General features: G+C 60.7%; 46 protein-coding genes and 2 pseudogenes (2 of these 48 cut by a window edge). 29 read left to right on the top strand and 19 right to left on the bottom strand.

Annotated features, from left to right (window positions below; all coding sequences use genetic code 11):
- The 6 genes and pseudogenes from LB533_RS26805 to LB533_RS26780 all read right to left on the bottom strand — a co-directional run.
- Positions 1-316: the 5' portion of a hypothetical protein gene (locus LB533_RS26805; RefSeq protein WP_224678629.1), read on the bottom strand. It extends 74 nt beyond the left edge of the window; 316 of the gene's 390 nt are visible here — the first part of the coding sequence; its start codon is at positions 314-316; its stop codon lies beyond the left edge, outside the window.
- A 447-nt stretch (positions 317-763) separates the two neighbouring features.
- The gene (locus LB533_RS26800; RefSeq protein WP_140644086.1) at positions 764-991 is read right to left on the bottom strand and encodes a hypothetical protein; all 228 of its coding nucleotides are present in this window, start codon (positions 989-991) and stop codon (positions 764-766) included.
- 543 nt (positions 992-1,534) lie between these two features.
- Positions 1,535-1,789 (bottom strand): annotated as a pseudogene (locus LB533_RS26795) (LysR family transcriptional regulator); the annotation flags it as partial.
- A gap of 269 nt (positions 1,790-2,058) precedes the next feature.
- Positions 2,059-2,544, bottom strand: coding sequence for a histidine triad nucleotide-binding protein (locus LB533_RS26790; protein WP_224678628.1), 486 nt, complete (start codon positions 2,542-2,544; stop codon positions 2,059-2,061).
- 128 nt (positions 2,545-2,672) lie between these two features.
- Entirely contained in the window at positions 2,673-3,752 is a 1,080-nt protein-coding gene (locus LB533_RS26785; RefSeq protein ID WP_224678627.1) for a hybrid-cluster NAD(P)-dependent oxidoreductase, read from the bottom strand.
- A gap of 90 nt (positions 3,753-3,842) precedes the next feature.
- Positions 3,843-4,700 (bottom strand): LysR family transcriptional regulator, encoded by an 858-nt coding sequence (locus LB533_RS26780; protein ID WP_140644090.1) that lies wholly within the window; start codon positions 4,698-4,700, stop codon positions 3,843-3,845.
- A 128-nt stretch (positions 4,701-4,828) separates the two neighbouring features.
- Here LB533_RS26780 and LB533_RS26775 point away from each other — a divergent pair, with 128 nt between their 5' ends.
- From LB533_RS26775 to LB533_RS26750, 6 genes are all read left to right on the top strand, one after another.
- Positions 4,829-5,911: an amidohydrolase family protein gene (locus LB533_RS26775; protein WP_224678626.1), complete on the top strand. Its 1,083-nt coding sequence runs from the start codon at positions 4,829-4,831 to the stop codon at positions 5,909-5,911.
- A gap of 11 nt (positions 5,912-5,922) precedes the next feature.
- On the top strand, positions 5,923-6,276 hold the full coding sequence (locus LB533_RS26770; RefSeq protein ID WP_140644093.1) for a Rieske (2Fe-2S) protein: 354 nt from the start codon (positions 5,923-5,925) through the stop codon (positions 6,274-6,276).
- A 122-nt stretch (positions 6,277-6,398) separates the two neighbouring features.
- Positions 6,399-8,006 (top strand): ABC transporter substrate-binding protein, encoded by a 1,608-nt coding sequence (locus LB533_RS26765; protein ID WP_224678625.1) that lies wholly within the window; start codon positions 6,399-6,401, stop codon positions 8,004-8,006.
- Positions 8,007-8,064: 58 nt separating this feature from the next.
- On the top strand, positions 8,065-9,117 hold the full coding sequence (locus LB533_RS26760; RefSeq protein WP_263487711.1) for an ABC transporter permease: 1,053 nt from the start codon (positions 8,065-8,067) through the stop codon (positions 9,115-9,117).
- 65 nt (positions 9,118-9,182) lie between these two features.
- Entirely contained in the window at positions 9,183-10,007 is an 825-nt protein-coding gene (locus LB533_RS26755) for an ABC transporter permease (protein WP_224557357.1), read from the top strand.
- Positions 9,997-11,652 (top strand): ABC transporter ATP-binding protein, encoded by a 1,656-nt coding sequence (locus tag LB533_RS26750; RefSeq protein ID WP_224678624.1) that lies wholly within the window; start codon positions 9,997-9,999, stop codon positions 11,650-11,652. The genes LB533_RS26755 and LB533_RS26750 overlap by 11 nt, the downstream gene beginning before the upstream one ends.
- 252 nt (positions 11,653-11,904) lie before the next feature.
- Here LB533_RS26750 and LB533_RS26745 read toward each other — a convergent pair whose 3' ends face one another.
- On the bottom strand, positions 11,905-12,075 hold the full coding sequence (locus LB533_RS26745; RefSeq protein ID WP_181169605.1) for a hypothetical protein: 171 nt from the start codon (positions 12,073-12,075) through the stop codon (positions 11,905-11,907).
- 837 nt (positions 12,076-12,912) lie between these two features.
- Positions 12,913-13,122 (bottom strand): hypothetical protein, encoded by a 210-nt coding sequence (locus LB533_RS26740; protein WP_140644100.1) that lies wholly within the window; start codon positions 13,120-13,122, stop codon positions 12,913-12,915.
- Between the two features lie 236 nt (positions 13,123-13,358).
- Here LB533_RS26740 and LB533_RS26735 point away from each other — a divergent pair, with 236 nt between their 5' ends.
- Positions 13,359-13,715, top strand: coding sequence for a VOC family protein (locus tag LB533_RS26735; protein WP_224678623.1), 357 nt, complete (start codon positions 13,359-13,361; stop codon positions 13,713-13,715).
- A gap of 884 nt (positions 13,716-14,599) precedes the next feature.
- A complete protein-coding gene (locus LB533_RS26730; RefSeq protein WP_140644101.1) occupies positions 14,600-14,881 on the top strand; it encodes a hypothetical protein in 282 nt (93 codons plus the stop codon).
- A 1,528-nt stretch (positions 14,882-16,409) separates the two neighbouring features.
- Here LB533_RS26730 and LB533_RS26725 read toward each other — a convergent pair.
- Together LB533_RS26725 and LB533_RS26720 are read right to left on the bottom strand one after the other, a co-directional pair.
- Complete coding sequence (locus tag LB533_RS26725) at positions 16,410-17,738, bottom strand: aspartate aminotransferase family protein (RefSeq protein WP_224678622.1); 1,329 nt, start codon at positions 17,736-17,738, stop codon at positions 16,410-16,412.
- Positions 17,739-17,836: 98 nt separating this feature from the next.
- On the bottom strand, positions 17,837-18,814 hold the full coding sequence (locus LB533_RS26720; RefSeq protein ID WP_224678621.1) for a LysR family transcriptional regulator: 978 nt from the start codon (positions 18,812-18,814) through the stop codon (positions 17,837-17,839).
- 117 nt (positions 18,815-18,931) lie between these two features.
- On the opposite strand from LB533_RS26720, the gene LB533_RS26715 reads away from it, so the two are divergent.
- The 6 genes from LB533_RS26715 to LB533_RS30070 all read left to right on the top strand — a co-directional run bounded on the left by LB533_RS26715 (position 18,932) and on the right by LB533_RS30070 (position 29,183).
- On the top strand, positions 18,932-21,379 hold the full coding sequence (locus tag LB533_RS26715) for an FAD-dependent oxidoreductase (protein ID WP_224678620.1): 2,448 nt from the start codon (positions 18,932-18,934) through the stop codon (positions 21,377-21,379).
- A complete protein-coding gene (locus LB533_RS26710) occupies positions 21,376-23,841 on the top strand; it encodes an FAD-dependent oxidoreductase (RefSeq protein ID WP_224678619.1) in 2,466 nt (821 codons plus the stop codon). The genes LB533_RS26715 and LB533_RS26710 overlap by 4 nt, the downstream gene beginning before the upstream one ends.
- A gap of 14 nt (positions 23,842-23,855) precedes the next feature.
- Positions 23,856-25,412, top strand: a complete 1,557-nt coding sequence (locus LB533_RS26705) for a trimethylamine methyltransferase family protein (protein WP_140644112.1) — start codon at positions 23,856-23,858, stop codon at positions 25,410-25,412.
- 153 nt (positions 25,413-25,565) lie between these two features.
- Positions 25,566-26,531 (top strand): glycine betaine ABC transporter substrate-binding protein, encoded by a 966-nt coding sequence (locus tag LB533_RS26700; RefSeq protein WP_224678618.1) that lies wholly within the window; start codon positions 25,566-25,568, stop codon positions 26,529-26,531.
- Positions 26,532-26,640: 109 nt separating this feature from the next.
- A complete protein-coding gene (locus tag LB533_RS26695; protein WP_224678617.1) occupies positions 26,641-27,675 on the top strand; it encodes a glycine betaine/L-proline ABC transporter ATP-binding protein in 1,035 nt (344 codons plus the stop codon).
- Positions 27,672-29,183, top strand: a complete 1,512-nt coding sequence (locus LB533_RS30070) for an ABC transporter permease (RefSeq protein ID WP_210239940.1) — start codon at positions 27,672-27,674, stop codon at positions 29,181-29,183. The genes LB533_RS26695 and LB533_RS30070 overlap by 4 nt, the downstream gene beginning before the upstream one ends.
- A 166-nt stretch (positions 29,184-29,349) precedes the next feature.
- Here the strand turns inward: LB533_RS30070 and LB533_RS26685 are convergent, their stop codons facing one another.
- Positions 29,350-29,751: a hypothetical protein gene (locus tag LB533_RS26685; protein WP_224678616.1), complete on the bottom strand. Its 402-nt coding sequence runs from the start codon at positions 29,749-29,751 to the stop codon at positions 29,350-29,352.
- A 1,085-nt stretch (positions 29,752-30,836) separates the two neighbouring features.
- Here LB533_RS26685 and LB533_RS26680 point away from each other — a divergent pair.
- The 10 genes and pseudogenes from LB533_RS26680 to LB533_RS30235 form a co-directional block, all read left to right on the top strand.
- Positions 30,837-31,883, top strand: coding sequence for an NAD(P)-dependent alcohol dehydrogenase (locus LB533_RS26680; protein WP_224678615.1), 1,047 nt, complete (start codon positions 30,837-30,839; stop codon positions 31,881-31,883).
- 277 nt (positions 31,884-32,160) lie between these two features.
- Positions 32,161-33,072, top strand: a complete 912-nt coding sequence (locus LB533_RS26675; protein ID WP_224557353.1) for a carbohydrate ABC transporter permease — start codon at positions 32,161-32,163, stop codon at positions 33,070-33,072.
- Complete coding sequence (locus tag LB533_RS26670; RefSeq protein ID WP_224678614.1) at positions 33,072-33,971, top strand: carbohydrate ABC transporter permease; 900 nt, start codon at positions 33,072-33,074, stop codon at positions 33,969-33,971. Before LB533_RS26675 ends, LB533_RS26670 begins: the two co-directional genes overlap by 1 nt.
- A 47-nt stretch (positions 33,972-34,018) precedes the next feature.
- Positions 34,019-35,548, top strand: coding sequence for an ABC transporter substrate-binding protein (locus tag LB533_RS26665; RefSeq protein WP_224678613.1), 1,530 nt, complete (start codon positions 34,019-34,021; stop codon positions 35,546-35,548).
- Between the two features lie 67 nt (positions 35,549-35,615).
- Positions 35,616-37,145, top strand: coding sequence for a xylulokinase (locus tag LB533_RS26660; protein ID WP_224678612.1), 1,530 nt, complete (start codon positions 35,616-35,618; stop codon positions 37,143-37,145).
- Positions 37,138-38,463, top strand: a complete 1,326-nt coding sequence (locus tag LB533_RS26655; protein WP_224678611.1) for an iron-containing alcohol dehydrogenase — start codon at positions 37,138-37,140, stop codon at positions 38,461-38,463. Before LB533_RS26660 ends, LB533_RS26655 begins: the two co-directional genes overlap by 8 nt.
- Positions 38,464-38,541: 78 nt before the next feature.
- Entirely contained in the window at positions 38,542-39,624 is a 1,083-nt protein-coding gene (locus tag LB533_RS26650; protein WP_140644132.1) for an ABC transporter ATP-binding protein, read from the top strand.
- Complete coding sequence (locus LB533_RS26645; protein WP_224678610.1) at positions 39,625-40,680, top strand: hypothetical protein; 1,056 nt, start codon at positions 39,625-39,627, stop codon at positions 40,678-40,680. It abuts the gene before it with no gap.
- Positions 40,681-40,761: 81 nt separating this feature from the next.
- Positions 40,762-41,760 (top strand): sugar-binding transcriptional regulator, encoded by a 999-nt coding sequence (locus LB533_RS26640; protein WP_224678609.1) that lies wholly within the window; start codon positions 40,762-40,764, stop codon positions 41,758-41,760.
- A gap of 152 nt (positions 41,761-41,912) precedes the next feature.
- Positions 41,913-42,216, top strand: a pseudogene (locus LB533_RS30235) (IS630 family transposase); the annotation flags it as partial.
- Here LB533_RS30235 and LB533_RS26630 read toward each other — a convergent pair.
- Entirely contained in the window at positions 42,215-42,640 is a 426-nt protein-coding gene (locus LB533_RS26630) for a hypothetical protein (protein WP_140644138.1), read from the bottom strand. The pseudogene LB533_RS30235 and the gene LB533_RS26630 sit on opposite strands and share 2 nt — an antisense overlap.
- Positions 42,641-42,794: 154 nt before the next feature.
- Between LB533_RS26630 and LB533_RS26625 the strand changes: the two genes are divergently transcribed.
- Both LB533_RS26625 and LB533_RS26620 read left to right on the top strand, forming a co-directional pair.
- Positions 42,795-42,962, top strand: coding sequence for a DUF779 domain-containing protein (locus LB533_RS26625; RefSeq protein ID WP_411908900.1), 168 nt, complete (start codon positions 42,795-42,797; stop codon positions 42,960-42,962).
- Between the two features lie 383 nt (positions 42,963-43,345).
- Entirely contained in the window at positions 43,346-43,537 is a 192-nt protein-coding gene (locus LB533_RS26620; RefSeq protein WP_318011245.1) for a hypothetical protein, read from the top strand.
- 2,107 nt (positions 43,538-45,644) lie between these two features.
- On the opposite strand, the gene LB533_RS26615 is transcribed toward LB533_RS26620, so the two are convergent.
- Together LB533_RS26615 and LB533_RS26610 are read right to left on the bottom strand one after the other, a co-directional pair.
- A complete protein-coding gene (locus LB533_RS26615) occupies positions 45,645-45,830 on the bottom strand; it encodes a hypothetical protein (protein WP_224678608.1) in 186 nt (61 codons plus the stop codon).
- A 103-nt stretch (positions 45,831-45,933) separates the two neighbouring features.
- Entirely contained in the window at positions 45,934-46,236 is a 303-nt protein-coding gene (locus tag LB533_RS26610) for a DUF1236 domain-containing protein (RefSeq protein WP_224678607.1), read from the bottom strand.
- Between the two features lie 74 nt (positions 46,237-46,310).
- On the opposite strand from LB533_RS26610, the gene LB533_RS26605 reads away from it, so the two are divergent.
- The 3 genes from LB533_RS26605 (at position 46,311) to LB533_RS26595 (ending at position 50,518) form a co-directional block, all read left to right on the top strand.
- Entirely contained in the window at positions 46,311-46,769 is a 459-nt protein-coding gene (locus LB533_RS26605; protein WP_224678606.1) for a hypothetical protein, read from the top strand.
- Positions 46,770-47,495: 726 nt separating this feature from the next.
- Positions 47,496-50,120: an EAL domain-containing protein gene (locus tag LB533_RS26600; protein ID WP_224678643.1), complete on the top strand. Its 2,625-nt coding sequence runs from the start codon at positions 47,496-47,498 to the stop codon at positions 50,118-50,120.
- A gap of 218 nt (positions 50,121-50,338) precedes the next feature.
- Positions 50,339-50,518 (top strand): hypothetical protein, encoded by a 180-nt coding sequence (locus LB533_RS26595; RefSeq protein ID WP_224678605.1) that lies wholly within the window; start codon positions 50,339-50,341, stop codon positions 50,516-50,518.
- A gap of 329 nt (positions 50,519-50,847) precedes the next feature.
- On the opposite strand, the gene LB533_RS26590 is transcribed toward LB533_RS26595, so the two are convergent.
- The 5 genes in view from LB533_RS26590 to LB533_RS26570 are tightly spaced (at most 44 nt apart) and all read right to left on the bottom strand, a layout consistent with a single transcriptional unit that may run on beyond the window.
- The gene (locus LB533_RS26590) at positions 50,848-53,028 is read right to left on the bottom strand and encodes an efflux RND transporter periplasmic adaptor subunit (protein WP_224678604.1); all 2,181 of its coding nucleotides are present in this window, start codon (positions 53,026-53,028) and stop codon (positions 50,848-50,850) included.
- A complete protein-coding gene (locus tag LB533_RS26585; RefSeq protein ID WP_224678603.1) occupies positions 53,013-54,347 on the bottom strand; it encodes an efflux RND transporter periplasmic adaptor subunit in 1,335 nt (444 codons plus the stop codon). Before LB533_RS26585 ends, LB533_RS26590 begins: the two co-directional genes overlap by 16 nt.
- Positions 54,344-55,162: an efflux RND transporter periplasmic adaptor subunit gene (locus tag LB533_RS26580; protein WP_224678602.1), complete on the bottom strand. Its 819-nt coding sequence runs from the start codon at positions 55,160-55,162 to the stop codon at positions 54,344-54,346. The genes LB533_RS26585 and LB533_RS26580 overlap by 4 nt, the downstream gene beginning before the upstream one ends.
- Positions 55,159-56,733 (bottom strand): TolC family protein, encoded by a 1,575-nt coding sequence (locus LB533_RS26575; protein ID WP_224678601.1) that lies wholly within the window; start codon positions 56,731-56,733, stop codon positions 55,159-55,161. The genes LB533_RS26580 and LB533_RS26575 overlap by 4 nt, the downstream gene beginning before the upstream one ends.
- A gap of 44 nt (positions 56,734-56,777) precedes the next feature.
- Positions 56,778-57,671: the final stretch of a cadherin-like domain-containing protein gene (locus LB533_RS26570; RefSeq protein ID WP_224678600.1), read on the bottom strand. 10,812 nt of this gene lie beyond the right edge of the window; only the last 894 of its 11,706 coding nucleotides appear in the window; its start codon lies beyond the right edge, outside the window — the gene reads right to left on this strand; its stop codon occupies positions 56,778-56,780.

Below are 57,671 nucleotides of genomic sequence, written 5' to 3'. Positions count from 1 at the left end.
CGTCCGCAGGCAGCAACTCCGTCTTCCGCGCCAGGGTTGCGGCGACCAGGTAGAGAACCTTCTGGTTGGCATCACAGCCGTCAACGGCCTCAAGCTCGATCAATCGCCGCCGCGCCGCTCGCTCGAGAAGACGGCTTACAGCCAGGCCCAACCTGAAAGCAACCCATCGCGCGGCCCAGCGATTGGCGCTCCGGTTACAGGAGAATTTGTCGACCGCGGCAAGGAGGCGCCGATGCCGATAGATGCTGCGCGCCATGGCGGTGGGCGAATTTTCAGGCCTGGCGCGGCAGCCGCTATCGTCCCGGCGCGCCGTCATTAATATGTTCGAGCGTTTGGACCGGCGCGCAGCGCCCCATCAACGTCTTTGGCCAATCGCCACCCGATGGTGCCAGTGAACCTTTGTCCAGTCACTCTTCCAGGAGCGAAAGAAGTGGGCTCCATAAGGCCAAGATCCCGAAAAAGGACGCTCCCGGGAGGGGTATCTTCGCATGCCGCGGAGATCGTTTTGGCGTCCATCTGAGAAACAGCTTCTCCTCGAAACGGGTGTGGGAGGAAGAATAACCCAATCGCCTCCGGGAGCCGTACTAAAGTTAAATGAAATGATGTTATGGGGCTAAAATATATTGTTCGCACATTGAAGGGCTTCGGCCCCTTTTCGATCGCCTTGCAAGCGTAGCGCAACTTCGGGAACGACTTCCCCGGTGAATGGAACCTGTTGTGGACGGGAATGTTCGTCTTTAGAGACGGCTGAAGCCCGATTGGCCTAAGCCTGCAGCTTTTTGCCGAGTTTCGAGAAAACCGCACACCAGAAGCGATAGTCCTCTTCGCGCCCGTCGAAATTCGCGGTCAACGCGCACCATGCCGCGGCGGTTGCCGCGTCTGACCCATATAGCTGGATCGCAGCCTTTACCGCCGCTGCTGGATCCGCGAAATCCCAGAGCGTCAACTTCCCATAGCCGGTCTCAGAATGGATGGAGAGAGTTTTTGGCACGCCGAGGCCTCCCGCGGGTAGGTCCGGCGAGGGGCAGCGGTGTGCTGCGAGGCCGGACGTTGGGAACCCACGGGAAGTGAGCCACGATCCTGAGGCGTTACGCCCAGGACATTCTTCGTGTCGTCCCTGGCCTTCTACAGCTTCGGAAGAAGCTGACGCAGGCGCGAACTATTGCAGAGGTCACGCGCCAAGACAACCGGTGCGGTGACCTGCAGGCCATCGTCGGAGGATCACAAAAGCGCTGCCGCCTGAGCGCCATCGGGGGCATAAGTTAGGTGGCGGGTTTTATGCGGGCTCGGGTAGAAGGCAGACATACGCGAACCTGTACCGACGGGTAATGCGCGCTCGCGCAGATCGATATCCGCATCGCGGCACAGAGGGTGGCTGACAACATGGACGAGCTTGCCGACCAAGCCGGCCAGCCCCGGTCAACAGCAACGCTTGATCCAAAGACAACCACGCCACTGCACTATAATGCGACAGGCGCAGTGGCACACAATCAGGAGCTAACGCATGACGCCGTTCGAATCCAAGATCACGGCCGACGAATTCGGAAATGACAGGCGCCAGGAAACGCACGACGCTCATGCTGGAATGAAGGCGCAGCGTGCCTTGCGGCGTCGCCTGCAGAGCCCCTGCGATCCGGTCCGCCTCCTCAAGCTCGGTGAGGACGTGCACGGAACGCTCGTAGTAGTCCTGCCCGATCCCGGTCAGGCTAACCGTTCGTGTGGTGCGATTGAGAAGCCGCACCCCCAGCCTATCCGCCAGCGCTTGGACAGCGCTTCCGGTTCGGTCCATACCGGGCGAACCGTTGCTGGTGCCAAAGTCGTCGAGGGGCACAGGAGACGAATGCCGTGGACAGACGAAGCCGGTTCTCCTCGCGGGTCTGGAGCGGCCTCTCCGGGCGGGTGTGCTTCCCGGCATCGTCCGAGACTGCTTCGTTGAAGACGCCTGGGCGCCATTAAGTCCAATTTACCACGTGACACAAACTTGGAGTCCGTGCCGCTCGATGACCTGCGCTCTGAGGGGCAAGCGCTGCTGTGAGAACCGTCAGCCTGTGTCACATCTTATTTTTCGGGTGGCACCATATCGTGGAATTGGCGCCCGCCGAATATGTGAACGTGAAGGTGCGGCACTTCCTGGTGGCCATGCTGGCCCACATTGACAAGCAGGCGATAACCGTTCGCAACGAGGCCGGCTTGGCGGGCGACCTCACCAACGGCACGCATGAAGCCAGCGACTTCCGCGTCAGGCGCCTTAGCCGTGAAGTCATCCCACGATACGTAAGGTCCACGCGGAACGACAAGTATATGGACAGGCGCTTGTGGATTGATGTCGTGAAACGCGACCGCGAACTCGTCTTCATAGACGAGCGCTGACGATATTTCTCCACGCAGGATGCGAGCGAATATGTTGGATTGGTCGTAAGCCAGGGAGAGGTCAATGGGCATTGGATTTACCTCAAGAATCGAGTGGAAGCCGTCAGGCCTGCCTGCAAGACCCGCCGCAGGGCTGCTTTTGGCAATAACGCCGTCCCCGATATCGAGAGGCATGCCTATGCCCGCCGTAGAGATCGGCTTTGCCTGGCCGAGGAAATCAGACGCAGTTCAGTGAAATCGCAAGCTGCACGACCACCCTCTTCCCCTGGCCATGTGGCCACGTTTCAGATTATCGACACAGGTCAAAGATCGAGGCAAACAGCGCCTTGCGGGCGGCTGCAACAGGCCAGGACAAAGCCCGCTGACTTTTCTTCGGACGTGAGTCCGCCAAGATCATGCATCGCGACTTCGCCGGAGAGCTTGGCTATCCGGCACGTGCCGCAAATTCCCTGCTGGCAGCCGGTGGGAATATAGACACCACAGTTGCGCGCCGCATCCAGCAGGGTCTCTCCGGGCGCGCAGCGATGCTCCAATCCGGAACGGGCGAACTGGACCGAGGATGAAACGGCAGATGCAAGATCCGGAGCAACACCGCTCAGGCTGCCTCCGAAGCTCTCCTCATGGTAGCCGCGTGGATCAACGCCTGCCTCGCCAAGGCCGTCTCGCAGCGCCTTCATGTACTGTTCGGGGCCGCAGGCGTAGACGGTGCGCTCGCCAAGATCCGGGACGAGGCGCAGGAGCATGGGTCCGTCTATGCGGCCAGTCGGCCCTGCCCAGGAGAGATCTTTCCTGGAACAGACGCAGGTCACACCCAGATTGGGGAACCGTGCAGCGAGCGCATCGAGTTCCGACTTGAAGATGATATCTCGCGGCGACCGCGCGCTGTAGATCAGACGCTGGTCCAGATCGGATGCCCTGTCTGTCAACGTACGCAGCATCGACATTAGAGGCGTGATTCCGCTGCCGCCGGCAAGAAACAGAGGCTTTTCACTGTGCAAGCCGTCGAGTTTGAACGAGCCCAGCGGGCCTTCAATCTTGATTTCGTCGCCCGCCCGCAGATTCTCGTGAAGCCAATTGGAAACGAGCCCGCCTGGTGTCCGCTTGACCGTGATGTGCAAGTCGAGCGGTCGTGTAGGTGGCGACGAAACGGAATAGGACCGGGCCACCGCCGCGCCATTGATCGTGAGGTGAAGGACCACGTATTGCCCCGCATTGAAGCAGAACATGCGGTCTGAGGCAGCCGAGAAGACAAATGTCTTCACGTCGTGCGTCTCGTCAATGACCGCACGGCAGAGCATGGCCTGTGGCGATGCCTCGGCCCATTGCCGCTGCCGCATCGTTGCGAAAAAATCGGAAGCCGGAAACGAAGTGTGCGCGTTCATGTTTGGCTCTTCAATGACGCGCCAACATGGCAGCCGGAGGCTTTCCGCAACAGTGGCTTGAGCCCTGCTTTTTAATCGGGAATTTCGATCTCACGTCTCGAGCGACATCACCGCCAGCTGCAGCGCACGAAGCCCTTTGCGGATGATCGGCTCATGCTTGCGCCGGGCGAGCATGGCCGTATGGACGGGCTGGTAGAGCGTCGGTGCGCCCTCCACCAGGAACGACGGGCACTCGGCCGTAAACCTGCGGGCATCGTCGTTGCGCATGTAACAACTCCCCCCGGTTCGCCGCAGCATCGCTTCGGCCAGGCTCTCGGATCCCATGGAAAGACGCGAAATTGCCAGGGAAGGGATCAGCTCCGAATGGGTTTTCTCGAGTACCACGGTGTAACCCGGCCGAATGTAGCTGTCAGGATCGACCTCCGACATCGTCCTCGCAAAGGTCGAGACCATCACATATTCCTCGACCATGAGGTGCTCATAAGTAATTTCGGGAAGATAGCGGGGTGCGTAGAGCACGGCTATGTCGAGATTTCCCATGCTGAGATCGCTCACCATCTGGTTGGAATAGTCCGACTCTACATGGATCGAGGCTTTGGGAAGGGCCTGACAGAGCGCCTCCACCCACCCAGGCAGCACTGAGCGTGTCATGCCAACCTGCGCGGCCACGCGCAGGGTTCCTTCGAACCGATTGAACGCGCGCACGTCATGGCGCGCCTGTGACCAGGTCGAGAGCATCGCCCGGGCGTAGGCTTCGAAACGTCGCCCCGCCGCGGTCGGTTCGGCGCCGGCGCGACCACGATGGAAAAGCTCCGACCCTACCGCGCTTTCGAGGCTCTTGATCCGACTGCTGACCGTCGACTGCGTAATGTTGAGCCGGTCGGCAGTCCGGTTGAAGTTCCGCGATTCGATGATGTCGAGGAAGGTCTCAATGTGGTCCAGCTGCACGCGCGCCCCACCCTAATCGAAAAAGCCGATCGTTACGCAGAGATCATTGGCTTGATCAGGCAATTGTCAAGGCGGAAGCTGGAGGAGCTAAACGGCAAGCAACGCCGCGGTCTGGAGAGGGAGCGAAAGTGTTTATCGTCGACTGCGATTGTCACAATTACTGGTCCAGCGCCACGGTGTTGGAGCCGTATCTTTCGGGCATCTGGAAGGACATGTTCATCGAGGGCGAGAAGACCGGCCCCAGGGGATCCTTCCCGCACGGCCATCGCCCTTGGTTCCATCCGCAGGACTTCTCCCGGAAAGATGTGCGGCCCGAGACCGAAGCCGACAACTACCGGATCATGAAGGAAAAACATCTCGACAAATACAATGTCGGCGTGGCGATCCTGACCGGGGACGAGCCGATAGAAGCCTCGACTCTCGCAAACCCCTATTACGCCAGTGCGCTGGTCAGCGCCTACAATGACTATCAGGTCGCCGAGTGGTTGCCGAAGGACAACCGCTTCATGGGTTCGATCATTATTGCGCCTCAGGATCCGAAGCTGGCGGCCGCCGAGATCCGTCGGCTCGGCAGTCACCCCCGCATGATCCAGGTTCTAGCCTCCCAAGGCTCCGTGAAGCCCTATGGCGACCCCTTCTACCACCCGATCTACGAAGCCTGTGCGGAGATGGGATTGCCGTTCGCCATTCACCTCGGCGGTCACGGTGGCGTCAACTGGAACGCCGTCGCTCCTGCCCCCACGACCTTCTTCTGGGAAACGCACGCCATCCTGCACATGTCGGCGATCAGTCACGTCGCCAGCATGATCGCTCACGGCGTTTTCGAGAAATGGCCAGAACTCTATTTCGTTATCGTCGAATGCGGCGTCGCCTGGGTGCCTACCGTCCTGTGGCGTCTCGACGCCGACTACAAGGCGCTGCGCAAGGAAACGCCGTGGTTGAAGATGCTGCCATCGGAGTACTGCCGCCGCAACATACGCTTCTCCACGCAGCCGCTGGAGCAGCCGGCCAACGTGCAGCATCTCTGGTCCATCCTGGAAGCGATGGACGGCGAAAACACGCTGATGTTTGCGTCGGACTATCCGCATTGGGACTATGACGACGCCAACACGCTGCACATCCCGCCTGCCTGGAGGACCAAGGTCATGGGTCAGAATGCGCTCAACGTCTACAAGCGCATTCCTGCCGTCCTAACCGCGAACGCTGCCTGACGGAGCAGAACATGGCCGAGAAAACCTTCATCTGCCGCGTCGACGAGATCGAAGCCGGGACACCTGTCATTGCCAAGGTCCGCAGCCTTTCGGTGGGCGTGTTCCGCATCGGAGACACCTTCCATGCGCTGCTCAACATCTGTCCGCATCGCGGCGCGCCGCTCTGCGAGGGACCGCAATGCGGGACGACGGCGCCGGTCGAGGAAGCCCGCTTCATCTATCATCGAGAAAACGAGATCGTGCGCTGCGCCTGGCATGGCTGGGAGTTCGACATCAAGACGGGCTCGGCACTTGTCGACCCGGCCGTGCGGGCGCGGACATTTCCCGTCATGGTCGAGGACGGCAACATCTATGTGACCGCGTGAGGGTCAAAAAGACCAGCAGGTCAATGAAGGAGGCGAAAAGCAAAGGAAGACGAGCTGGAAGATCGACGTGCATGACGAGGGTTGGAAAATAACGCGGAAAATCCGCCAATGGGAGAACGAACATGTCGGAATCTGAGTACAAACTTCGCATCGCGCAAAGTCTGATCGGGCGCGGCAAGGTTTCCCGCCGCGACTTCATCCACCTGGGCCTGGCGGCAGGCCTGACCGTCGCTGCCGCCGACCAGATCTTCGTCACCACTGCCCGGGCAGAACCGCAGCAAGGCGGTTTCGCGAAGCTCGGCATGGCGCATGGAGCGACTACAGACTCCATCGATCCGGCCGGCTATCCCGATACGTTCACGCAAACGGCTTTCTCGGGAGCCATGTCCAACAGCCTCACGGAGGTTGACGCCAAGGGAGGCATACAGCCGGACCTGGCCGAGAGCTTCGAATCTTCCAATGGCGCCAAGACCTGGGTGTTCAAGCTGCGCAAGGGCGCCACCTTCCACAACGGCAAGAACGTGACGGCGGACGATGTCGTGACATCGATGCGCTATCATATGGGTGCCGATACCAAATCGGCGGCGAAGTCTCTGCTTGAATCCGTTTCCGATATCAAGGCGGATGGCCCGGAAACGGTCGTCTTCACGCTCAACAGCGGCAACGCCGATTTCCCTTACATCATGAGCGACTATCATTTCGTCATCATGCCTAGCGTGGATGGCAAAGCCGATTGGGCATCAGGGGCCCGAACCGGCGCCTTCGTGCTTGAGAATTTCCAGCCTGGCGTTTCGGCCAAGCTCAAGCGCAATGCGAATTACTTCAAGAACGGCAAGCCTTACCTGGATGAGGTGGAGTTCATCGCGATTACGGATTTGGCCGCACGCATGGCTGCGCTCTCGACCGGGGAAGTGGACTACATCGGCCGCGCCGATCTGAAGACACTCGGCATGTTGAAGCGCAATCCAAAAATCGACATCATCGAGATCACCGGCTACGGCCACTATACATTGCCGATGAACGTCACCATGGCGCCATTCGACAATCCGGACGTGCGCATGGCAATGAAATGGGCGATCAACCGTCAAGAGATCGCCGACAAAATCTTCCTCGGACATGCTACCGTTGCCAATGACGATCCGATCGCGCCGGCGATCAAGTTTTACAAGAACCCGGAGCCGCAACACAGTTTCGATCCCGAAAAGGCGCGCCATTATCTGAAGAAGGCGGGCATGGAAAAGCTGAAGGTCGATCTCTCGGTCGCCGATGCCGCTTTCGCAGGTGCGGTGGATGCGGCCGCACTCATTCGCGAGACGGCCGCACAGTGCGGCATCGACGTCAATGTGGTGCGCGAGGCCGAGGACGCCTATTGGGACAATGTCTGGCTCAAGAAGCCGTGGTGCGCTTCCTATTGGAGCGGTCGCGCAACCCCCGACTGGATGTTCACGCAAGCCTTCGCAGCCGAATCCAGCTGGAACGAGTCGTTTTGGAAGAATCCCCGCTTCAACGAATTGCTCGTCCAGGCCCGAGCCGAGACGGATGAGGCCAAGCGTGCCGGCATGTATGCCGAAATGCAGCAGCTGACCCATGACGATGGCGGCAGCATCGTGCTGGTGTTCAACAACTTCGTCAGCGCCAAATCCAAGAAACTGGCCCATGGCGATGTGGCGCCGAATTGGGAAAATGACGGCTTGAAGATGGCTGAGCGCTGGTGGATGGCTGAGGCATAGAGGTGTTTGTCAGGCGCGCCGCTCGCACCGCGGACGGCACGCTGTTGGGATTGCGCGCATGCGTGTGAATCCGGTCGCAAAAACGGTGATGCAACGGTTAGGCCTCGGCCTGATCACGTTGTTCGTCGTTTCGATCATCATCTTTTCGGCGATCGCCATGCTTCCAGGCGACTTCGCCAAGGCGACGCTTGGCCAAGCTGCTACCCCCGAAACAGTCGCGGCCCTTCAACACGAGATCGGCCTCGATCGCCCGCCAATCGAACGCTATTTCAGCTGGATGGGTAAGATGGCACAGGGTGACTTTGGATCCTCCTTCGCCAGTCGAACCGGGTACCGGCGGACCGTCGCGGAGATCATCGCACCGCGGCTCTACAACACCATGTTCCTGGCGGTCATGACCGCGCTTGTCGCGGTGCCGCTGGCGTTGGGGTTGGGCATTCTTGCGGCCCTCTACCGCAACAGCTGGTTCGATCGGCTTGTAAATACGGTGACGCTTACGACAATTTCGTTCCCTGAATTCTTCGTCGCCTACATGCTCGCTTTCCTGATCATCTCGCGCGATACCTTCGCCGGCACAGACTTGGCACAATCTTTACCCGTCTGGCTCGCGGCTTCGATCAACTGGACGCTGAACGTCGTACCGAAGTTCCCGACCCTGGCCAATATCAGCGGCCAGACGCCGTTCTGGGAACACGTCTGGCGTGCGGCTCTGCCGTCGATCACGCTCACACTCGTCATCGTCGCTCACATGATGCGAATGACGCGCGCGGCGATCATCAACATGCTTTCAAGCCCCTATATCGACATGGCACGCTTGAAGGGGATGACGCCAATGGTGGTCGTGCTCCGGCACGCCTTGCCAAACGCCTGGGCCCCGATCGTGACAGTTGTCGCCTTCAACCTTGCCTATCTCATCGTGGGCGTCGTGGTTGTCGAGGTGGTGTTCGTCTACCCCGGTGTGGGCCAACTGATGGTCGATGCCGTGAAGTCGAGAGACGTACCGGTCGTGCAGGCCTGCGCGCTTGTCTTCGCCGCCACCTATATCCTGCTCAACCTGATCGCCGACATCATTTCGATCGCAACCAACCCGAGGCTTCTGCACCCAAGATGACAAGTGCGGAGCCCCTCATCCAGACCACCAGCGCGGCCAGGGTAAGGCGCATACGCCGATCTCGCATGAGGACAGCGCTGAAGAAGGCGCCGCTCAGTGCCTGGTTCGGTATGGGTGTAACCCTCTGCTACGTTCTGGTCGCCCTGTTTGCGCCTCTGATTGCTCCCTATCGGGAAACGCAGGTCTTCAGCGAGGCATTCGCGCCCTGGGGCCACGAGTTCATGTTCGGGACTGACCAACTGGGTCGCGACATGCTCACTCGACTGATCTACGGGGCCCGCAACACGATCGGCATCGCCTTCGCGACAACCATCATCTCCTTTGCAGCGGGTGTGACGCTCGGCCTCCTGGCTGCAATGTACCGGGGGTGGCCAGACCAGATACTATCACGCGCGGTGGACGTGTTGATGTCGATCCCGAGCCTGATTTTTGCGCTGATGCTGCTCTCGATATTCGGCTCTTCGATCACCAGCCTCGTCTTGATCATCGCATTGCTGGATTCTACACGCGTGTTCCGTCTGGCGCGAGCCGTTGGACTCAACGTCGTGGTGATGGACTATGTCGAGGTCGCGCAATTGCGCGGCGAAGGGCCCGCATGGATTCTGCGCAAGGAAATCCTGCCCAACATTCTGCCGCCGCTCATCGCGGAATTCGGCCTGCGTTTCTGTTTTGTGTTTCTGACCATCGCAGCATTGTCGTTCCTGGGCGTCGGCATACAGCCCCCATCGGCTGACTGGGGGTCGATGGTGCGGGAAAACGCAACGCTGATCACCTATGGCGATGTCACGCCGCTGCTGCCGGCGGGCGCCATTGCCCTCCTGACGGTAGCGGTGAACTTCGTCGTGGACTGGTTTTTGCATTCAACCAGCGGACTGCGTGATGAAAACTAGCAGTGCCACCGCACGCGAAAAAGGAACAGATCTTCTCAAGGTCCGGGACCTTCACGTTGAAGGCTTCTCCGATGAGCGCTGGCATCCGATCGTGCGCGGCGTGGATCTCTCGCTTAAACGCGGAGAAGTGCTCGGACTGATTGGCGAATCCGGCGCCGGGAAGTCGACCATCGGCCTTGCGGCAATGGGCTATGCCAAACCGGGATGCCGTATTACCCAGGGCTCGGTGCTGTTCGACGGCGTCGATCTTTTGTCAATGAGCGAAGCCCGTCGTCGGCGGCTGCGGGGCTCTCGCATCGCCTATGTGGCGCAAAGCGCAGCCGCCTGGTTCAACCCGGCTCACCGGCTCCTCGATCAGACCGTGGAAACGGCAGTTGCGCACGGGATCGCCAGCCGGGACAAGGCAAATCGCGATGCTATTGAGCTTTATCGACGCCTCCAGCTTCCCGAGCCTGAGACCATCGGCTTCCGGTATCCGCATCAGGTATCCGGCGGCCAGTTGCAGCGCGCCATGACTGCCATGGCCATGGCTTGCCGACCCGACCTGATCGTGTTCGATGAGCCGACAACTGCGCTCGATGTGACCACGCAGGTCGAGGTTTTGGTTTCGATCCGCAGGATTGTTGAAGATTTCAACACAGCGGCGATCTACGTCACGCACGATCTGGCCGTGGTGGCGCAGATGGCGGACCGGATCATGGTTCTGCGCCATGGACAAACGGTCGAGGAAGCGGACACGCGACAGATGCTCACGGCCCCTACCCAGGAATACACCCGGACGCTCTGGGCCGTGCGCAAGCTCGCCAAGCTGGAGATTAAGACCCAGGACTATTTGCTCACCATCGACAATGTCACCGCCGCCTATGCCGGAAGGGTCAAGGTGCTGGCGGACGTGTCCATCAAGGTTCCGCGCGGCCGGACGGTAGCAGTGGTGGGCGAGTCAGGATCGGGGAAATCGACGCTTGCCCGTGTCGTTACCGGTTTGCTGCCCGCCATATCCGGGTCGCTTTCATTTGACGCCAAGCCGCTTCCCTTGTCCCTGAAGGAACGCTCGAAAGACCTGCTGCGCCGTATCCAGATGATCTATCAGTCGCCCGACAGCGCGCTTAACCCTCGCCAGACGGTCGAGGACATAATCGCACGGCCCCTCGAATTCTATTTAGGCCTGAAGGGGGAGCAGCGAGACCGCCGGGTCGGTGAGCTCATGCACATGATCGAGATGGACGAAAGCTTCCTCGACAGGCTGCCTGGTGAATTGTCAGGAGGACAGAAACAGCGCATCTGCATCGCCCGCGCGCTAGCTGCCAATCCGGAGCTCATCATCTGTGACGAGGTCACCTCGGCACTCGATCAGATTGTGCAGGAGGAAATCCTGACGCTCCTGATGCGCCTGCAGCGCGAACTCGGCATCAGCTATATCTTCATCACCCACGATATCGCGACGGTAAGAGCGATCGCGGACGAGGTCGTGGTCATGCACCAAGGCAAGGTGGTGGAGCAGGGTTTGAAGACGGAGATTTTGACACCGCCGCACGCTGCCTACACCGAACTGCTTCTCTCTTCCGTGCCGGACATGGATCCGGATTGGCTGACGCAACTGCTGGCACGACGGAAGAACCAGGGCATTCTAGACCCGGCTGGTTGAATAGTCCTGCCAATGGAATTAGCAGTTCTCTCACCCACGGCTGAATCCGCCAACACACAAACGTCGCTGCAATGGTTCAGAAGTGCTGGGGCGTAATAGCCAACGAAATCGGTGTGTCCGATGATAGGCGATGCAGGGATTGAGCCTGCGACCGCCGGGTGAAAAGCATAGTCCTTGGCTAATCTTGTTGCGGGTTTTCGGCCACCGTTTTTGCCCAAAAAAGGCTACTTGCGCAAACCGAGCGCGTGCACGCTAGATCAGTCCTTTGCGAACGTTCAGGTGAGTGAACGCCGTTACTAGTATGGCGCCGACCATGAAGTAGAGCGTGGACATGACATGGCCGTTGTGGAACTGGAAACCAGCACAAAGCAGCGCCAGCACAACGGCGAGGAAGGCGGTTACGCGCGAGAAGTCATCTGACATGGGCGACCTTTGAAAGATTGGTGACCGCCCTCAATCGGCCGCGCGTTGTATAAGGCGCTTTGCACCGTCCTGCAACTCGGCCTAGTGCAGAATCTTGGCCGGCCATGCCCCGACGCTCTCAGCTTCTCTCTACTGGGCCGTGTTGGTTGGGCGGAGCGGGCCCCGAAGCTCGGGTGCTGATAAGTCTTGGCGCTCTGGCGTTCGGATTGCTAAGCGCCTTTGAAGTTCGCAGGGGCCTGGCGCTCGTTTCACGAACTTCGGCTTGCTGAGCGGTTCGAATCCGCCTCTGGGCACCATCACCTTCCTAAGGTGTTGATCCAGCTGAAAAACCAGCAAAATTAAATGCTTCGGGCTACCCGAGTGCTACACATAAAAGCAATAACCAAGGATTTCATAGGGGAAATCGCAAGGCTCGCTGGCAAGTCAGCGAGCCCACGTCCCAGAGTGGGACGATTACCAGCGCATAAAACTGCCAACGGCTGGTTAAGCATGAATTTACCACGACATACAGGCGAACGGATCGTGAATGAACGAACCGGATTGGCGGCGGTTATGCTCGCGCTTCCAATGAGGACTACGTTTTGTTCGCGACCGCCTTCGCCTTGCTGATCTCATTCTCGGTCAGCATTGCCCTTGTTTCATGGGCCGCGCCCAGCACAGCGCAAGCCATATCCGCCGACCTGCACAAATCCATCGCCGGATGGGAATTGCGTGAAGCAAGGTCCGACGCGCCCCCGCAAGGCTCTAGATGATTGCCTCGCCATCGCAGAACTCCCTCATGCCACAGTCCCGGAGATAGGCATACCGCAGGCCATGAAACGTGAGCCGATCTCGACTTCACCGCCCCAGCGGTAGTTTGGACATCGCCGCAAGTTCTTCCTCGTCTCTAATTCCGGCCTGATAGTTTGCTATAACTCGGGATGCGAGCGCTTCACGTCCCTCCGACGATTGGCCCTCGGTTTTCAACTTCTCGAACACGCGTCCTAGCAGAGCGACTTCAGAGGAATCGAAGACGCCAGCTTCTTTGGCTCGCTGATAAATTGGCATGTGCCCTCCCTCCAAGGAATAGGTGAGAAACTGATCTCACTTAAAGACTCGACAAAGCAAAAAATGGATCGGTATTGGCCCTACATCCCTGGTTGACACCTCGGAGAGGCTTGACAGCAGATAGACGTACACGGCCCGCCCGGCCGACTTTGCTGGTGGTGCGCCCAGAAACGATTTTGGAACCAAACCAAGCATCCTCCCATTGCAGGTGCTGGCACTTGAAAGGGAGGTATGTAATGGAAATCCAAGGAATTTACGCTGCGCTCGCGACAGCAAGCATGGATCGTGCAGAGAAGTTCTATACCCAACTGTTCGCCCGGGAGCCTGATGATCGTCCCATGGACGGGTTGATCCAATGGCGCGGCGTCGCAGGGGCGAATATTCAAATCTTCGATGACAAGGACCATGCAGGGTTCGGCAGACTGACCGTTGTTGTCCCGAGAATAGATGATGCCCGCAGATCGCTCGAAGGAATTGGGGTGAAGCTCACCGGCGAATCCGAGGGCGACTACGGACGGATTGCCCAGTTCGCAGACCCTGACGGAAATCGCATCACCCTTGCGGAGCCTCCCTCGAGGCCCTTCAAAACATGAACCCGAAGCCACTCTTCGATCTGCCTCGCAAGTTGAGTCCAATAGTGCCTGTTGAGTTGTGCGGGTGCACCAGCCCGGAACTAGCGTCGGTTTTCCTCCCGTTCGGAAGTTGGCGAGGTGTTCGGGATGCTCGTGCCTATGCGGCTTTCGAGAGGTGGCTTTGAATGGATGCTCCACGGAGAAGGCATCGGGCCGAATACCCTGCTCGACTTGGCTCCATGTCACAGGATGGGCGATTGGGAACCCGGGGCGGGCTCTCGCTCGTCGCGGGACTTTTCCGCGTTTCGACCCCTGTCTTGGATCGATACCGCATTTGGAAATAGTGGTCGTTGATATGGCCGATCGGGCGAAAGCTTGATGCTCTCTTCCAAGCGTCTGGTTGCCGTTGTGGAGGGACGCCAGATGAGCCTATGCCCTATTCGGGCCGATGGCTGGCAAGTTTGCCATTCAAGCGCCAATTGGGCTCGCGGGGCCAATAAGGTCAGTAGATTCCCACGGCAATGACGAGGATAATCCCGATAACAGCCAGGGCCATGACCGCCACCATTGCGGCCTCAAACGGGCCGCCGCCGTTCCTTAAGTGGTCCATCTTTTTTTGCTCCCACCGTACGCCCCAATGAAAGACCGGGACCTGTTCCAGCGGAATTACAAATGTTAGGGGCGAGGAAAGATCGTCCTGAATCCAACCACTAACCACGGAAGCCGAGGTTCTTACCAAAGCAATCGTTGCGAGGGTTGAAAAGCTCAGCGGCCGAGCGCGAAGCAGGGCTGCCCCGCCGAGCGTTCAGACTAGCGGCTGAGGAAAAGCCAACAGCAGCGGGTGATCGGGAACCAAGTTCGCGACCGAGAGTTAAGGGGGCCCTGTCAGCGGCGGCTAACTCAACATGCTCCTTGCGGTGAACAATGCGATCTCGACGGCCGTACTGGCTGGTAGGAGTGCGAATGCAGAAGTTTTTGGTGTGATAGACCTCACCAACAAAACTGAGGCCGAAATCGGTCCCATCAGCTTGGGCATGGCCATTCAGTTCGTGGCCAACGGCTCGGTCCTTGGATATGACGTACGCGGGGCGATGGTGGTCTACGGCGAGCCGGGCACACCGAGCTTAAGGGCGAGAGAGTGCGAGCGATTGTGGGCGCAATTTGGCGGCGCTCTTCTTCGACCGTAACCGTCTTCTGCATTTTTAGAGTTGTAGCCGTCGGAGTTAGATCGGGAGCATGGGGACGTGGTTTCGAACTTCTTTGAGAACGCATCGGTAAGGCGTAAACTGGCGGTTTTGATCCGCATGATGAGGTTCGCGCGTTCGATAGGCACGAGCTGACATACTTGGGTCCGGATTACCTTCGATCGGCGTCTTGGCTGCGGCAGTTCATACGACTTGGCTAAAGCGGCGCTTGGGCGATTGCCGAACTCGCTTCAAACCACTGCGGATCGTGAGCCAAATCCATTGAGAAGCTATCCAAACTCCGCAGCTTCCGCAGGCAGGTCGTCGAGCACCGGATTTTACGGCTTGCCGGAGAGCAGCGGACTTGGCGTTCCTGTGGAACCGACAGAAATCGAAGCGCCGCTATCATATGTAATTGCCTGCCGGATGTGATATGCCTGATTGCTGGCCGCAGTAGCTTTTCAAGAGAAAACGTCATGCTGTATCCGGGCCGATTTTTGGAGCCGAGCGAAATTGGGATGCTCGCCCACGCTTTTCAGACAGTCTGCAAAGAGCGCGGCGTTTACCCTCTTTCGCAAGAAGGGGAGCGCTTAGCTTCGCATTTGCTCAAGCTGTTTATGAACGGCTTGACCGGGGAGGACGAATTGCTCGACGCCGAGAGAAACCGCGCTCGACGGCATGACCGGTCGTTACAGCAGGTTTCTGCCAGTCACGCAGGGACGAGGGAGGCCGCATGAATCCGACAGGGCTGGGTAGACCGGCGGCTCAAGGCAAGAATCCTTGGTGCAGACGTTCGAATCAAAGCTAAGCGTATCACAGGCCTTCATGCCGCGAGCGCTGACCCAACCTTAAGCATGCGGCATATAGATTCCGGTTGAAGAGACCGTGCCAAAAAGGCGCCGCCGACGCTACTGAGCGGCTGCTCGCGCATCCTATTATACAAACAAACTGTCGTGCGGCAGTCGAGGTTGTCTAACTCGTCGGCCATCTCAGCCGTCTAATACTGACTACCTTGGCATCGGCAAAAGCCTCGCTATTGGCGATGTGAGATGTCGCCGCAGGCCGCAGTCGAAGAAGCGGTGCACTCCGATCGGCCGCTATACCCGCGCTGCAAGTGCATCGCACGTGCAATTGTTATGTACTTTTCAACACCAAGTTCAAGCCGCACGAGGAAAATGACAAGGAAGCCATTCACGACGCGTTTAGACCCATCCGTGTTAGCTCTGGCTGAAAAACTCGCAGAGTCCGGACGTCGTTCGGTAACGGCTGTCATCGAACTCGCATTGATCGAGTATGCGGAACGTCGTGGCTTTAAGGCGCGAGAAGCCGAAAAGGGCGGATAGCTGCCATTGCGAAGCACACTCGCTGAGCGGCCGAAATGACCGTTTACCAAAGGAGCCAGTAGCTCTCCGACGACATTCACACGGGTGGTCATTTGGCGCCGGTGCTCTCGGCGCATTCAATCCAGTTGGCCGCTCTCGCAACGGCTTCGATGAGCCTCGCTGTCCCATCGAATGCCGAGATCGGGTGATCAGGGTGTCGCCGTGCGGAAGCTGCGCACGAAGCTGTCGACCACGTTATCGAGGTCCGCCATAGACAGGCAGAGCGGCGGGCACATTCTGATGACGTTGCGATACGGTCCCGAGCGGCTGGCGACCAGGCCCTGACGCCGGGTTTCTTCGAAGACTTGCAACGTTGCCTCGGGCGCCGGTTCCTTCGTGGCGCGGTCCTTCACCAGCTCGATGGCGAGCATGAGGCCTTGTCCCCTGATGTCGCCGATCAGCGGAAAATCCTTCTTGAGGTCCTGCAGCCTTTGCTTCAGCGCGCCGCCGACCGTAGCGGCGTTCTCCTGCAGCCGCTCCTCGCGTATCACCTTGAGCACCGCGCGTCCGGCGGCGCAGGCGACCGGATTGGCGCCGTAGGTATGGAACAGGAACTTGTCGGCCATGGACTCCGCGACGGCGCGTTTCGCGATGACGGCGCCGAGCGGGATGCCGTTGCCGACGCCCTTGGCGACAACGACGATGTCGGGAACGACGCCATGCGACTCGAACGCCCAGAAGGCATCGCCGGTTCGCCCGACGCCGGACTGCACCTCATCGATGATGCAGATGCCGCCGGCAGCCCGCACGCGTTCGAATGCGCCCGCGATGTAGCCGGCGGGCATCGGCACGATGCCGCCGTAACCCTGCACCGGCTCGATGATCATGCCGGCCAGCCGGCCGCTGGTCGAGCTGGCTATGGCACGTTCGACTTCGTCGAGATAGGGCTGCACACCTTCACCGTGGACGCCCCGATACTGGTTTGGCTCGGCGACGAAGGTCACCCCGCCAAGCTGCGGCACCTGGTGACGAAAGCCAGCTATGCCGGTCACCGACTGGGCGCCGAAGGTGGCGCCGTGGTAGCTTGAGGCAAGCGCCAGCATGTCGATGCTGCCGGTGTGCGAGCGCGCCATAAGCAAAGCAAGGTCGATCGCCTCGGCGCCGCTGTTGGTAAAATGCACGACCCAGTCGTGACCGGCCGGCATCGTCGCCACCAATTCCTCGGCATATTGGGCGGGAACCGGATGGTAGAACATCGTCGTGCAATGTGTCAGTTCGCTCACCTGCTCGGTGGCTGCCTTGACTACCTGCGGATGGGCGTGTCCGACCGAGATGCAGAGATTCATACCGAGCAGGTCGATGTATTTGCGGTCCTTCTCGTCCCACACATACTGGCCTCTGCCGCGCTTTAGGATCAGCGGCTCCTTGTAGGGAACGAACTTGCGTTGCGAGGCCGAATAGAAGCGGTTCCGCCGATCGACGATGGCTTCAGTCGACCAGTCGATCTCCAGACTTGAATGGACGTGCGGGGCGTTCATGTCGTGCCTCCAGAGTTGAGATTCCCCGGGGATTGAGCACGGAATGCGCAGCATCCGCACCGGCAAACACCCTCCATCAGGATAACTGATGGAGCCGATTAGTCATGCGGTGAGGGGCGGTCGACCGTGTAGCAGTCGGCGGGAAGGCCTGGCAGGCGGGTGCTGATCGCGTGCGTCAAAACCTCGGCGGTGCGGGCGGCGAAAGCCTCCGGCAGGTTTCCGAGTTCCCGCTCTCGTGCGACCAGCAGGATGTTGCGCGACAGACCCGTAAACGGCAGGGGATGCACGTCGATCTCCATGCCCTCCGCCAGGCCGTCGATAAGCAAGGTCGGTGTCAGGATCGCAAAGCCCATGCCGGCGGCGACGGGCGCCATCACCACGCTGGAGCGGTCGCCTTCCATGGCGCGCGGGATCTCGATGCGCAGGCGGCTGAGGTGCTGGTCGACGCGCAGGCCGACCGGCGTCTCGCGCGAGAACCGCACGAAGGCAAGCTTCTTCGAGAGCTTGACGATGTCGCCGACATCGCCGGCAAAACCTTTCGGCGTTACCAGCAGAAATTTCTCGGTCATCACCGGATGACGCGTCAGTCCTTCGATCTCGAACAGCTCGCCGGAGGTGACGGCGAGGTCGGCGCGGCGGGCGCGCAGCAGCGCTACATGATCGGTCGCGAGACCCGCGAACAGGCTGAGCTCGGGAATGCCGAAACCTTTGCGGGCGAGCACCGAAAGCGCCGGCGCTAGCGTGGTGGCGATAGATGCCAGAAGCGCGATGCGCAACAAGGGCAGCGGCGCGGCATTGACGCGGCGCGCATCGGTGCGCAGGCCCTCCACCTCGGCCAAAATGGCAACAGCGCGGCGATGAAGCGCGATACCGGCTTTGGTGAGTTCGATAGGCCGCAAATTGCGGTCGATCAGGCTGACGCCGAGCGCGCCTTCCAAATTCTTCAGGTGCTGCGACGCGGCCGATTGCGTCATGCCCAGCATCTGCGCCGCCTGGGTAACGTGCCTGGTCTCGACTATGGCGGCGAAAACCTCGATCGACCGAAAAAGATTGAAATCGAAACTGCCGCTCTTCACCCGCAACTCCGCCCGCAAGGCTTCATAAGTTTTCCTAATGTTGCGAAATTTTGGTTGAGCGCAAGAGGCGCAGCGGAAAAGATCGCGCCGATCCATCCAGCGAAGGTACCTCACAAGGTGAATGACAGCGCACGCATCGTGATCATTGGCGGCGGCATCATTGGCCTCGGCATAGCCTATCACCTCGCTGAACTTGGGGTGAGCGACGTCGTCCTTCTGGAACGGCATCAACTGACCAGCGGCACCTCCTGGCATGCGGCCGGCATTGTCGGCCCGCTGCGCGCCAGCCTTAACCTGACAAGGCTTGCGCAATACGCGACCGAGCTGTTTCCTCGCCTCGAGGAACTTACAGGGCAGTCGTCCGGCTATCGGCGCACCGGCGGGCTGTGGGTGGCGCGACGTGCGGAGCGCATGGACGAACTGAAGCGCATCGCGCATATGGGCGATGTCTGCGGCCTGAGCGTCGGAATCGTCGATCAAGCGGGCGTGGCGGAGCGCGTCCGTGGCATCGTCGCCGACGGCATCGAGGGCGCGCTGTGGGTCGAGGAGGATGGCCAGGCCAATCCGGTCGACATCTGTGCCGCCTACGCTAAGCGTGCACGCGCCGCCGGCATTCGTATTATAGAAGGAACTGCGTGCTCGGGCATCGTGACCCGAAATGGCCGGGTCGCGGGCGTCACGCTGGCATCCGGCGCCACCATCAATTGCGAGATTGTCGTCAACTGCGCCGGCGCCTGGGCGCGCGATATCGGCGCTCTCGCCGGCGTTCCGGTGCCGCTGCAGGCTGTCGAGCATATGTATGTGGTGACCGAGCCCATCGCCGGCCTGCAGGATCCGTTTCCTATCCTGCGCGATCTCGACGAGGGCATCTACATCAAGGGGGATTCCGGCAAGCTGGTGCTGGGCGGGTTCGAGCCTAACGCCAAGATCTTCGACGTTCGCGGACCGGCGGGCGACAGGCCGTTCCTTGAGCTGCCGGAGGATTGGGAGCAGTTCGAGCCGTTCATGTCGGCCGGATTGAAACTTCTGCCGGCGCTGTCTGAAACCGGCATCAGGCACTTCATGAACGGCCCGGAGAGTTTTACGCCCGATACGCGGCCGCTGATGGGCGAGTCGCCCTATCTGCGCGGCTTCTATGTCGCCGCCGGCTTCAACTCGACAGGCATGATGTCGTCGGCGGGCGCCGGCAAGGCCATGGCCGAATGGATCGTCGACGGCGAGCCCGGCCTCGATCTGTGGGCGCTTGACATCGTCCGCTTCGACCGCTCGGCCGCGGCCTCTTCCTTTGTCGGCGCCAGGATGGAGGAAGCGGTTGCCGACCTCTTCCGCATACATTGGCCTTACAAGCAGGCGGCCGCCGGGCGTGACCTGCGGCGTTCCGCCTTTCACCGGACGTTCGCCGAAGCGGGTGCTGCGTTCGGCGCGCCGACCGGCTGGGAGCGACCGCTCTGGTTCGGCGGCACGGAGACGCGCGGCTATTGCATCGGCGCTCAGAAATGGTGGAGCGCAGCCAGGGCCGAAGCCGGGCGAATGGCGCAAGGCGTTGGCCTGTTCGAGCTTTCGCCCTTCACCAAGATCGATGTGCGTGGACGCAACGCAACCCAGCTGATGCAAAGCCTGTGCGCGGCGGACGTCGATAGGCCGGAAGGCCGCGCCGTCTATACACAGATGCTCAACGCACGCGGCGGCATCGAGGCCGATGTGACGGTCACGCGGGCCGACGAGCACGGCTTTCGCGTCATCTCCGGCGCAGCGACAAGGCAGAAGGACCTTGCCTGGATCACACGTCATGCAGAGGATCTTGGTCTGGATGTTTCGGTCTTCGATGCCACGTCAGCAGAAGCCGTTCTTGGGGTTATGGGGCCAAATTCGCGCGCGCTGCTGCAGAGCCTGACGGACGCCGATCTTTCGGACGCAGCCTTCCCGTTCTCGACTGCGCGCCGCATCGACATCGGCACCGCCAATGTACTGGCCACACGTGTCAGCTTTGTCGGCGAACTCGGCTTCGAGCTTTACGTGCCGGTCGAACACGGCGAGAGCCTGCTTACCACCATCGTCTCAGCGGGCGGCGCTCATGGCCTGACCTTTTGTGGTCACCATGCCCTGGACGGCTGCCGGCTGGAGAAGGGCTATCGCCATTGGGGGCATGATCTCGGGCCCAAAGACACGCCGCTGGAGGCGGGCCTCTCCTTCGCCATCGCGTGGAAGAAGGATGATTTCATCGGCCGCGATGCCCTGATGAAGCAGAAGGCCGATGGCCTGAAGCGCCGGCTCATGCATTTCGCCGTCGACGGCGACAATCCGCTTTTGTTGCATGACGAACCGATCTACCGCGACGGCAAACTTGCCGGCTTGACGACGTCAGGTGGCCTCGGCGTTCGCACGGGCTTGAGCCTTTGCCTGGGCTACGTTGCCTGTGATCCTGGCGAGACGAAAACGCAGCTGCTTGCCTGCGACTACCAGATCGCGGTGGCCGGCACACGCTACAGGCTGCGGCCACTCGACAAGCCACCCTATGACCCAACCGGATCGCGCATGCGCGCAAGGGCGGAGGAAAATTCATGAGACAACTGGCCCGCGTGGTCATTATCGGCGGCGGTGCCATGGGCGTGTCGCTGCTCTATCACCTGGCCAAGCGCGGCTGGAGCGACGTCATGCTCGTCGAGAGACAGGAGCTGACAGCGGGCTCGACCTGGCATGCCGCCGGACTCTGCACGCATTTCGCCCACAATGCGACGATCATGGAGATGCGCGCCCATTCGGTGCGGCTCTATCGCGAAATCCTGACCGCCGAGACTGGGTTGCCGACCGGCTTCCATGCCAGCGGCGCGCTGCGCATCACCCGTTCGCAGGAGCGGATGGACGAATTCCGCCATGTCCAGGGGCTCGGCCGGTTCGTTGGCCACGACTTCCACATTCTGAGCCCCAGCGAGCTCAGAGAAATCTATCCGCTTTGCCATACCGACGGCATCATCGGCGCGATCTACGAGCCCAATGACGGCCATGTCGATCCGACGCTGGCGACCAACGCAATGGCCACCGGCGCGCGCTCGCGCGGCGCCGAGATTGTGCGCCACAATCCGGTGCTGGCAATCGAGCGCAAGCAATCGGGCGAGTGGCTGGTTCGCACACAGCAGGGCGACATTGTCGCCCAGCATGTGGTGAACGCCGCCGGCACATGGTGCCGCGAGATCGGCGCCATGATGGGGCTCGACCTGCCCGTGGTGCCGATGCTGCACCAGTATGTCGTGACCGATACCGTCCCTGAGATTGCCGACCGGATCGCCACCGGCGCCAAGGAGCTGCCCATCATCCGCGACCCGGAGGAGAGCTGGTATTTGCGCCAGGAGCGCGACGGCTATATCGTCGGACCTTACGAAAAGTCTGCCCAGCCCTGGGCGGTCGACGGGGTGCCGCCCGAATTCGGCATGGAACTGCTGCCGCCCGATCTCGACCGGGTCGAGCACATCATGGCGCTGGCAATGGACCGCGTGCCGGCACTGGCTGATGCCGGCGTCAAGACGGTGGTCAACGGCCCGATCACCTTCACGCCGGACGCCAATCCGCTGGTCGGCCCGGCTTTCGGTCTTGGCAATGCATGGCTCCTCACCGGCTCCAGCATGGGGGTCATGGAAGGCGGCGGGGCCGGCCGCTTCCTCGCCGACTGGATCGTCGATGGATCACCGCCCAGCGATGCCCTTGCCATCGATCCGCGCCGCTTCGGCAGCTATGCCGACCGCGACTATCGCATCGACAAGGCGGTCGAAGGCTTCGGCCTCCAATTCGGTATCCATTATCCGAACGAAGAACGCGAAGCCGGCCGTCCACGCCGCACGACGCCGGCGCTGGAGCTTCAAAAAAGCCAGGGCGCGGTGCTCGGCGCCGCCTACGGCTGGGAGCGGCCGAACTGGTTCGCCGGCAAAGGCGCCGACCGTCATCCTCCGCTGACCTTCCGCAAGCCTGGCTGGTTCGACGCGGTGCGCGGCGAGTGTCTTGGCGTGCAGGGCAGCGTCGGCGCCATCGATCTTTCCGCCTTTTCCAAATTCGAGATCGGCGGGCCGTGCGCCAGCGCTTTCATGGCTTCGCTCGGCGCCAACCGGCCACCGGAGCGCCATGGCCGCATCGGGCTCGTTCACGTGCTGACGGCAAAGGGCGGCGTGGCGTCGGAATTCACCGTGACGCGCCTCGGCGATGGCTGGTTCTACCTGACCAGCGCGGCACTTGCCGAGCGACATGACGAGGATCTGCTGCGCTCGCGCGCCGCGACCTTTCCAGGCGTGACGATCGACAACGTCACGGAAAGGCGGGGCGTGCTCGGCGTGATGGGACCGCGTGCCCGCGACCTCCTGGGAAAGATCTGCGAAGCCGATCTGTCGAACGCGGCATTCCCCTGGCTTTCGGCTCAGATCATACGGGTGGCGGGCATCAAGGCGGCGGCGCTCCGGGTCTCTTACGCCGGCGAGCTCGGATGGGAACTGCACGTTCAGTTGGCGCAGTTCGGCAAGCTCTACGAAGCGATCATCAAGGCCGGAGCGCAATTCGACCTGCGTCCGTTCGGCATCTACGCGCTCAACGCGATGCGGCTGGAAAAAGGCTATCGCACCTGGGGCGCCGACCTGACCACCGAGCGCACGCCGCTGGAGGCGGGGTTGGGCGCTCTGGTCAAGGCTGACGGGCGGACGTTCATCGGTCGCGAGGCGATGCTGGAGCGCACCGGCAAAAGCTCGTGGACGATGGTGCTGCTCGAGATCGATGACGACGGCGAGCGACTGCCGTTCTACGCCCATGCCGTGATGCAGGCGGGGCGCCCGGTTGGGATCGTTACCTCCGGCAGCCACGGCTTCCGCACCGGCAAGATCGTTGCGCTCGCCTATCTGCGGCCCAGTGTTGCGGCTGAAGGCCTGACCGTCTCGATCCTCGGCAAGGAACTGGCGGCGCGGGAGTTGAAGAGGGCTCCCTACGATCCGGACAATCTGCGGCTGCGCGGCCTTCAAGCCGGTGCGCCTGTTGCTTTCATGCCTGCCTGATCACGGAGACAAGAATGGACGAGGACGCGACGATCAACGCTCCGGCGCCACGAAGCGGAGGCCGGGCCGGAAGGCAAGGCCAGCGTCTCGCCCAGCAGGCGCCGCGGCGTCCCTACATCAGCCGCAGGATCGGCACTTTCAACATCCTCGACGAGGAAGGCTTGAGCCTGATCGAGGCGAATGCCGACCGGCTGCTCAAGGAGATCGGCATGGAGTTCCATGACGACCCCGAGATCCTCGACATCTTTCGCGAGGCGGGCGCCGAAGTGGAGGGCACCAGGGTTCGTTTCGATCCCGGCATGTGCCGCAAGATCATCCGCGCCACCGCGCCTTCGCAGTTCAAGCAGCACGCCCGCAACCCGGCCAACACGGTGATGATCGGCGGCGACAACACGGTGCTCTGCCCATCCTGGGGGCCGCCCTTCGTCCACGACCTCGACCGCGGCCGGCGCTATGCGACGATCGCCGACTTCCGCGATCTGGTGAAGATCCATCAGATGATCCCACATCTGCATCATTCGGGCGGCGTCGTTTGCGAGCCTGTCGACCTGCCGGCCAACAAGCGGCATCTCGACATGCTCTACACCCACATCCGCCACTCGGACCGCGCCTTCATGGGCGCGTTCATCGGTTCGAGACGGGCGCAGGACGCGGTCGACATGGCCAAGATCGTGTTCGGAGAGGAGTTCGTCGCCAACAACGCCGTGCTCTACAATGTCTCCAACACCAATGCGCCGCTGGTGCTCGACGCCAACATGTCCGGCTCGCTGAAGGTCTGCGCCCGCAACAACCAGCCGGTCGCCTGCACGCCATGGACGCTGGCCGGCGCGATGAGCCCGTGCACGGTCGCCGGCACGCTGGCGCAGGTGCTGGCTGAGGCGCTTGCCTGTCTCAGCCTCGTGCAATTGATCAACCCCGGCGCGCCCTGCCTGATGGGAAGCTTTGCCAGCACGATCTCGATGCAGAGCGGCGCGCCGACCTTCGGCACGCCGGAGGCGGGCAAGATGGTGCTCGCCTGCGGGCAGCTGGCGCGGCGCGTCGGCGTGCCGTTCCACACCGTCGGCTCGCTGTCGGCTTCCAAGCTACCCGACGCACAAGCCGAACAAGAGGCGACATGGGGTATCCTGATGTCGATGTTTGCCGGCGCCAACGTGATCAACCACGCCACCGGGTGGCTGGAAGGCGGACTGGTCACCGGCTTCGAGAAGACGGTCATTGACGCCGATCTCTGCGGCAAGGTCGCCAGCCTGTTCGAGGGCATTGATCTGTCGCTCAATGCACAAGCCATGGAAGCGATCGAAGCGGTCGGGCCGGGGTCGCATTTCCTTGGCAGCGCCCATACGCAATCCAACTTCCTTTCGGCCTTCTATCGCTCCACCAGCAGCGACAACAATTCCTTCGAGCAATGGAACGAGGATGGCCGCCTCGACGCGGCGCAACGCGCCAACCGGCAATGGAAAAGGCTGCTCGACGATTACCAGGATCCGGGCCTTGATCCGGCCATCGACGAAGCGCTCCAGGCCTTTATCGCCAACCGCAAGGCCAGCGAGCCGGACCAGGCTTATTTCTAGAGTGGGCTGCGTTGGAGTACGTTGCCATGCAGGAATGATCTTATGCGCTTCATCGTTTTTCCTTATGCGGTGAAATTTGGGATGGATTGCCTGCGTGTTCCGCTAACCTGATGGATAGACTGAACGAAATCAGCGCAACCGTTGGGGAACACCATGAAACGCTACCTACTCGAAACAGCATTCAGCGCACTGTTGCTGATGCCAGCAACGTCGGCGCTCGCCGCCGACGTGACGATGCCCGACCCGAACTATGCCACCGCGACGGCGGTCATGAACGTCATCAAGAACGCGGCCGAGCAGGAACTGGGGCTGGAGGTTTCGACGGTGACCACCACTGCCGTTCCAGTCATCTGGGAGGCGATGAGCCGCAACAAGGGCGAGGTCGATATCTGGCCGGATGTTTGGCTGCCCAACCAGCAGGGCCTGGTCGACAAATACGTCAAGGGCGCCAGTACCGTGAAGCTCGCCCAGAACGGTTACGAAGCCAAGCAAGGCTATTGCGTCACCCAGGTCACCGTCGACAAATACCACATCAAGGATGTCTCCGACCTGGCTAATCCGGACAATGCCAAGCTGTTCGACACCAATGGCGACGGCAAAGGCGAAATGTGGATTGGCGCGTCGGGCTGGCAGTCGACCAACATCGAGAAGGTCAGGGCGCGCGACTACGGCTTCGCCGATTTCTTCGATCTGCAGGTCACCGACGAGGCGGTTGCGGCAGCCTCGCTCGACCGCGCGGCGAAGGCTGACAAGCCATGGGTCGGCTATTGCTACAGCCCGCACCAGAATTTCGCTCGCTACAAGCTCGCGTTCCTGACCGAGCCGAAAAACGATCCGGCGAAATTCGTGGTCGTGCAGCCCAACGACGATCCGCAATGGTTCGAAAAGTCGAAGGTCTCATCGGCCTATGCTGACACCACGGTGCATGTTGCCTATGCTGCCTCGCTTGCGCAACGCCAGCCGGATCTGACTGCGGCGCTGGAGCGCATGAACTTCAACCCGGACGACATCTCGAAATGGGCATACGCGATCATCGTCGACAAGAAGCCGGCCGACGAGGTCGCCAAGGCGTGGATCAAGGATCATCCGGACGACGTGGCAAAGTGGTTCGGCCACTGAGGGGAGCACCACGCGGCAACTGCGGCCGGGAGCTGTAGGCGTGGACGTTGTGTCGACCAATGACCCAAGGTCCCCGCGGAGCGGCTCAGTCGCTCCGTGCGCTATTGTCATGAGGGGCGTCTGGAAGGTCTTTGGCGCCCGCGCCCCGGAGGCCATGGCTTCCATCCTGCGCGACCGATTGCACAAGGAGGACGTGGTCAAGCGCTTCGGCTGCGTCGTCGGCGTGGCCGATGTCAGCATTTCGGTCGCGCCCGGCGAGATCTTCTGCGTGATGGGTCTGTCGGGCAGCGGCAAATCGACGTTGATCCGTCATATCAACCGGTTGCTCGAACCTTCCGCCGGCGAGATTTTCGTCGACGGCGAAAACATCATAACGAAAACGTCGGCGGAGCTGAGGGCACTCCGGTCGCGCAAGGTCAGCATGGTGTTTCAGAGTTTCGGGCTGCTGCCGCACCGCACAGTGCGCGACAACGTGGCGCTTCCGCTGGAAATCCAGGCGGCGAGCAAACAGCAGCGCTTCGATGTCGCCGAGGCAGCACTTGCCAAGGTCAATCTTTCCGGATGGGGCGATCGCTACTGCCATGAGCTTTCGGGCGGCATGCAGCAGCGCGTCGGCCTCGCTCGCGCGCTGGCGGCGGACTCGGCGATCCTGTTGATGGACGAACCGTTCAGCGCGCTCGACCCGCTGATCCGGCGGCAGCTTCAGGACGAGTTCCTGGCCCTCTCGCGCTCGATGGGCAAGACGGTGGTCTTCATCACTCATGACTTGGATGAGGCAATCCGGATCGGCGATCGCATAGCGATCATGAAGGACGGGGTCATCATTCAGATCGATACACCCGAAGAGATCGTCACCGCGCCCAAGCACGACTATGTCGCGAAATTCGTCGCCGACATTTCACGCCTGAAAGTGATCACCGCCGGCCGCATCATGCAGCCAGTGGACCGTTTCAGGGCGCGCAACCCGCAGACGGACCTGAAGTCGTTGCGCCGGGTCGGCTTGCAGCAGCCGCTGGGGGAACTCGTTGAATTCGCGGCGCGGGACGAGGCGCCGCTGGCGGTGGCGAATGGCGAGGGAATTGTCGTCGGGGTGGTCGACAGGCAGCTTCTCCTGGAAGGATTGCGAAAGGGCGGACAATCGTGAACGCCCATGATCCGCAGAGGCTTGAACCGCTGGCGGAAAACCGTCTGGTCGAGGAGTTCGCCGTTCAGAACCCGCATTATTATGTCGAACGGTTTGCCCGCATCCGGCGGGCGCGCAATCCGGTCTGGCCTTTCAATGGCGCAGCGGCGCTGCTTGGCCCTGTCTGGGCGTCCGCCCGCGGCATCGCGGTGCTGTTCTGGATTGTCTTTTTTCTCGAAATGCTTGCGGTCGTCCAGATCGGCATCGGCATTGTCGGCAATCTCGGCGCCGCCGAGCAGGCGCGCGCCGAGCGGCTGACCAAACAGGCTGAGGCACGGGGTCAGCAGGCGAAAGCCGCGCAGGCCGCGGGCGTGGACAATGCCGAGGGCTTGAAATCGTCCGCCGCGGCATTGCAGAGAGCCGCAGACGCGGCGAAATTGCAGGCGGAAGCCGCCCGAAGCAAGGCGCCTCCGCTCATCGGCGCCGGCCTCGTCACGCTGCTTCTGGCGCGGCTCGCAGCCGGATTTCTTGGCAACCGGCTGCTGGAACGCCGCTTCGCCCGCTGGCGATCCACCCCTGCTTTGCGGCATGGCCTGAATTATCCGCTTGCGCTCAGCGCGCTGGTCTTCTGCATCCTGGCCTATGGGCTTTCCGTCTACCGTTTCGCCTGGGCAACGCCGGCCGCCTGGATCATGGCCGCGCCGTCCAACCGTGATTGGCAGGCCGGCCTGTCGTCGGCGCTGGACGGGCTTATGGAAGGAATTGCCCACGCCGGCGAGGGCTTCTTCGGCGCGGTCACCGGCGGCATATCGCTGGTGCTCGATGGGCTTTCCTTCGCGCTGACAGGTATGCCGTGGCCGGTGACCATGGCGGTCATCCTCATCCTCGCCTGGCAACTGGCCGGGCCGCGCGTAACCATCTTCACCGCCGCGGCGCTCGCTTATCTCGCGGTGCTCGGTTTTTGGGAAAAGAGCCTCGAAACGGTCGCGCTGCTTGGAACCTCGGCGGTGCTGTGCCTGGCGATCGGCATCCCGCTTGGCATCTGGTGCGGGCGCAGGCCTCGTGTCTACACTGCTTTGCGGCCGGTGCTCGACTTCATGCAGACCATGCCGGCCTTTGTCTATCTGATACCGGTGATCGCGCTGTTCGGCATCGGCAAACCGCCCGGCGTCATTGCCACGCTGATCTTCGGGACGCCGCCGGTCGTACGGCTGACGGCGCTTGGCCTGCAAGGTGTTCCGCCGGCAATCCGCGAGGCCGCGCAGGCCTACGGCGCCACGCGATGGTTCCTGCTGACGCGGGTGGATCTGCCGCTCGCCATGCCATCGATCATGGCCGGTATCAACCAAACTATCCTGATGTGCCTTTCGATGGTGGTCATCGCCTCGCTGATCGGCGCCAAGGGGCTGGGAGAGGACGTGCTCAACGCGCTCCAATACGCCGCCGTTGGCCAAGGGTTGCTCGCGGGCTTCGCCATACTGCTCTGCGCCATGATGATCGACCGCATCGTCCAAGGCCGGCCAAAATGAGCTCGCAAACAATAGATGCGGCGTGGCGTGGTCTAAATGAAGCGACCAGCCAGCGGCTTTGAGTAAGCGATGTCCGCTTTTGGCGTCGTTGGAGGGACTGAGATCGACTGAAATGCTGCGCATACCAGCCATTCGGTAGCCGGATCGTTCGCGCGCACCCGTCGTATCATCCCTTCCACATCGTCGATTGGAGAACAGCCTGCATATGCGCTGCGAGATCGAGCTCACCGCGCGCCTCGATCTCTAAAAGATATCGGGCCTTGACCAGACGATCCCCTTCCCCGATCGCAGCATAACCGCAGATGGCGAGTAGCGCCCCCTCCTCCTCCCGGCCGGCTCTGTCAGAGCCGCTGCTGTCACCGCCTATGTCATGCAGGGCGTTGACGAACGCGGCATATGCCGTCCTGTGCGCCTCAATCAGTGTACTCAGCTTATTGGATGGGTCGGAGTTTCCGCCCGGCGGCTTTGTGCCCAGTGCTTCTGCCGCAGCCGTCGAGGCGACGACTGCGCTGGCGGAGTGGAGAAGCAACGCGCGGCGGTTGATCCTGGACGTGGCGACCTCTCCCATTTGCTTTCATGGCTATCAGATCGGTGACGTAACACGATCAGAGCTTAACACGATGGTTTGCGCATTCGTGTCAGGATAGGAAGCTGGCGCGGCTAGCCGATGCGGAGCGCCTGCATCTCGAACAGGATGCTCGCCAGGCGCGTCCTGCGAAGGGCACTTGGATTTGGTGGCAGACTTGTCGCGGCCGGGCGCGTCCGACGGCGCAGCGAAGCTATACATTCGCGGTGCACAGGATAATGCCAGCCGGTTAGCCTGCGGTCGGCCGCCATCCTATGGCCAACTCTGGCGAAGTCGGCTCTATCGTCGGGCCGCAAACGAAGCCCGCCGCGGCAACCGTTCGACGACCGATCACGAGTCACCGTAGGTCAAGTCGCCAGCTTCTGACAAATATGCTGCTAACGAACAAAGTCTTTGCTAGTAAGATCCATAGACAACAAGCTGCTGAAGACTTCGTTCATTTCGTGTCGTCGGCTTCCTCGCCTGTAGCAATGCGCCTGACGCGGACAGCGTTGCCGATCACATCGGCGGGGCGCATCTAGGCCCTTTAGGTCCGGTTCGCATACTAGTTCTCCGCATGGCTAAAGACGACAGTCCCGTTGTCCTTGCGCACCTCAACGCATATGACCCGTCGTCACCTCTCCGAGTTTGGAACATGGCGATTGCATGATCCTTCGCCACCTTCTCAGTGTCGATGATGCCTTTTCGCCCAGACCAAATGACGGTGAAGGCCATTGCAGCTCCCATGCTTTCCGCTACCATATAGGCGCTTCAGCCTAGGGGAGCAAACTGGCTGGGCGTTTTCGCCTAGCCCTCAAATTTCAACCTGAGACACTACCATGCGGTAGCCGGTTTTGACCGTCAGAGAGTGCCTGGCCCGATCGACATTCGAGCGATGCCAAGAAACTCAAGAACGATCGCAGAAGCGGTAGAAGCCTTCCACGCTTGCCATATCGACGCTGACCAGCAGAGTCCGATAGATTGCCAACAGCGGTCCACATCCAACCAGCCATGGCTTGGCTGTTCGACGAGGACGGCAGCCGTTCCTAGAGAAGCGAGAGCGGCGGGCTCTAGAGGAGATTACGTCGATGACGAACGTTCGCGCCCTTGTCCTTGAAGATCAGCACCAACTCAAGCTGCGTGATATCGATCTGCCGCAGACAGTCGGTCCGGGCGAGGTTCGTATCAAGATCCATACGGTGGGTGTCTGCGGCTCCGACGTGCATTACTACACCCATGGGCGCATCGGCCCGTTCGTGGTCGAAGCGCCGATGGTCTTGGGCCACGAGGCCGCTGGCACCATCGTGGAAACAGGCGAAGGCGTCGAGCATCTGAAGATCGGCGACCGCGTCTGCATGGAACCAGGCATCCCCGACCCCAATTCGCGGGCGAGCCGGCTCGGCCTCTACAACATCGACCCGGCGGTCAGGTTCTGGGCGACGCCGCCGATCCATGGCGTATTGACACCCTATGTCGTTCACCCCGCCAACTACACCTTCAAATTGCCCGACAATGTCAGCTTCGCCGAAGGCGCGATGGTCGAGCCCTTCGCCGTCGGCATGCAGGCTGCGGCCAAGGCGAAGATCGCGCCGGGTGACACGGCGGTGGTGCTTGGCGCAGGGCCGATCGGCACGATGGTGGCCATCGCCGCCCTTGCCGGCGGCTGTTCCCGCGCCATCGTCGCAGACCTCGCTCAACCCAAGCTCGATATCGCCACAAGCTTCCAGGGTGTGGTTCCGGTCAACATCCGCGACAAGAACCTGGCGGCGGAGGTGAAGCGCCTGACCAACGGCTGGGGCGCCGACGTCGTCTTTGAATGCTCCGGCTCGTCCAAAGCATGGGAGACGTTGCTCGATCTGCCGCGCCCCGGCGGCGCTGTGGTGGTGGTCGGCCTGCCGGTGGCGCCGGTGGCGTTCGACATCGCTACGGCCTCGACCAAGGAAATCCGCATCGAGACGGTCTTCCGCTATGCCCACCAATATGACCGGGCAATCGCGCTGATGGGATCGGGTCGGGTCGACCTCAAGCCACTGATTTCGGCGACCTTCCCCTTCGAAGACTCCATCGCGGCTTTCGACCGCGCGGTCGAAGGCCGGCCGGCGGACGTGAAGCTGCAGATCAGACTGCCGGACTAAGGCGAGCGCCGGCAAACAGGTTTGGCGCACCTCCATTCCCCTCGATGCAGCCGGTCTGCTGATTCCGTCGCGTTCCAGAAAGCAATCCAGGTCCGGCTGTAACGGTCGCCGTTGCGACGGCAGCGCCCTGTGGAGCCGATCTGACTTGACAAGTCGACGCCCGTCCCACACGCTGCCTTAACAAAAGGCACAACAAACTTACAAAAGTTCAAGTTTGCACGACCCTGGCCGATAGGAGAAGGCCAATGCATCTCTGTCACCAAGCGGAGATTTGCGCGTGAGCACCGCGACCTTCACGCAAGAGAGGTCCAGATGGGCCCTGCCCCGGTTTATGACGGCCGAGCATCCTTTTCCCTGGCTCGCGCCGATCACGGTGATGCTTCTGGTTTTCGGCATCTATCCTCTCGCCTATTCGGTCTGGCTGTCGTTTCACAAACGCAATGTCGTCTCCCGGCAGCTTGATTTTGCCGGAGTGCATCAGTGGGCGCGAGCGTTCTCGGATACGCGTATGTGGCACTCGCTGGAAACGACGCTGATCTACACCTTTGTCGCACTGGCCGTTCAGCTTGCACTCGGCATTCTCATTGCGCTGCTGCTTGATACCGATCGCAAGGGCTATGGGATCCTGCGGGCGCTGATGACGCTGCCGCTGGTCGTGCCGCCGGCCGTGACTGGAATGATGTTCTTGCTGATGCAGGACGGCTCTTTCGGCGTCCTGTCGTTCTACCTCTACGCCCTCGACCTGATCTCGCCGGCGCAGCCGATCCTGACGCAGCCGGTTACCGCCTTGCTGGCGATCCTGCTGGCAGACATATGGCAATGGACGCCGTTCATGGTGCTCATCATCCTGGCAGGCCTGCGCGCGCTGCCGAAAGAACCTTTCGAAGCGGCAGCGATCGACGGCGCAAACGGCATCCAGACATTCTTGCGGCTTACATTGCCGATGCTGCGCAAGGTGATTGCGGTCGCCGTACTGATCCGCGGCGTCGATCTCTTTCGCATCTACGACTACGTCTACATCATCACGGCCGGCGGGCCGGGCACCGCTACCGAAACGCTTTCGTTCTATGCTGGCCGTATCTACTTCACAGGAGACTTCCCCTACGCCGCAACCCTGTCGCTGATCGTGCTCGTCGTTCTGATCGGCGTGTCGAACGTCTTCGTCAGGCTTTTCAAGGTGAGGTTCTGATGGAACCGTCCCACGCCAAGATGATCACCAGAGACGTGCTCGCCGTGCTGGTAGTGGCGATCTTCATGTTTCCGATCGCCTGGTGGGCCCTGTCTTCTATCAAACCCTACTCCGCGATCTTCGACCGCAGCGGACCGGTCTACACGGGCTTCACACCGACGCCGGACAATTACCGCGTGACCCTGCTTGGCGTCTCGCGCGTCGACATAGGCATGGAACAGGGCGGCGAGGCGGCGGGGGTGATCAAGGGCGGCGCCAGTTCCTACGATTCACGCCAGTCGCTTCTCGACAGCGCGATCATAGCCGTTGGGTCGACGGCGCTGACGCTGTTGCTGGCGACACTGGCTGCATATTGCCTGTCACGAATGCAGTTCAGCGGCCAGCAGTCTTTTCTTTTTTGGATTCTCTCGCAGCGCTTCATGCCGCCAATCGCCATCGTCATCCCGGTCGTTTTCATGTTTCGGGATCTCGGCTTGCGCGACACCTATACAGGGCTCATCCTCGTCCACAGTTTGATCAATCTGCCGCTGGCGGTTCTGCTTTTGAAGTCGTTCTTCGACGATGTCCCGCGCGAGGTCGACGAGGCGGCGCTGATTGACGGAGCGACGCGCTGGCAGACTTTTCGACGTGTGGTCCTACCCATGGTGAAAGGCGGCATCGCCGCGACAGCTGTGCTGTGTTTCATCTTTTCCTGGACCGAGTTCCTGCTCTCACTGTTCCTGACAACGTCGATCCGCACCGTGCCGGTGAAGATCTCGACTTTTGTCACCTCGACCGCGACCGAGTGGGGCTACATCACAGCACTCGGTACCTCCGCGATCATTCCCAGCTTCATCTTTATCCTGCTGGTTCAACGGCATCTGGTCCGGGGCCTCACCCTCGGATCGCTGAAAGAGTGAGGGCCCGACGAGAACAACGACGACAAAATCGCAACGGAGGAACGATCATGAGCTTCAGAAATCACGACAAGAAGACGTTCGTCGCCGATACCTGCAACGACTTTACGGCGCGCCGAATAAGCAAACGCGACTTCATGAAGAAGATGGCGCTGGCTGGCGTTGGCTTTTCCGCCTTCGGATCGGCCATGTTGGGTGGTGGCCGCTCACATCGCGGGGGGCTGGGCCTGGGCATCGAAGACGCCCGCGCCCAGGACACGGATATGTTGAAGTGGCTGGCCGATGTCGGCAAACCATATGCCGGCACGAAAATCCGCTACACTTCGGAAGCGACGCCGCCAACGATCGTGGCTAACCAGCTTGTGGCGGGTGAGTTCACCAAGGCAACCGGCATTGAGGTCGAGGTCGAGATCGTGCCGTTGGAGCAGGTTCTCGCCAAGGCCACGCAGGACGTACAGGGCCAGCTGGGCACCTATGATGTCTACTATCTCGACCAGTCCTGGATGGCGACGTTTGCTCAGGATGTCATCGATCCGCGCGAATATTATGGCCAGAACAAAGAACTGGCGATGCCAAACTTCGATTGGGACGATTTCTCCAAGCCGCTTGTCGATGGCATCGCCATGTACAACGGCAAACAGTGCGGAATTCCTTTCGATATTCCGATCTTCATCCTGATGTACCGGAAGGATCTTTTCGACAAACACAATATCGCCCTTCCGACAGACCTCGACGCCTATCTCAAGGCGGTACAGGCTCTCACAGAGGCCGAAAAGGCCAATGGCATCTTTGGCACCGCTTGCCAGGCCAAGTCCGGCCACTATTCGCTCGAATGCGACTGGACGTTCGCACTCTGGGGGCATGGGGGTTCGATCTTCAACAAGGACAAGAAGTTTGTCGGCAATGACGAGCGTGGTGTGGCCGGGCTAAAATTCTACCAGGAGCTGGTCAAGAACTCGCCGCCCTCCGCAACGACATGGACCTGGGACGGTCAGGGGCAGGCTCTGACACAGGGACAAGCCGCCATGGCAATCACCTGGGGCGAGGATTTTCCCGGCTTCGATGCCAACGATTCCAAGGTCAAGGGCCTGTTCGAGGCCTTGCCCGCCCCCAAGGAGGTCCCCGGCCGCCGCGCCGCCGCCGATTGCGGCTTCAACGAAATCCCGGCCGTCGGCCACCAAGGTGGCTCGACGATCTCGTTGTCGCAATATTCCAAGAACAAGGAAGCGGCATGGCTGTTCATGCAGTGGGTCTGCTCGAAGGACGTGATGGCGCGGGTCTCGACGCTCGGCGGCGGCGCCTCCCCGATGCGCAATTCCTCCTTCACCGATCCTCGGGTCAAGGAGAAAGCCGTTGTTGGACCCGGAACGACACGCCATTTCGACGCGATCAAATACACCATCGACAACCAGATGGGGTCGGAGCCCGACATGCCGATTTGGGCTGATTTGTCGAACAATGACATCCCAGTTGAACTCGGCAAGCTGCTGACGGGCCAAGACTATGGCGGCAACGCCAAGGCATGCCTGGATGTCATTGCCGGTATCGTCGACGGCAAAGTCAAGGATGCCGGCCTTTAGCGGGATACTCCGGTGAGTTCGGCGATGGCGGTTTCGGCCGCCCTCGCCCTTTGGCAATGTGGCGGCAATGGTTCCGGATCTCGTTATCGGCATTGATTCCTCGACCTCGGCAACCAAGGCGATTGCCTGGGACCGCAACGGTCGCGTTGTGGCGGAGGGTCGTGCGTCAATAGCAATGTCCAACCCTCGTTCTGGCTATTTCGAACAGGATCCGGCTGAGTGGTGGGCCTCGACGGTGACAGCGCTCCGCACCGTGACGGCAACAGTTTCGCCCCGACGCATTGCGGGCCTTGCCATTTCCAACCAGCGCGAAAGCTTCGGCCTTTTCGACGAGCACGGTGAGGCGATCGGGCCTGCGACGCTCTGGCTCGATGAGCGCGCCCGCCAGAATGCGCACCGCTTCGGCGCGTCCTTCGGCGCGGCACGGATCCACGCAATATCCGGCAAGCCGCTGGACGTGATCCCTTGTCTCTATCGCATGATCTGGTTTCGCCAGGAGCAGCCCCAGACCTTTGCGCGCGTGGAGCGAATGGCCGAAGTGCACGGCTACCTGGTCTTTCGCTTGAGCGGCCGGTGGGTAACGTCGACCGCCTCCGCAGACCCGATGGGTGTGCTCGACATGCGAGCCATGGACTGGTCGGACGATATACTGGACGCGGCCGGGGTCGCACGACGTATGATGCTGGACCTGGCGCGGCCCGGCACCGTCTTGGGCCGAGTGACGTCGCAAGCCGCAATGCTGACGGGCTTGCGGGAGGGCACGCCGATCGTCGCTGGCGGCGGCGACGGTCAATGTGCCGGCACGGGCGCTGGTGTGTTGCAAGCGCGATGCGCCTACATAAACCTGGGCACGGCAGTCGTGTCCGGCAGCTTCGGCCTCGACTACGTCCATGACCCGGCCTTTCGCACCGAAACGGCGGTCGCCGACGCTGGATATATTTACGAAACGTGCCTTCGCGCCGGCACTTTTCTCGTCGATTGGATGACGCGCGAAATGCTTGGTGTCGATCTACATGGATCCAGCGGCGCCCTGGAGACGCTCGAGGCCGAAGCCGCCGCCAGCCCGATCGGCGCAGGCGGCATAATGCTCCTGCCCTATTGGCAGGGCGTCATGGATCCGCACTGGGACAGTGCGGCCCGCGGTGTAATAGCCGGGCTTTCCGGCTCGAGCCGTCGCGGCGATCTCTATCGCGCCGTGCTGGAAGGAATAGCACTGCACCAAGCCGCGACGAGCCAGCGGGCCGCTTCCGCGGCTGGTCAGAACATCGACCGTTTCATAGCGATCGGCGGAGGAGCGAAGTCCGACCTGTGGATGCAGATTCTGGCGGATGCACTCAACCGTCCCATAAAACGGTCCACGACCGTGGAAGCCTCCTCGCTCGGCGCGGCAATGGCAGCGGCAAAGGGGGTGGGCTGGTTTTCCACGATCGCAGAAGCGTCGCTCACGATGGCCGCCGAACCCGCCAAGTCCTTCGAACCCGATGGCGGCCGTGCCAGCCGCTATGCCGAACTTCTTGCGATTCATACCGATCTTTGGCCAGCGCTTTCCGCTTGGAACCAGCGACTCGCGGCTTTCGCGGAGGCTGACCATGCCTGAAATGGTCAACTGGAACGCCCTGATCGAGGATGTTGTCGCGGGACGCTGGAAGGACCCCAACACAGGCGCGGCAGCTGACCTGCCGTTCCAAACGATCCAATTGCTGGAGACGACGGAGGGCCGCGAGGCGGATCTCGTTGCTCCTCTGACGCTGGGCAGCCGCATCGCTGTCGTATCCGACGCCAATACCGTCGAGGTGATGGGCCGGCGCGTCGCGAAGGCGCTGCGTTCCATCGCCCATGTCGACGAAATCGTGTTGCCTCAAGATCTCGACTGCGACGAGGCCACGATCCAGATGATCCGGGACAAAACGCGGCCCGCCGACGGTGTCGTGGCCGTGGGATCCGGGGTCCTCAACGACAGCTGCAAACAAGCGACCTTCCTTGACGACCGGCCTTATGCCGTCTTCGGCACGGCAGCGTCGATGAATGGCTATGGCGCCTCGACCGCGTCGGTGACCTTGGCGTCAGGGCTCAAAATCTCACTGCCCTCGCATGCTCCGCGCGGCATCTTCCTGGACCTTGGCATTTCAGCCGCGGCGCCGACCTGGCTCAGTGCGGCCGGACTTGGCGACAGCCTTTGCCGTTCCACCGCCCAGATCGATTGGTGGGCCTCGCACCGGCTGTTCGGCACCTACTATTCCGACGTGCCCTACTTACTGCAGGCGGGCGACGAGGAACCCATGCTGGCGCATGCGTCTGGCCTTGCCAACCATGACATCACCGCGGTCGGGCACCTCCAGCGCGTCTTGACGCTATGCTCAATGGGCGTCTGCTTCTCCGGCGTTTCCCATCCCGGTTCCATGGGAGAGCACCAAATCTCCCATTGGATCGACATGTTCGCGCGAGAGCATCATCCCGGTACCACTCATGGTCAGCAGGTTGGCGTTGCCTCGCTGGTCATGGCGCGTCTGCAAGCCTGGCTGATGGACAGGCAAGAGCCGCCACTCGCAAGGCCGACCATTGTCGATGAGACCGCTATGCTGGCCCGCTATGGGGCGCAAGTCGGGCCACTTTGCATTGCCGAGATGAAGAAGACAGCACTCGATCGCAGCCAGACGGAAGCCTTCAATCGCAAACTTGGGGAAATCTGGCCGGCTCTGCGCCGCGAGCTTCGACCGATGGCGATACCGGTTGCCCGCATGGAGGCGGCGCTCAAAGCTGCCGGAGGGCCGCTCACCGGCGCAGAATTAGGCCTGCCGCGAGAGCTTTGGCATGACGCCATCCGCTACTCGCGAGAAATCCGCGGTCGCTGGTCCTTTGTCAATCTGGCCGCCGATGCGGGACTCCTGGAAGAGTTCCTGGAGGGCGAATGGTGAACCGCATTCGATCGTTACCGGTGTCTCGCACGGCGAAGTGGTAGCCAAGGGCAAGGGCAATCGAAGGAATCGCAATTTATGGCGTCAGTCACCATCAACAACATCAGGAAAGAGTATGGCGCCGTCGAGGTCATCCATGGGCTCGATCTTTCGATCGAAGATGGCCAGTTCGTCGTCTTGTTGGGACCGTCCGGCTGCGGCAAGTCCACTCTGTTGCGCATGATAGCCGGTCTTGAGCCAATCACGTCCGGTGGGATCGCCATAGGCGACAAGGTCGTCAACACTCTTCATCCCAAAGATCGAAACATCGCGATGGTCTTCCAGAATTACGCGCTTTACGCGCATATGACCGTCTTCGACAACATGGCCTTCTCCATGCAGTTGAAGAAACGGTCTAAGGAAGAAATCAAACAAAAGGTGGGATGGGCAGCCTCGATCCTCAACCTCACTCCCTACCTCGAACGGTATCCCCGCCAGCTCTCGGGCGGCCAGCGGCAGCGCGTTGCGATGGGCCGAGCCATCGTGCGAGATCCAACCGTATTCCTGTTTGACGAGCCGCTATCCAACCTCGACGCCAAACTGCGCGTGCAGATGCGGACTGAAATCAAGGAACTCCATCAGCGCCTGAAGACCACCACCGTGTATGTCACGCACGACCAGATCGAGGCTATGACCATGGCCGATATCATCGTCATCATGCGCGACGGCTACATCGAGCAGATGGGCCGGCCGCTCGATGTCTACGATCACCCGGCAAACCTCTTTGTCGCCTCCTTCATCGGCTCGCCTGCAATGAACTTGTTCCATGGCGAGGTGGCACCTGAGCGCGACGCCTGGGTGGTGCGATCCGACAAGCTGTCCCTCCCGCTGCCCCCGAAGGCTGCGGTCCACCCCGGGCAAAAGGTAATCTATGGCATTCGCCCCGAACATCTTCGACCGGTAGCAAACGGAAGCGGCATCGCAACGACAGTCAAAGTCGTGGAGCCGACTGGCCCCGAGATCCATATCTTTGCAAGCATGGGCGACATCGCGATCTGCTCGGTGCTGCATGACCGCATGGAACTCTCTCCCGGGGCGGTGATCCATCTGGAGCCCACCCCTGACCGAATCCACCTGTTCGATCAAGACACCGGCAAACGGCTGGACAACGAGAGAAATTGAATGGCACGAATCGTTATCCTCGGCGCCGGCGTCATGGGCTCTGCCATGACCCTTCCGGCTGCTCACGCAGGTAACCGCATCACTCTCGTTGGCACCCATCTCGATGAGGAGATCATTGGCTCCGTGACGGGTACAGGTCGTCATCCGCGCCTCAACATCACTCTGCCTGGCGCCGTAACAGCCTGTTCCTGGACTGAATTCGGGGCAGCGATAAATGAGCGACCCGATCTGCTGGTACTCGGCGTCTCGTCGGCCGGCGTTCCCTGGGCGATCGACCGCATTGCGGAAAGCATCAAGTCGCCTGTGCCAATACTGATGGTTACAAAAGGCCTCGCCGGGAGCGAGGCAGGCATTGAAATCCTGCCACATCAGCTTGCTCGCGAAATTGAACGACGCACCGCCCTGACGATCCCCGTAATGGCTGTTGGCGGACCGTGCATTGCGGGCGAACTGGCGGCACAGCGTGATACCTCAGTGATTGTGGCCGGGCACGACCCCGACCAGATCGCCAAGGCGTCTCACATGCTGCGAGCCCCTTTCTATCACGTGCGAGCGTCATCCGATCTCATCGGTGTCGAGATCTGCGCCGCTTTCAAGAATTTCTACACGCTTGCCGTTGGCGCTCCGGTCGGGCTGCTGGAGCACGACGACAAGGCGCCAAATGGTGCCCTCATGCACAATCTTGCCTCGTCGCTTTTTTCGCAATCGCTCGCCGAGATGGGCATTTTGGTCGAAGCGCTGGGGGGAAGAATCGAAACAGTGCAGGGATTGGCGGGCTCCGGTGATCTTTATGTGACCTGCCAAGCGGGCCGCAACGGCCGGATGGGACGCTTGCTTGGCCGCGGCCTGCCCTATTCCGTAGCCAAGCGTGACCATATGAGTTCAGACACGGTCGAGGGAGCGCAACTGGCGCTGGATCTTGGCCAAACGTTGGAGAAAATGATGGCACAGGGTGCGCTTCCGGGCGATCGCCTGCCGCTCACGGCTGCCATCATCGACGCGATTTGCAATGATGCTCCGCTGGCCTTGTCCTTCGATCGCTATCACCGATGCTAAGGGCGATGCCAGAAAGTCATATCGATTCGGACACGGCGCCGCCGAGCCGTTCGTAGCCCGCGCAGTGGACAGAATGTTGTGATGGAGAAACCACCACGAAAGAAACGTGACGGCCGCCAGGCCGCATCCAACTCCGTTTCAACCGATCGCGAGGAAGGGCTCCTCGTCCGCGCCGCCTGGCTGGCTTATGTCGCAGACCTCACGCAAGCGCAAATCGCCAAGTCTCTTGGTCTAACCCGCCTTCGCGTCAACCGGATGCTGGCGCAGGCCCGCGAGCGGGGGATCGTTCAGATCCGCATCAATTCGAAGGTGGCGAACTGCATCGAGCTGGAGAACCGGTTGCGTCACAGCTACGGCGTCTCGGATCCAATCGTGGTTCCGACACCGCCCGATCCTGCTCTGCTACCACAAGTCATCGCAGCCGCCGCGGGGCAAGCCCTGTCGCTCAGGATCTGCGATGGGATATCGGTGGGCGTGGGGTGGGGTCGGACGCTCCAACTCAGCCTCCGGTCGGTGACCGTACGTCCGGTCAAGGGGATGTCCGTCGTTTCCTTGCTCGGCGGCCTCACGCGCGGGTCGGCGATCAATATCTATGAGATGGCCTCCCGGCTCGCCGCGCTTTTCGAGGCGGAATGTTTCTACATCGCGGCACCGGTGTTCACCGATACCGAGGCCACGCGCGATCTGCTGATGCGCCAGTCTATCCTGGAAGATGCCTTTACCCATGCGCGCGACGTCGACGCCGCTTTTGTTTCAGTCGGCGCGGTGCACAAGGACGCCACCATCTTTCGGATCGGACTGATAGGCGAGGACGATCTCATATCGCTGCACGAAGCAGGCGCCGTCGGCGATATTTGCGGCCATTGGATCGATGCCGATGGGCAGCTCGTCGATCACCCGCTCAACCATCGTGTGATCGGCCTCGCCCCGCAAAACCTGCGCGACATCGAAACCGTGATCCTGCCCTCCGGTGGCCTCGACAAGGTCCCGGTGTTGCGCGCCGTGCTGCGTCTCGGTGTCGTCGATGTTTTGATCACCGACGAGCAAACCGCTGAGGCAATCCTTGCAGAAAAGCCATAGCGCAGATCTGCCAGCATCTGCGCCCTCGAGGATAAGAAGCGACGAGGTAGTCATGCGCAAAGTTGCGATGCCGACTGCATCGTGCGTCGGGCAAGCCAACTCGTTTCGGTCGACAAACGTTTCGGTACATCTCGTCGCTACGCGTTGCTAGACTAAGCGCCTCGCTGGGCAGTCGCGGCTGCACGTTCAAACATGGATTGGAGCAGGACCGGCCAGACATCCCGAAGCGACGCCGCCTCGGCCCGTGGCTAGCCCGAACTCTATCCCGTCCGGTTCGCCTCCGCTGACGCGGCCTGTCAATCAAGATGGGGCTGCTGGGGCCGCGCTCCACGCGGCGAGCGCTGTCGGGCCGGCCTGTACCATGGCCACTGGAAGATCACCACTTTCACCAGGGCGCTGCGGCTGACCGGCATGACCGCGCCGTTCGTCTATGATGGCGCCATGAACGGCGGCGTCACACGCCCTTAGCGACGTTCTCGATCAGCCTGACGACCAAATTGCGAAACCTCTCCGGAGACCTATCCCCTATGTTTCCAACAGCCTCGGCTACCATACCAGGTGAGGAAACCGACACCTCGCCACTTAGCTGGACGTTGACCGTGAATGCCCTTTTGGCTGTCTTTTTCAATCCTGGCTTTCGGTAGAGTCGGAACCGAACAGAGGGCATTAACACTCCGCCCCGGCGGCGCGGTGCGGTATCTATGTCGATGGTCATCTCGCCCGCCACCTCTGCCCTGGCCGCTTCCAACGACGCAACCACGACATCGTTTAGCCAAGCCCTGGCTTGGGTGCCAAAGTCCGCCATCGAAGCATTCCCATCCTCCTCTTGCTCGCGGTGGGCTGTCTTGCCGCGCTCAAGGGCTTCTTTGAACCTATTCATCCCAATCGCCTCCGACTTGTCTGCGCATGAAGCTGATCCTCAGATCGGCGACTGCGCGGCCATTCAATAGAACGCATGCTGTCGGTGTACGTTGTGTGGGCTGGCTCCTGCGGTCGAGGCGCTCCTCGTCGAGACCATCGCCGATCACCGCCCAGTGCTGTTCCCCCAGTCCGGCTGCTGCTGCGACGGGTCTTCGCGGATGTGCTATCCGTGTGGCGATTTCATCATCGGCGAAAATGATGTCAGGCTGCGCGAAATCGGTGACACGCCGGTGTGTTCGGAAGCGCAGCGGCGCCAAGGCAGGACCGTCGTCGAGCTGTAGGAAGCGCTGCGAGGTCATGCGGTCATTGAAGCGTCTCATCGCGGCCGATAACGCTGCGCAAAGAAAACGCCAAGCTTGAAACTGAGCTTGCCATCCTCACGGCAATGACGCGTGCAGGCCGACAGCTCTAACGATGGTGTATTTTCTTGTCCGGCGTTCGCTCCAATAGGTGGCGACTGCGCTTGATAATTTTCAGGGCTTCATCTCGGGTAAGACCGCATTTGCGCGCATCCCGCAGTCGGATTGCTTGCCGCGACTTCGTCCACCCTAGACCACAGGCGAGGAGACATCGGCAGCAGAGAACATTAGCTTCTGCTACTTGACGCGATAGCCGGCCGCACCAGACTCCAAAGAATGGCAAGGGCTTTAATGTTGGCGATGAAGTGGCGATCGACGCCTCCGTCCTGAGACGCGTCACCGACGAGCGGGTGAGCGTATCGATCCCGACCTATGGCTTCCCATATTCCATTCGTGACAGCACGACGCAGGTGTTCAAAGGCCAAATGATCGAGCTGATCGGCAGCGTCACGCGGATCGAGAAGGACGCCGTACTGTTAGCCTGGGCGGACCGATAGTGACGGTTTCTCCTGACGTCGTCAGGCTTATGGCAGCCTATAAGGCAGCGACGAGGAAGGCGCCCTTGGTGGACAAGCCGACATAAATGCCGCGGGCTCAAACGGCATTCCTGCGCTGTCAGGCCTTCCCTGCAGGTCTCCATGCCGAGAACCTGATCATTTTAACTGGGCGAGCCAGCAAGAAGTCCCGCGGCTAAAAAACCGCCCCCCAATTGCCCCGGATGACTCTGCCCTGTCCACACCTTATTAACAAATGCTATTTCGGATGGCTCAGGGTGTGCTTTGCTGATATGTTTCTTTGGCGGAACCCCAACCCCGCCGGCCGGCGTCTCCAAGCAGGTTACTTACCCCACCCGCCCCCAAGAGGCGCCGGCCACCTTGCCGCGCGGCGAATACTGCCCCGAGCTGGCCGCAGGGTCCGATATCGAGCCTCTGTATTGGGCAGCCTCAATCCATAGTGCGAGCGCAATAGCTGGCGACCGCCCCTTTACTTTCAAATCGCGGCCTCGATAGCCTCCGGCCGCAATCCACACCGTCTTGGAACGTTGATCGATCGTGATGCCCAGCGCACTCGCACGGGCGCATAGCTCTGCGTTATTTCGAGACATTCTTTCTCGAGCTCCGTTGCCCCCCTCCTGGCTGCAGACGCAACAAACATGCACTGTTGCGTAACAGGATTGTGTGGGCTGGAGACTGGGCGTGTTGCTGGCCAGGCGCTACCTCCCGCCGCGGCCTGGCGCGCTCAAGACAATAAAAAGCCCGCCGGCTTTGACCGGCGGGCAGTCCACGGGGAAGACCGCCAATGGGATGCGGTCCGGCCTCACAACCCTGATGTCTCGGTGTTTGTTCCACCGGAGCAATTTAGCTCGTCAGCAAAAAAATGTTCCCGCAGGAGCGCCCCGCAATAACAATGTCAATTTTATCTGAGCCCACTCATGACAAAATAAGTGAGGGCCTACCGGAACGAAGTTTGCTGACGCTATGGCCCCTTGGCATCCGACGACCGTCGATCCCCCCAGCCCCCGCCCATCGGCGTTCGTGCTTTTTCCTGTGCGCCTAGGTAACAACCTCAGAAGGCCATGGAACAGCGGCGCGGGTGGGAAATATTGGGAAGGATCAACAAGGCAAAACGGAAGCCGCTGCCCACCGCTCCATTCACGGCAGCGGCGGGCGTTCCCCAGGCATTAGAGGGAATTCAGGTCGGGAGCGTTGGGGCACCCGAACTGAGCAGCACCAAACACATTAGATCGATGGAAAGTTCCAGCCGGTGCAAAAAATATCCGCCAGGTGGTACCGGCGGGCACGGAGTGTCCTAAAGTAGCAATTAAGTATATGGTGCATTTCGTACTAGTCACGAAGGTGTTTTATTACCCGCAATCGCCATTCCAAGGTATGGCACTAGAAAAGAGAGGGATGAGACGTGGACGGTGTTCGACCTGTTCACCGGCTTGCCGGCTGAAATTCAAGGCCATCCATATATCGACCTCGAAATGGATTAGGCCAACGAACTAGCTGCTGTGCTTAATGTCGCTGACCGAATTTGAAGGGACGCCAGTTAGGGACGAGAGCAGACAACTCGGCGGCAAGTCATGTGATATCAGCGGCGGCTCGATGAACTTGAGCTGATCCTCAACGTTACACATGCACTCGACACTCCGAACCCGATTCAAGCCGGTCGGATCGTTTGTCCCCATTATGTTCGACCGGGTGAGGAGGTGCTCATGCTGATCAATTGCCTTCAGTGCAACGGCGACGGCTTTTGGAGGCTTCCGGTCGAAGACATTGACGATCGGTACGACCTTACAATCGCTACCATGATCTATGCTGATGGAAAGCGTTGGCCCGCCATGTCGGAAGAACCGATTGAGAAAGTTCCCAGCGGTAACCCCGTTGCTTACGAATTCCCTTGCTTCAAGTGTCGCGGACTAGGCGAAATCGAGATGGCGGTAATTGGGACGGCACTGGGGTCGTTGCGTTCATCTCCCCGAAGGCTTTCGAACTGATCTCCCGGTAAGGACCTTCACGCGTCGAGGGATTGCAGTTGTGAAGCCCCAGCGCCGGGCATCAAGACATAGCCGAAAGGCAACCGCGCAGTGCGTCCGAATGTCTAACTGGCAGAGCCCTTTAAGCCTTTCCAAAACTTGGCTTCGCGCACTAAGGAGCTCCAGTCGGCGCCGATGAGCTTGATCAGGCCGCGCGCCTCTGCCTCGGAGATGCCGACCTCTTTAGCCAAGCGCCGGGCAAAGAACTGAATGCCCGGATCATCTTCGCGTCCGCCGGCGGTATCTGTCATCGGAACCTCCTTTTTGGCTCCGAACTTGCCGGCGATGGTTTCGTTTCACGGGGAATAAAAAAAGCCCGCCGGCCGAAGCTAAGGGGCTAAGGATTAAGTTGGCTCAGTGCAGAACTTGGACGATCTGGTGGGTATCAGGGTCGACCAGGACTGTCTGATCGTTGATGACGGCCACTCGATATTTGACATTAGGAACCTCACGGAGTTCGACAGTGTCCGGAACCGAGGAGCCAAGTTTCAGTTCGACACCGAGAAGATTCACGGACGCCAGAGGCTGCTTTTTGACGTATTCGCGGACGACCGTTTCCTGCTCGGGTTGTAGAACGACGACATTGCCGGCAATTGCGGTGGTAATCCCGCTCATCAACACGATCGCCGATGCTGAAATTGGAATACGAACATTCATTTGTCTCTCCGTGTCAGGTTCGCCCTTCACAGCATCAACTAACTTCAGAGAGCGAAGTTCCCTCGCAACAAACCTTGGGCAGCACCGATTCGAGCGAAAATCCCGCCGGCCGGAACGTCGATGACGACAGACGGCGGAGCCCGGAACAAAGAAAAGCGCCGTTAGTTTCACCCGCAGGGCACTCAAACAGAAGGACGAGCATGATGAAAATGGCTATGGTAATCGCGCTTACGGTGTCGTTTTCTGCGGGCTCTGCAATCGCGGCATGTCCGGACAAATCGGCTGCCAACACGGGCGCCGACACCCAACAGACCGCCGGTATTTCGAAAGATGGTACCCACGCGCCCTTGGAGACTCCGAAGGCCAAGGACAGTGCCGGCAAACCGGCCGCCAAGGATGGCAGCACAATGCCGTTGGCAGGGGCGGAAGGCGGCGGTGACAAGAATCTCGCAACATCGCAGCAGGATATCGAGGCGCAGCAGCATGGCGAGAAGACCGCGGCGGCAAAGGCCGACGACAGCTGCAATGACTGACGACGGAACAGGGCCGGAGCGGTTGTCGGCTCCGGCCTTTTCATCAAGCCTCACAGAAGGTCGCGCATCGCGCTCCCTTCTTGCGCTTTTTCTTAGGTGCCGGCGTCGCGCAAGGAATTTCGGCCTTCAGCCGTTTCTCCCGGAGCCGAGCTGTCTTCTCATCCCGTTCCGCGCGCTCTACCTCGATCAGTTCCCGCGCAGCATCCGAGGTGCGCTCCTTTCTGTCTCGTCTTTCCTTCTCGGTGAGCCGTTGACCTTCTCGCATCGTTGCCCTGACTAGACGGTACCGCGCAAATGTTGCCGCACAGAACGATTGTCATCAGATCGGGTTCCGCTGGACTGCAAAAGCCCGCCACCTTTCCATAGCGGGAGCGAATCATCCTCCCCGCAGCACGCGCCAGGCGGTGACGAGCGACGCCAGCGCCGCGGCCGCGACAGACGGAAGGACCGCGACGGATGGTTGTCGGGCAAAAGTTATTGGAAGGCCACTACGAACCCGTCGCGACTGCCAGCGCTGGCGCGACACGCGCTTCCGACCGTTTCGCTTCCTCCTCGATCTGTCGTCCGGACCGACAGCTCAGCGTTGATCACCAGCGGTCTTTCTAAATTTTGAGCAGAGGAACCAAGGTTCGATTAAGTCTTCTTCTATACTCTGTAACAGTCGGAAGTTGCACCGACCGAGATTCCACCTTGCCATTTGCCATTCATCAGCGCTTCCGCACCTTGATGACCTGGACCAGTCTTCCGGCTGTGGTCGCCCTCGTCGTGCTGTTAAGTGCGGGAATCTATGCTGATCATCAAAATAGCATTGTTGCCGAACAGGCATTGCGCGTTGACGTTGCGAAGGAGATGAACCTCGTCCGCGCCAATCTCGAGGGCAACGTCAATGGAGACCTTCAACTGACGCGCGGTCTGATCGCGACCATCGTTACCGAGCCGAATATGAGCCAAACCCGCTTTGCCAAGCTGGCAAAGAGCCTCTTTCGCGAGAAGACACAGGTCAGAAACATTGCCGCTGCCCCCGGCCTGGTCATCTCGTTGATGTATCCAATGGAAGGCAATGAAAAGGCCGTTGGATTGGACTTTCGCAAGGATGAAGAATTGCGTGAAGCGGCACTTCGGGCGCGCGATACCAAACAACTGGTTCTGGCCGGACCGGTGGAGCTCAAGCAAGGAGGTCAGGCCTTTATCGGCCGATTTCCGGTCTTCCTTGACCCTGATCGCCCTACCGAGACGTTCTGGGGCATTGTGGCTGCGGTAATCGACATTCAGAAGCTGTACGAGGACAGCGGTCTTTTAGACAAGAAACTGTCGATCGAGATCGCTCTGACGGGCAAGGACGCTCTGGGCCGAAGCGGCGCGCGATTTTTCGGTCCCGCGCGGGTGGCGGAAGACAACCCCGTTACGGCGGAGGTGCGGTTGCCGACAGGATCGTGGCAGATTTCCGCCGTCCCCAAGGGTGGCTGGAATGCGACGCCCCGGAACGCTTGGATTTTGCGATTGGCAATGCTCATCGGCGGCGCTCTAGTCGTGGTTCCGATTGTCATTGCGGGACGGCTTTTCGAGCAACGGCATAAGCATTACGCCGATCTGCGCCGGAGCGAACGAAGGCTCGCACAGCTTTCAGAGAGGCTGGAGCTTGCCCTCGATGCCTCGCAAATTGGCGTCTGGGAACAGGATCTCGACGCGGACATCATATACTGGGACGACCGGTTGAACGAAATCTATGGAAAGCCGGCAGATGGCAAACTGAGAACCTTCGAAGAGTGGTCAAGATCAATCCACCCCGACGATTGTGAACAGGCCAAGCGGGATTTCGCGCAGGGGATAGCGACCGGCATATACTCTTCGGAATATCGTGTAATGCTTCCCAACGGAGCTATTCGACATCTTCGCGCGCGTGCCAAGAGTTACAAGGACGGCACTGACCACAAAATGGTCGGAGCGGAATGGGACGTGACGGCGGACGTCGCCCTGACGCTGGAGTTGGAACGGGCAAAAAACCTCGCCGAAACGAAGAATGCTGAGCTAGAGGCGGCGACGGCGCGCAATGAACATACAGCGCTTCACGATTCTCTGACCGGCCTTCCAAATCGCCGCCACCTCGACACGGTCCTCGATTCTCAGGCCGCTACAGTATCGACGGCTGGCAGCGGCGCCGCGCTTCTGCATCTTGATCTCGATCGCTTTAAACAGATCAATGACACGCTTGGCCATGCTGTCGGCGACGCCGTGCTGATCCATACCGCGAAGGTGCTGACATCGACTGTTGGGCCGGCAGATTTCGTTGCCCGAGTCGGAGGCGATGAGTTTGTCGTAGTCTGCAGCCGGGACATCTCAATGGAGCAACTCAAGCAGTTGGCCGACCGGATCATACAGCGATTGCGGCAGCCGGTTCCCTATAAGGACCACCAGTGCCGTATTGGAGTCAGCATCGGGATCGCAGTCGATGGGGGCCGTCCCATTGACGGCCCACGCCTGATGGTCAACGCGGACATAGCGCTCTATCGGGCCAAAGGCCGAGGACGCAATCGGTATGAGTTCTTCACCGAAGATCTCCAGTCCGAGATCGTTCGGACCAAACGGGTGGCCGATGAAATCCTCGGAGGGTTGGAACGCAACGAGTTTGTTCCGCACTACCAGCTGCAATTCGACGCCAAAACGTTGGAGGTTGCCGGCGTGGAGGCGCTGGCCCGCTGGAACCATCCGATCGACGGACTTCAGCTGCCAGGTGGGTTCCTGAAAATTGCGGAAGAATTGAATGTCGTTTCGATTATTGACCGACTGGTGCTCAAACAAACTCTCCACGACTTTGATCAGTGGCAGAAAGCACGGCTGCTGGTTCCGCACGTCTCCGTGAACGTCTCTGCGAGACGGCTGCAGGATGAGGAACTGATCAACAGCCTGACTTCACTGTCAATAAAACCAGGAACCGTTTCCTTCGAGCTTCTGGAATCAATTTTCCTCGACGATAACGATGAGCTTATGGTGTGGAACGTCAACCAGATCAAGGAACTCGGAATCGACATCGAAATTGACGATTTTGGCACCGGCCACGCCTCCATTGTCAGCTTGCTCAAACTGCAACCAAGACGGCTGAAAATTGCACGCCAGCTAATTAGTCCAATCGCAGAATCAGTCCAGCAGCGCGAGGTCGTAGAATCGATTGTGCAGATTGGCAGGTCCTTGGGGGTGGAAGTCATCGCCGAAGGTGTCGAGACAATGCTGCAGGCCAAGATCCTCAAGGATTTGGGCTGCGACATCTTGCAAGGCTATGTGCTCAGCCGACCCATGAGCGCATATAAGATCATGGAGTTTTTAAGCAGCCGGCGAATGCGCTCAGCATCCTGAGATCGATCCACGCCATAACGATCATCACGGCTCCGTCCTGGTGTGCGCCTGCTCCCGGTTCGGCTTGGCGGACGACCTTTCTATCCGCTCAGAAATCGCCAACTCCGCATGACGGGCAAAGTTCCCTCGAATAGGCCGCTCTCGACTCATTGCCTTGGCGTGATCGGAACTAGAGCTGCATCTGAGGGTTTACGTGCCTTCAACTCACTGAGGAAACCATGAAAAAGCTATTTCTCGCGTCCATGATCGCCGTTACATCAATCTCCTTCGCCGGCATCCCTGCCGAAGCGAAGACCGTGATTAAGACCGACCACGGACGTTATCATCAAGCATCACAATCGACGCCATTGCCGTACCAAGGTAGTCAAGCATTGGAAGCATCACCGCATGGTTGTTGAGAAGATTCGCGTCTGCGGATGACCTAATGGAAACGCGCCTCGCTATTGGGGCGGGTTCCTCCTTTAAACGGCTTTCTGTTTCCGCGCTTTTATGACCCATGGGCAAGGGGCTGGAGGCGCCATCCACAGCCCAGCAGAGCGGTTGTTGCGGGAATCACCTACCCTGTGCCTGTCGCGCCGCCGAAACGCAACTTTCGGCCACCCCTGCGATTGCATTCGGTAGATGCTGCGGGAGCAGCTCTGCGAGCATTAAATAGCCAGATCGAGCCGGAACAAAAGGTGGCTGACGCCGCATCCTGGGCGGGCCTGACGGCTGATGCTCGGCAAATTCAAATTCCGCTTTCACGGATGATGACGCCGGCAACCTTCCGCCAAATCTGGCCGCCAATGGACGCGGGGCGAGCTACGACGACCGCAATCCCTGTCATCATATGCTGGAGCGGGGCCGGTTCCATCACATCCATGGTGACGCGATAGAGTGACACTTCCGGAACCAGCGTCGCGTTCGCTCCTTGCCGCGTTGCGATCGGGCCGCCGTGCGCGGAGGCGAGTTCGTGGTCGGGCAGTGTCTTTATGGCGGCGTCATCGATGGCGATCACGCGCGTAGCTAGACGCGGTAGGGCAAGATCAATGGGAACAAATGAGCCGGCGCTGCCGACCTTGATGCGCTGAAGGTCCGCCTCCACGACATAGGCATGGACGCGGGCAGCCGAGCGATCCGCAACCAGCCCAACGGATTCGCCGGCCTTGACCCACTCGCCGGCCGCAAGTGGCTCGGCAAGCTGCACCATAGTCCCTGACACTGGCGCGCGGATAACGAGCCGTTCCCGCTCGACCTCGGCGGCCGCAAGCTCCGCTTTGGCTCCCTCCAATTCACGTTCCAGGAGTTGCGCATCGGAGCGCAGCGCCGGATCCTGCGCTGCCGCGCGGGTTCGCATCACCAGATCATCGACATGCAGCTTCGATTTCTCGAACTTGAACTCGATCTCCGGCGAGGCAAATTCGACGAGCGGCTCGCCCTTTTCCACCTGATCGCCGACCTTCACATGGATCACCGAGACACGCCCCGGCATCTGGGAGAACAGCTCGACCTGGGTGGCGGCTGCAAGCAGCGCCGGCGAATGAACCGAGCCCCGCCAGGGAATGATCAGCGCAACGAGAATGCAGGCGAGGACGGTGATAGTGAGAACAGTTCTGGCGTTCAGCGACCTGCTTCTGCGCCGCTTTCCCCATTCGACCAGCTCGCGGACGATTGGACGTGCGAGGAACCACCACAGCTCCACGACGAACAACAGGATACCAAGCGCTTTGAAGAACATGTGGTAGACGACGAGGGCGATTCCGAGGAACAGAAAGAAGCGGTAGAACCAGGTCGAGAATGCATAAGTCAGAAGGATGCGACGCATCCCTGCCGGCCAGGCCTCCGGAGGCGGAGCGCCGAAATCGAACAGCAGCTCCCGAAGCTTGTGGCGGGCGAGCGCGAAGGAGCGCTCCTGCAAATTGGGCACGTCGATCAGGTCCGAGAATAAGTAATAGCCGTCGAACCTCATGAAGGGCGACATGTTGACTAGCACCGTCAGCACCCATGCGGTGGTCGCCCAAACAAAGACAACGCTGCGGATTATGCCGTCGGGAAGGAAGCTCCACAGCAGCAAGGCATAGGCCGCGAGGCAGCATTCGGCCGCTACGCCGGCGCAACCGATCGCGAGCCGCTGCCGCCGGTCCTTGAGGCGCCAGGCTGCACTTGTGTCGGTGTAGAGGACCGGCGCCATTACAAGGAGCGCCACGCCCATGCTCGGGACGCGGCAGCCGTAGCGCTTGGCTGTAAGGCCATGGCCAAGCTCATGAAGGGCCTTGGAGGTGAGTAGCGCTGCTCCCGCCAAAGCCGCACCTTCCAGCGAGAAGAACCAGGGCAATGACGCCTTGAACATGTCCCATTGCCGCAAAGCGAGATATAGTCCCATCAGCCCGGCAAGTATCGTGGTTGCGAGGAAACCATAGCTGTAGACCCAGCCCAGGCGTGGCAGCAGAGCCTCGAGAATTCGGTCCGGCCGCAGGAGCGGAATGCGGATGAAGAGATAGTGGTGGAGTAGCCAGGTGAGCCATCCATGCTGTCCGGCCGCTTTGCGCTCGAGGAGACGCCAGGTCGCTTCGGGCCTCGCCTCGCGCAACAGGTGGGCGTTGGCAAGGAAGCGGACAAACTGCTCGACATCGACCTTTGTCGGCCGAAGCGTTGTGTCGCGGCCGATCTGGTCAACGATCTCCTGCATGTCGCCCAGGTGCCAGCGGCATAGCACTTCGAACTCTAGCCAACCGATACGGTAGAACCGATTGGCGGCCGGATCGTAGAGCGTCCAGCTCGGCGCCCCGCCAACGAGCCGGCCGGCCGGCTCCAAGACAAGCTCGTCGCGCAACGGCGGAAAACCGGCCTGGGCCGGCGCGGCAGCGGCGCTGTTCGGCACGGGGCGCTCGGTTGCCGCGCCCGCGCCGAGGCTCAGAACCCCAGCCATTGCCGAGCCGCCGACATCGGTCGCCGAAATATCGCATAGGCCAGTGGCACTTGCTCGCCATAGAGCTTCGCAGTGCCCTTGAGCCCGATCCGTGGCAATTGCTCGTCTTTGGCAAGCCGTGCCTTCGCGCGATAGGCAAGCACCCCGTCGGCTCCTTGCTGCGCCTTGTATGAGACGAAGGTCAAGACAGCATCCAGCGGCCGCCCGGGCTCGATGTTCAGGAACAGCCACACCGGTCCGCCGATTTCGAGATCGATCGCATCGGCAGCGGGCAGGCGCGCCTCGACCTCCACCTTGTCCGGATCGGCAATCAACATCATGCGCTCGCCAATGGCCACGGGCCGGCCGATCCAGTCGTTCGGATCGTCATAGACTGCTATTCCGGAGCGCGGCGCCTTGATCTCCGTCTGGCCAAGCTGTTCGGCGAGATAGGCGCCCTCTGCCCTCTGCTGATCCAGCTTGCCTTGGAGCACCGGCAACGAGGCGCGGACCTTCTGGTCAACGACCGCGAACTGTTTCGCCTGGCGCAGCTCGGCTTGCGCCGCCTCCTCAGCGCGGGTCGCTACCTCGAGCTGGTTGCGCAGCCTCCTCGGATCGAGCGTGACGAGGGTCTGCCCTTGCACCACGGTTTCATTCGGCTTGACGAGGACGTTCTCGACGACGCCGTCGAGCGGCGCACGGACCATGAAGGATTCGCGCGGAGCGATCTCGGCCTGCGCAAGCACCGACTGGCGAACCGGCAGGAAACCGAAACCGATGAGCAGCGCTAGCAAGAGGGTAGCGGCTACGCTGCGCCGGCCCTTTCCTGCGTATACTATCTTCTCGCGAAGGAGCCTGCCTTTGAGCTGGGCCTTCCAGGCATGGCCATAGGCATCCGCCAACAGTGCCAGGAGATTTCGCTCTCCCTCGTTCAACGGCGTCTCCCGCGCCAGGACGAGCGCACCGAGCGGAAGCGCAAGAGGGATCCATACCAGATAGGACGGCAGCCATTCCGACCAATCGGCTGCAATCGCGGGGTCGATGTCGGCAGCAACGACTTCGACTACTCCTTGATGGCTCTGCGCATCAAGATAGGAGCAGAGCCGGCCCGCCCACACAACGTAAGGAGCATGTGGATCCGGAACGGCAATGCCCGAAACCGCGCTCACGCATCGCGCCGGAGCCGAACGCCACAGCAGGGCCTGGCGGTAGCGCACGACCGCGAGGGTCTCGTTGACCATGACGAAGGGCAGTTCGTCGCCGCCCGCGGCACGCGCCCGCTTCTCCAATTGAAGAAGGGCCGTGAGGCGTAGAAGTTCGCGGCTGGGGATGTTGCTCATGGGATGGAAGACGTCCCCCCTTCCGGCGGCGCGACGAGCGCGAGGCCGCTCATGCCAGGAATGAGTTCCGGATAGTTGCCGTCGATGCGGGCGTAGACCTTGATCGACTGACTAACCGGGTCGATTCGTGCCCCTGTCCGGGCAACGATTGCGGGAAAGTCGCGATTGAGCTCGTCTATGCGCAGGGCGAACGTCGCGCCAGGTTTCAGCCAGGTGAGCCAACGTGACGGAGCAAGTAATTCCACCTCGAGATCGTGGTCGCTTATGATATCGAGCATGGGCTCACCCGCCGAAACATACTGGTATTGATGAACCTTCAGTTCTGCGATCCGGCCGGAGAACGGCGCCATGATATTGCAGCGCGAGACATCCGTCGCGGCAGCGCTGTATTCCGCTTTGGCGCCGAGCAGGTCTATCTCGGCAAGGTCGACATCAACCTTGCCAGTCGCGCCTTTCTTGTCGAGCACCTTGAGCGCGTCCACTTTCCGACCGCTGCGGCGGACCTGGGCGTCCGCAAGAGCCAGCTTGGCCTGGTAGGTTGCGCAGTCGATAGCGGCAATCTGCTCGCCTTCGCGGAAAGCCTCCCCCTCGCGGAACGGTAGGGCCACCACCTTCCCTGCTACCTCGCTGGAAAGCATGGTGGTGCTGCGCGAGACCAGTTGCGCGCGAATACCTGTCCCGTCCGCCGTCTGCGACAGGGCAAGGCCAGTGCCGGCGGCAAACAAGGCTATCGACAGGAAGGACAAAGCGGCGTGCGAGCCGAACATGCGGTCAAGTCCCCGGGCAACAGCCGAACGGCGCGCTTCCACCGTCATGGGCCGCTCTTCTTCGCCGGGACCGAGGCGACGGCCCCGCCGTCGACTTTGACAGGAGCGGGCGCGGGCGAATACAGATCCGGCACTTCGATCTTGTCGCTCCGCCATTCGGATTCACGCTGACGGATGGTGGCCACCAAGGCGTCGAGGTCGGTCGTGCTCATGCCGTCCGGAAGCGCGTCGAGGCCGAGCGTCACGTAGATATAGGCATTGGCGTTCTGCAGGTCGGCATAGGAGCGATTGCGCGCCAGCTCGGAAAGCGCGGCATTGGCCCGCTCGAATATGCGGTCGAGGTCGGACGCCGTTTCGGCGTCCGCCGTTTCGGCCGCTACGGCGGCAATGCGACGGTTGACCTCGGCCAGGGTGCGCGCATTGTCGTAGTTCTTGCGGGCGATCTGATATTGCTGGGCGGCAATCTGGACCTGTGCGAGCACGGACGCCGTCATTGCAAACCTGCGCGTTTCAGCAATCTCCGCCTGCACCTCGTTCATTCGCTTCACATCGGGCAGCGTCGCCAGCCGCAACAGGTTCACCGCCACGCGAGCACTCGCCTCAGCCCAGTTGTTGAAGAGGAGATAGTTGTTGCTGTCGTAATTGAGCGATCCGAGCAAGGTAACACCTGGGACGAGCTTCAGCAGCGCCTTGCGCCCTTCCTGCTGCACGATCCGGGTGTTGTAGTCCTCCTCACGCAGCTCCGGCCTGTTCACCAGCGCCACGCGTTCCATCTCGTCGATCGTCAACCGCACGGGCGCAAGCACGGGCGTGTTCTTGGGTATGACCAGCTTGTATTGGGTGCCGGGGCGCAGCCCCATCAATTGCGCAAGCTGCGTCTTGGCGATCGCGAGATTATCGTCGACCGCCTCCAATTGCTGGATCAGCTCGACGAGCGAACGCTGGTATCGAAGCGCGGCGAGCGGATCCTGCGCACGCGCTGATTCCAGGTCGCGCGAAGAGACCAGTGCCCGCCGCGCCTCGGCGATGATCGGCCGCAGGCGTGGACGGAGCCGCTCGGCTGCCACCGCCGTCCAATAGGTCGAGCGGACCTGCTGAAAGATGTTGTTGATGACCCGGCGCCGCTGCTCGTTGGCGATCTGCACGCGATCGGCCTGCTGCTTCGCTTGCAGATAGCTCAGGCCGAAATCGACGATGTTCCAGGAAAGGGTTAGGTCTGCGAATCCGCGCTGGCGATCGACCGAGACGTTCTGGAAGTTGGACGGGCTGATCACGCCACTCTGATAGCTGGCGCTCGAGCTCACCAGTTCGCGGTCGCGCTCCACGTAACCGGCATTGGCCGTGAGGTTGGGCAGCATGTCGAGCTTCGTGAGGTCGAGCTGCCGGTCCTGCATGGCAGCATTGAATATCTGCAGGCGATGGTCGAGATTGTACCCGACGGCCCGCGCCTGGGCCTCCTCCAGGGATATCGGGCCGGCCGGAGCGGGGCTGCTGTGTTCAACCGCCGCAAGATCCTTGGATGCGCGAGCGATATTCTCGCCCAGCGTGAACGGTTCAGGTTTGATGACGCAGGCGCTCAGGCCCACGCACAATGTGATCGCTGGCAGTCGTAGCAGCATTTGATGTATCCCCACCCGAATTCTGGATTTTTGCCGCCACGCACTCAGCGGTCGCCGCTCGCATCCGCCGCCAATGATTCGATGAAACGTGCCGCTTGAATCATTTGGCCGGCAGGACCGAGCGCTAACAAAAGATTGCTTAACGAGATACTGTTTTTTCCGCCTTCCGGTTCGATATCGAACGTGGCAAGCGAAACGTGCGGAAGCCCAGCGCCCATTTGGTCCGGAACCTGTATTTCATGGTTTTCCGTCGACTTGTCGCCGTCGTGATCATCCCCGGTCGGAGCGTCTCTTTGCTCCGGCTGAGGAGAGCTACCAGGCTTGATCTCGTCAGTTACATTGTCCGGCTTGGCAGGCTTGGTGGCCTTTTCCGGATGTGGATGTTTCCCAGTACCGAAATCGAAGCTCTTCTTGACGTCGCGCAACACGTGGATGGTGAGCACGGACTCCGCCTCGTTCCCGTCGGTGTCGCGAGCAACCACACGCACGGTGTAGACGCCCGGCTTCACAGTGTCGTCCGGTATGGCGGTGACGCTTTGGGTATGCGCATCGAAGGTTATCCAGGACGGCAGTGGCAGGTCGCGGCCGAGTCGGGCCTCGAAGAAGAGCGTCCCCCCCTCGAGCCCATATTGCTGGAACGACATCTGCTGCGTGACCGGCTGCCAGGTCACCGTGTAGCGGTAGATGGGGCGGCCTTCGAGATGCCCCATGTCGCCATAGGATTGCTCGTCAAGCCCGCGAATATCCCACTGTGACGCTCCGCCCCAATACTCTTGTTCCCCACGCTCATCGAATTGATCAGGCGGGTTCATGATGTTTGGATCGCCGGGGGGTGGCTGGATCACGGTAATATCCACCACATGGGTCGCCGTTCCAGGCCGGGCGCCGGCTCCTGAGCCGCCGTTCAGATGGTCGTCCAGGGCGATGGTCAGCTGGTC

Origin of the sequence: Mesorhizobium sp. BR1-1-13 (assembly GCF_020165515.1) — a bacterium.
In the GTDB taxonomy this organism is placed as follows: domain Bacteria; phylum Pseudomonadota; class Alphaproteobacteria; order Rhizobiales; family Rhizobiaceae; genus Mesorhizobium.
The sequence above is the reverse complement of the archived record's forward strand: the minus strand, read 5'-3'. Positions and strand labels throughout refer to the sequence as shown.

What these genes read in the sequence shown, in the direction of transcription:
- LB533_RS26790 (WP_224678628.1), bottom strand. Translation starts at nt 2,544, where the DNA reads ATGCCTCTCGATATCGGGGACGGCGTTATTGCCAAAAGCAGCCCTGCG.
- LB533_RS26785 (WP_224678627.1), bottom strand. Translation starts at nt 3,752, where the DNA reads ATGAACGCGCACACTTCGTTTCCGGCTTCCGATTTTTTCGCAACGATG.
- LB533_RS26770 (WP_140644093.1), top strand. Translation starts at nt 5,923, where the DNA reads ATGGCCGAGAAAACCTTCATCTGCCGCGTCGACGAGATCGAAGCCGGG.
- LB533_RS26765 (WP_224678625.1), top strand. Translation starts at nt 6,399, where the DNA reads ATGTCGGAATCTGAGTACAAACTTCGCATCGCGCAAAGTCTGATCGGG.
- LB533_RS26760 (WP_263487711.1), top strand. Translation starts at nt 8,065, where the DNA reads ATGCGTGTGAATCCGGTCGCAAAAACGGTGATGCAACGGTTAGGCCTC.
- LB533_RS26755 (WP_224557357.1), top strand. Translation starts at nt 9,183, where the DNA reads ATGAGGACAGCGCTGAAGAAGGCGCCGCTCAGTGCCTGGTTCGGTATG.
- LB533_RS26750 (WP_224678624.1), top strand. Translation starts at nt 9,997, where the DNA reads ATGAAAACTAGCAGTGCCACCGCACGCGAAAAAGGAACAGATCTTCTC.
- LB533_RS26745 (WP_181169605.1), bottom strand. Translation starts at nt 12,075, where the DNA reads ATGTCAGATGACTTCTCGCGCGTAACCGCCTTCCTCGCCGTTGTGCTG.
- LB533_RS26740 (WP_140644100.1), bottom strand. Translation starts at nt 13,122, where the DNA reads ATGCCAATTTATCAGCGAGCCAAAGAAGCTGGCGTCTTCGATTCCTCT.
- LB533_RS26735 (WP_224678623.1), top strand. Translation starts at nt 13,359, where the DNA reads ATGGAAATCCAAGGAATTTACGCTGCGCTCGCGACAGCAAGCATGGAT.
- LB533_RS26730 (WP_140644101.1), top strand. Translation starts at nt 14,600, where the DNA reads ATGCTCCTTGCGGTGAACAATGCGATCTCGACGGCCGTACTGGCTGGT.
- LB533_RS26725 (WP_224678622.1), bottom strand. Translation starts at nt 17,738, where the DNA reads ATGAACGCCCCGCACGTCCATTCAAGTCTGGAGATCGACTGGTCGACT.
- LB533_RS26710 (WP_224678619.1), top strand. Translation starts at nt 21,376, where the DNA reads ATGAGACAACTGGCCCGCGTGGTCATTATCGGCGGCGGTGCCATGGGC.
- LB533_RS26705 (WP_140644112.1), top strand. Translation starts at nt 23,856, where the DNA reads ATGGACGAGGACGCGACGATCAACGCTCCGGCGCCACGAAGCGGAGGC.
- LB533_RS26700 (WP_224678618.1), top strand. Translation starts at nt 25,566, where the DNA reads ATGAAACGCTACCTACTCGAAACAGCATTCAGCGCACTGTTGCTGATG.
- LB533_RS26695 (WP_224678617.1), top strand. Translation starts at nt 26,641, where the DNA reads ATGAGGGGCGTCTGGAAGGTCTTTGGCGCCCGCGCCCCGGAGGCCATG.
- LB533_RS26685 (WP_224678616.1), bottom strand. Translation starts at nt 29,751, where the DNA reads ATGGGAGAGGTCGCCACGTCCAGGATCAACCGCCGCGCGTTGCTTCTC.
- LB533_RS26680 (WP_224678615.1), top strand. Translation starts at nt 30,837, where the DNA reads ATGACGAACGTTCGCGCCCTTGTCCTTGAAGATCAGCACCAACTCAAG.
- LB533_RS26670 (WP_224678614.1), top strand. Translation starts at nt 33,072, where the DNA reads ATGGAACCGTCCCACGCCAAGATGATCACCAGAGACGTGCTCGCCGTG.
- LB533_RS26665 (WP_224678613.1), top strand. Translation starts at nt 34,019, where the DNA reads ATGAGCTTCAGAAATCACGACAAGAAGACGTTCGTCGCCGATACCTGC.
- LB533_RS26660 (WP_224678612.1), top strand. Translation starts at nt 35,616, where the DNA reads ATGGTTCCGGATCTCGTTATCGGCATTGATTCCTCGACCTCGGCAACC.
- LB533_RS26655 (WP_224678611.1), top strand. Translation starts at nt 37,138, where the DNA reads ATGCCTGAAATGGTCAACTGGAACGCCCTGATCGAGGATGTTGTCGCG.
- LB533_RS26650 (WP_140644132.1), top strand. Translation starts at nt 38,542, where the DNA reads ATGGCGTCAGTCACCATCAACAACATCAGGAAAGAGTATGGCGCCGTC.
- LB533_RS26645 (WP_224678610.1), top strand. Translation starts at nt 39,625, where the DNA reads ATGGCACGAATCGTTATCCTCGGCGCCGGCGTCATGGGCTCTGCCATG.
- LB533_RS26640 (WP_224678609.1), top strand. Translation starts at nt 40,762, where the DNA reads ATGGAGAAACCACCACGAAAGAAACGTGACGGCCGCCAGGCCGCATCC.
- LB533_RS26630 (WP_140644138.1), bottom strand. Translation starts at nt 42,640, where the DNA reads ATGAATAGGTTCAAAGAAGCCCTTGAGCGCGGCAAGACAGCCCACCGC.
- LB533_RS26615 (WP_224678608.1), bottom strand. Translation starts at nt 45,830, where the DNA reads ATGACAGATACCGCCGGCGGACGCGAAGATGATCCGGGCATTCAGTTC.
- LB533_RS26610 (WP_224678607.1), bottom strand. Translation starts at nt 46,236, where the DNA reads ATGAATGTTCGTATTCCAATTTCAGCATCGGCGATCGTGTTGATGAGC.
- LB533_RS26600 (WP_224678643.1), top strand. Translation starts at nt 47,496, where the DNA reads ATGACCTGGACCAGTCTTCCGGCTGTGGTCGCCCTCGTCGTGCTGTTA.
- LB533_RS26595 (WP_224678605.1), top strand. Translation starts at nt 50,339, where the DNA reads ATGAAAAAGCTATTTCTCGCGTCCATGATCGCCGTTACATCAATCTCC.
- LB533_RS26590 (WP_224678604.1), bottom strand. Translation starts at nt 53,028, where the DNA reads ATGGCTGGGGTTCTGAGCCTCGGCGCGGGCGCGGCAACCGAGCGCCCC.
- LB533_RS26585 (WP_224678603.1), bottom strand. Translation starts at nt 54,347, where the DNA reads ATGAGCAACATCCCCAGCCGCGAACTTCTACGCCTCACGGCCCTTCTT.
- LB533_RS26580 (WP_224678602.1), bottom strand. Translation starts at nt 55,162, where the DNA reads ATGACGGTGGAAGCGCGCCGTTCGGCTGTTGCCCGGGGACTTGACCGC.
- LB533_RS26575 (WP_224678601.1), bottom strand. Translation starts at nt 56,733, where the DNA reads ATGCTGCTACGACTGCCAGCGATCACATTGTGCGTGGGCCTGAGCGCC.